A 56,525-nucleotide genomic window follows, 5' to 3' on the forward strand; every position below is an offset into this window, starting at 1 on the left:
CATCGGTGCCCACTCCATCCGTCGGTCCATTCCGCATGCGACAACCAGTGCGCCGCGCGCGTCGCGCGTTCCCGGACCTCCCCGACATACGCGGCGTCGTCCGGGGATCCCCACGCCGCCCCGAGCACGTTGACGTGGCCGATCTTGCGACCGGGACGCTCGCCCTTGCCGTACAGATGCACCTTGGCCTCTGGAATTCGCCCGAACAGGTGATGCAGTCGCTCGTCCATGCTCATCGTCGGGGTTTGTTGAGCGCCAAGCACATTCGCCATGACGGTCACCGGCGCGATCGGCGAGGTGTCCCCCAGCGGATAGTCGAGCACCGCTCGGAGATGCTGCTCGAACTGGCTCGTGCGCGCACCGTCCATCGACCAGTGCCCCGAATTGTGGGGCCGCATCGCCAACTCGTTCACCAGCAGCCCGCCGTCGGTTGTCTCGAACAGTTCGACCGCCAGCACACCGACGACGCCGAGCTCTTCGGCAAGGCGCAGCGCGAGACCGCCTGCGGCACCGGCGACGTCGTCGGCGAGGTCGGGAGCTGGTGCGATCACCTCCACACAGATGCCGTCGCGCTGCACGGTCTGCACCACCGGCCACGCCGCACCCTGACCGAACGGTGAACGGGCCACCAGCGCAGCGAGTTCACGCCGCATCTCGACCTTCTCCTCGACCAGGACGTCGGCCCCCGACTCCAGATACTCGGCGGCCGCCTCGCGCGCGTGGGCGATATCGCGCGCCAGCGTGACACCGCGGCCGTCGTAGCCTCCGCGCACGGTCTTGAGCACCAGCGCGGCATCCGAACCGGCCGCGAAATCGTCCACATCACCGGGCGACGTCACGGCCGCGAACCGCGGCACCGGCGCACCGAGTGCCTCCAGGCGTCGTCGCATCACCAGCTTGTCCTGCGCGTGGATCAGCGCCGTCGGCGGCGGCGCGACGTTCACCCCCTCCGCGATCAGCTTGTCGAGCATCTCGGTAGGCACGTGCTCGTGGTCAAACGTCAGCGCATCTGCGCCGACCGCCGCACGGCGCAGCGCGTCGAGGTCGTCGTGGGCGCCGAGCACCACGTCGGGGGTCACCTGAGCGGCGGGATCCTCGGGTGTGACGGCCAACACACGCAGTGTCTGACCGAGCGCGATGGCCGCCTGATGGGTCATCCTCGCCAGCTGTCCGCCGCCGATCATGGTCACTAGCGGCGGCTTCGTCGAATTGCGCGGCACGGACCTATGTTGTCATGCCGACCTAGGGTTTACCGCCGGTGACCTGCACGGGTACGCGTGACGTGGTCGATTTCCGTAGACTGCCCTGTTGTGTCCTTCACCGATGCCACGATCGCGCGGCTCCCGAGCCCGATCCGGCCGTACTTCGAACGGCACCACGAGCTCATCAAGTTCGCGATCGTCGGCGCCACCACCTTCGTCATCGACTCGACGGTCTTCTTCACGCTGAAGCTCACGGTGCTGGAGCCCAAGCCAGTGACGGCCAAGATCATCGCCGGCGTCGTCGCGGTGATCGCGTCCTACATCCTCAACCGCGAATGGAGCTTCCGCGACCGCGGCGGCCGGGAACGGCACCACGAGGCGCTGATGTTCTTCGCGTTCAGTGGCGTCGGCGTGCTGCTCTCGATGGCGCCGCTGTGGTTCTCCAGCTATGTGCTGATGCTGCGTGTGCCCGAAGTCAGCCTGACTGTGGAGAACATCTCCGACTTCGTCGCGGCCTACATCATCGGCAACCTGTTGCAGATGGCCTTCCGCTTCTGGGCGTTCCGACGCTGGGTGTTTCCGGACGAGTTCGGTCGCAACCCGGACAAGGCACTGGAGGCCACGCTCACCGGCGGGGGTATCGCCGAAGCCGTCGAGGATGTTCGCGACCCGGCTCTGCGTGGGATCGATGCGGACGGCACCGTGACACCGCTGCGCAGGCCGACCCGCCGCGCGCGGCGACTGGCTCAGCTCGGCGATTCCTCCGAGCCCAGGGTGTCGAAGACTTCGTGATACAGCAGCGAGTGGACCTCTTCCACTCGCGGAATGTCCATGAACTCCAGCGGATCCTGAGACGCTGACTCGATGATCAGCGTGCCGGTGCGCAGCATGCGATCAAGCACGCCGTGGCGGAATTCCACGCTGTTGATCCGGGCCAGCGGAATGTCGATGCCTGAGCGGGTCAGCAGCCCGTGCCGGAACATAACCCTGCGGTCGGTGATGACGAAATGCGTCGTCCACCAATTGAGGAACGGCCAGACCGTCAGCCAGATGACGATGACCGCCCACACGACCGCGATGACGATCATCACGACGTTGCGGGCGGTGGGATCCCAGTTGGTGGTGTTGACGTAGCCCGCCGCGAACGTCGCGACCGCAGTGATCACCAACAGGATCAGGATGGGACCGATCAGTCGCTTCCAATGCGGATGGCGGTGCAGCACCACATGCTCGTCTTGGGCGAGCACCTTTTCCGGATATCCCATGAGCGAAGACCCTATTCCGGATCAACCGTCCGCGGGCCGCAAGTGGACGATGTCACCTGCGGCGACGATGGTCGGCCCGCCGTCGGTGTCGATCGACAGCCGGCCCTGGTCGTCGACGTCGCGAGCCACCCCCAGGATCTCGCGGTCGCCGGGGAGAATCGCGCGGACCGGCAGCCCAAGGGTCAGGCTGCGGGCCCGGTAGTCGGCCATCAGTTCCGGGTCCGCGCCGCCGGCGCTGCGCCAGGCATCGACGCGACGGCCCAACTCGGTCAGCAGCCGAACGATGAGTTCCTGACGATCCGGCGCGGCGACGCCGAGCCCGACGAGGGATGTCACACCGTCGACGCCCACCTCGTCACCACGCAGTGACACGTTGAGGCCGATGCCGACGACGACCACCCGTTGCTCGGCGGCGACCTCGGCCAGGATTCCCGCCAATTTGCCGCCGCCGGCGAGCACGTCGTTGGGCCATTTCAATCCGGCGTCGACGCCGATGCTGTTCACGGTGTCGACGATGGCCACCCCCGTCGCCAGCGGAAGCCAGCCCCAGGCGTCCGTCGGCACCGCGGCGGCATCGATCGCCACCGACAGCGTGATCTGGGCGTATCGCGCCGCCGCCCAGCTGCGCCCTTGCCTGCCGCGGCCGGCGGTCTGGTGTTCGGCGATCAGGACAGCGCCCGCGATGTCGGCGCCGCTGTTGGCCCGCGCGATCAGGTCGGAGTTCGTGGACCCGGTCTGAGCCACCACGTCGACCGTCCGCCACACCGGGCCGCCTTCGATGGCGGCACGCAACGTCGTCTCGTCGAGGGGAGCGCGCTCAGCAGTCATTGGCCAAACGTAAGCGACGCCGCGCACGGCTGCTTAAGGAGATATTAAGGACGCGCTGTCCGCGTCGTTGGCGCCGTTCGTTAGCATCGACGCTCATGACGAGCGTTAGCGATCAGTCGGTCGAGCCCGCGGGCGAGCACGAGATCGACATCCACACCACCGCAGGCAAGCTGGCCGATCTTCGCAAGCGCACCGAAGAGACGCTGCACCCGGTCGGAGAGGCGGCGGTCGAGAAGATCCACGCCAAGGGCAAGCTGACCGCCCGTGAGCGCATCCTGGCGTTGCTGGACGAGGGCTCGTTCGTCGAACTCGACGCGCTGGCCCGGCACCGCAGCACGAACTTCGGACTGCAGGACAAGCGCCCGTTCGGCGACGGTGTGGTGACCGGCTACGGCACCATCGACGGCCGCGAGGTCTGCATCTTCAGCCAGGACGTCTCGGTGTTCGGCGGCAGCCTCGGCGAGGTCTACGGCGAAAAGATCGTCAAGGTTCAGGATCTCGCGATCAAGACCGGGCGTCCGTTGATCGGCATCAACGACGGCGCCGGAGCCCGCATCCAAGAGGGTGTGGTGTCACTTGGCTTGTACAGCAACATCTTTCACAACAACATCATGGCCTCCGGTGTCATCCCGCAGATCTCGCTGATCATGGGCGCCGCCGCGGGCGGGCACGTGTACTCCCCCGCGCTGACCGACTTCGTCGTCATGGTCGACCAGACCAGCCAGATGTTCATCACCGGACCGGACGTCATCAAGACCGTCACCGGCGAGGACGTGACGATGGAGGAATTGGGCGGCGCGCACACGCACATGGCCAAGTCGGGCACCGCGCATTACGTGGCGACCGGCGAGCAGGACGCCTTCGACTACGTCCGCGACCTGCTGTCGTATCTGCCCGCCAACAACTACGCCGACCCGCCGCGTTACCCGGCCGCGGTGCCGGAGGGCGCGATCGAGGACAACCTCACCGAAGAGGACCTCGAGCTGGACACGCTGATCCCCGATTCGCCGAACCAGCCCTACGACATGCACGAGGTCATCACGCGGATCCTCGACGACGACGAGTTCCTCGAGGTACAGCAGGGCTACGCGCAGAACATCATCGTCGGCTTCGGCCGCATCGAAGGCCGACCGGTCGGCATCGTCGCCAACCAGCCGACCCAGTTCGCGGGCTGCCTGGACATCAACGCCTCGGAGAAGGCGGCGCGGTTCATCCGCACCTGCGACTGCTTCAACGTGCCGATCGTGATGCTGGTCGATGTTCCGGGCTTCCTGCCGGGCACCGACCAGGAGTACAACGGCATCATCCGCCGCGGCGCGAAGCTGCTGTATGCCTACGGCGAGGCGACCGTCGCCAAGATCACCGTCATCACCCGCAAGGCCTACGGCGGCGCGTACTGCGTCATGGGCTCGAAGGAGATGGGCGCCGACGTGAACGTCGCGTGGCCGAGCGCGCAGATCGCGGTCATGGGCGCCGCGGGCGCGGTCGGGTTCGTGTACCGGCAGGAGCTGGCCAAGGCGGCCAAGGAGGGTCAGGATGTCGACGCGCTTCGCTTGGAGCTGCAGCAGACGTACGAGGACACTCTGGTCAATCCGTACATCGCCGCCGAACGTGGCTATGTGGACGCGGTGATCCCGCCGTCGCACACCCGCGGCTACGTCGCAACGGCCCTGCGCCTGCTCGAACGCAAGATCACGCAGGTGCCGCCGAAGAAGCACGGAAACATCCCGCTATGACCGGAGACGAGGCCGTGACCGCAGAGCACCACGACCACGAAGTGCCCATCCAGGTCGTAAAGGGCAAGCCGACCGATGAGGACATCGCCGCGGTCATCGCTGTGCTCGCCGCCGCTTCCGGTACCCCCGCCGAGCCGAGGGAGCAGGAAGAGAACCTGTGGGGGCATCCGGTCGACCGGCTGCGCTATTCGTTCTTCAGCTGGCAGAAGGTGACACTTCAGCAACGGACGCACATGCGCCATCGATGACGCGATTCGTTCTCGCGTCAGCATCGCCCGGTCGCCGTAAGGTGTTGCGCCAGGCGGGAATCGACCCACTTGTCATCGTCTCCGGTGTCGACGAGGACGCCGTCATGGCCCGTCTGGAACCGTCGGCCACCCCCGCCGACGTGACCACCGCGCTGGCCGCCGCAAAGGCGGATGCCGTTGTCGGGGTCCTCGATGCCGACGTCGCCGCCGATTGCGTTGTCATCGGCTGTGATTCGATGCTGTACCACGATGGCACATTGCGCGGTAAGCCCACCACCGTCGACGCGGCGCGCGCCGGCTGGCAGCAGATGGCGGGGACTTCGGGCGAGCTCTACACCGGCCATAGCGTGATTCGTTTGCAGGACAACGCAATAGCGTGGCGTGCCGCCGATGCCACCGTGACCACGGTGCGGTTCGCCAGCCCGTCCACAGCGGATCTGGATGCCTACGTCGACAGCGGCGAGCCCACGGCGGTCGCGGGTGGATTCACGCTCGACGGGCTGGGCGGCTGGTTCGTCGACGGCGTCGACGGCGATCCGTCGTCGGTGATCGGTATCGGACTGCCGCTGATCCGTCGGCTACTCGCCGACGGGGGCCTGTCGATCGCCGAACTCTGGTCCGCCAACCCGCTGCGCTGATCCGCCGCGTGGGTAGGCTCGCAGTGTGCCGCTACCCGCCGATCCCGCCCCCGCCCTGGCCGAGTACGCCCACCCGGAACGCCTGGTCACCCCCGACTGGCTGTCGGGCAACCTCGGCAGGCCCGGACTGGCCATCGTCGAATCCGACGAGGACGTGCTCCTCTACGACACCGGCCACATCCCCGGCGCGGTGAAGATCGACTGGCACACCGACCTCAACGACCCGACGGTCCGCGACTACATCGACGGCGCGCAATTCGCCGAGCTGATGAACCGTAAGGGCATCTCCCGCGATGACACCGTCGTCATCTACGGCGACAAGAGCAACTGGTGGGCCGCCTACGCCCTGTGGGTGTTCACGCTGTTCGGCCACCCCGACGTGCGCCTGCTCGATGGCGGGCGCGACCTGTGGATCTCCGACGGCCGCGACACCAACCTGGACGTACCGTCCAAGCAGACCACGGGCTACCCCGTGGTCGAACGCAACGACGCGCCGATCCGCGCCTACAAGGAGGACGTGCTGGAGATCATCGGCTCGCAGCCGCTGATCGACGTCCGCTCACCGCAGGAGTACACCGGGGAGCGCACCCACATGCCGGACTACCCCGAGGAGGGCGCGCTGCGCGGCGGGCACATCCCGACCGCACGGTCGATCCCGTGGGGCAAGGCGGCCAGGGACAACGGCCAGTTCCGTAGCCGCGCCGAACTCGACGAGCTGTACGGCTTCCTGTCCGACGACGACAAGACCGTCGTCTACTGCCGCATCGGCGAACGCAGCAGCCACACCTGGTTCGTGCTCACGCATCTGCTTGGCCGCGAAGGCGTGCGAAACTACGACGGTTCCTGGACCGAGTGGGGCAACGCGGTGCGGGTGCCCGTGGCCGTCGGAGAAGAGCCCGGCGAACCGACATGACGATGCCGGCCGCGCTGGCCGAGGTCGTGTCCGACTTCAAGGAGATGCAGGGCCAGGACAAGCTACAGCTGCTGCTGGAGTTCGCGGGTGAACTGCCGCCGCTGCCCGCCGAACTCAAAGAGGCGGCCATGGAGCCGGTGCCCGAATGCCAGTCACCGCTGTTCCTCCACGTCGACGCCGCCGACCGGGACAACGTCCGGCTGTATTTCAGCGCGCCCGCGGAGGCGCCGACCACGCGTGGTTTCGCGGCGATCCTGGCGGCCGGGCTCGACTCACAGCCCGCCGAAGACATCCTCGCCGTACCCGACGACTTCTACAGCGAACTCGGCCTGGCCGCGCTGATCAGCCCGCTGCGGCTGCGCGGCATGTCGGCGATGCTGGCCCGTATCAAGAAACGGCTCAGATAACGGCGAGCTGTGAAGGTGCTGTGGAGGTGAATGGGGGAAAACGTTGCGGGTAATGCTTTGCAGATGGGGGAAACGCAAGTGCAACGCCACACCGAAGCGGTAGCGGCGAATCTGGCGAGCCATGCCAGCCACGCCAAGGCCGACCTGGACCAGCACGGACTGGTTTCCCTCCGCGGCATCATCGCGGCCGAGTGGCTCGCCGCCGCGCGCGGTGAGGTGGATGCTTACCTTGCTCGCCATGGGCGGCGTGAACACAACTTGACCAACGCGGACTCCTGGGAGTGCCCCACGATCGAAGCGCTGGCCGATCACCTGCGCATCGAGACATTTCTGCATTCGTTGACGTCGCTGCCGGAATCCGCTGAATTTGGTTACGCGGGTTATCAGCAGCGAGTTCTTCGCATACTGGACGGTTCTAATGTGGAGACCCCGCCGTTCGACTGGCACTACGACTCGAATGCGTTGACGATGCTTGTTCCGATCGTCGTTCCCGCCGATGGCACCGGCCAGGTGGCGATATTCCCCGACCATCGCCCGCACCGCCGGTGGGCCGCGCTGAGCGCAGCCGAGCGACTGCTCGTGCACAACCAGATGCACGGCCGCCGGATGCGCCAGCGCTACGAGGACGACCCCACTGCGTTCACAATCCCGCTCGTCCCCGGTGATGCGTACCTCTTCAGGGGATACCGTGCGCTGCACTCCGTACTGCCCTGGTCCAAAGACACTCTGCGGGTGACGCTTGTCCTCCATTACGGCCGTCCCTACGGGGCGGAGGGTCCCGTCATCCGGGCGGTCAGGAGGTGGCGCGACACCAAACGCAAGCGGCGCACCACCGATCTCCTGGCGCACAACCGAGCACTGTGAGCGGAGCTACCCGGCAGTAACCGATACCGGTTTGGCGTGGGCGTCGTGCTGCCGCCTAAACTGCCTCCGATACATTCTTAAAGACGTTTCTTAAAAACGATGCCGTCAGGAGGCGCAGTGGCAAGTCACGCCAGCTCAAAGATCTCCAAGGTGCTCGTCGCCAATCGCGGGGAAATCGCGGTCAGGGTGATCCGGGCAGCCAAGGATGCCGGGCTTGCAAGCGTGGCCGTGTACGCCGAACCCGACGCCGACGCACCGCACGTGCGGCTTGCCGACGAAGCGTTCGCACTCGGCGGCCAGACCTCAGCCGAGTCCTACCTCGTCTTCGAGAAGCTGTTGGAGGCGGCCGAGAAGTCCGGCGCGAACGCGATCCATCCCGGCTACGGATTCCTCTCGGAGAACGCCGATTTCGCTCAGGCCGTGCTCGACGCCGGCCTGATCTGGATCGGCCCCAGCCCGCAGTCCATCCGTGATCTCGGCGACAAGGTCACCGCCCGGCACATCGCCGCGCGCGCCGAGGCGCCACTGGTCCCGGGAACCCCCGACCCGGTCAAGGACGCCGACGAGGTCGTTGCGTTCGCCAAAGAGTACGGCGTACCGGTGGCCATCAAGGCAGCGTTCGGCGGCGGCGGCCGCGGCATGAAGGTCGCCCGCACGATCGAAGAGATCCCGGAGTTGTTCGAGTCGGCCACCCGTGAGGCCGTCGCGGCGTTCGGCCGCGGTGAGTGTTTCGTCGAGCGCTACCTGGACAAGCCGCGCCACGTGGAGGCTCAGGTCATCGCCGACACGCACGGCAACGTCGTCGTCGCAGGCACCCGCGACTGCTCGCTGCAGCGCCGCTTCCAGAAGCTCGTCGAGGAGGCGCCCGCGCCGTTCCTGACCGACGCGCAGCGCAAGGAGATCCATGAGTCGGCCAAGCGGATCTGCAAGGAGGCCGGCTACTACGGCGCAGGCACCGTCGAATACCTCGTCGGCCAGGACGGGCTGATCTCATTCCTGGAGGTGAACACCCGCCTGCAGGTCGAGCATCCGGTCACCGAGGAGACCGCGGGCATCGACCTGGTCCTGCAGCAGTTCAAGATCGCCAACGGCGAGGCACTGGACATCACCGAGGATCCGACGCCGCGCGGGCACGCGATCGAGTTCCGCATCAACGGCGAGGACGCCGGCCGCGGCTTTCTGCCCGCGCCCGGCCCGGTCACCCGGTACGACATCCCCACTGGTCCCGGTGTGCGGCTGGACTCCGGCGTCGAGGCCGGTTCGGTGATCGGCGGCCAGTTCGACTCGATGCTGTCGAAGCTGATCGTGTCCGGGGCCACCCGCGAGGAGGCGCTGGCCCGCTCGCGCCGTGCGCTGGCCGAGTTCCATGTCGAGGGCTTGGCGACGGTCATCCCGTTCCACCGCGCCGTGGTGTCGGACCCGGCGTTCATCGGTGACGGCGAGAAGTTCGACGTGCACACCCGGTGGATCGAAACCGAGTGGGACAACACCGTCGAACCGTTCACCGGCGGTGAAGCGATCGAAGAGGAAGACACCATTCCGCGGCAGTCGGTCGTCGTCGAGGTGGGAGGCCGGCGCATCGAGGTGTCGCTGCCCGGCGATCTGGCCATCGGCGGTGGCGGTGGCGCACCGGCGGGCGGCGGCGTCGTCCGCAAGAAGCCCAAGGCACGCAAGCGTGGTTCGCACGGCGGCGCGGCGGCATCCGGCGATTCGGTGACCGCACCGATGCAGGGCACCGTGGTCAAGGTGGCCGTCGAAGAGGGTCAGGAGGTCGCTTCGGGCGACCTCGTGGTGGTCCTCGAGGCGATGAAGATGGAGAACCCGGTCACCGCGCACAAGGACGGCGTCATCACCGGCCTCGCGGTCGAGCCAGGTGCGGCCGTCACGCAGGGCACGGTGCTCGCCGAGATCAAGTAGGCCTCAGCCGGGAATCGCGCTAGTCGGACGTGACGAGGCTGTTGCGCTGCAGCGGCGTGCCGAAGTAGCCGGCCTCGGGGTCGACGACGACGGTCTTGGTGTCGTCGCCCTGCCGGGCCAATGTGTCGCGGGCCATCTTCTCGAACGGGATCTTCTGCGGCCCACCGATGTTCACGACACCGTTGAGCGGTCCGCCGACGGCGGCGCGCGCGACGTCGGATGCGACCCTGTCCGCAGGAATGGGCTGAATCAGCGCATCGGGAACGCGCACCTCGTCGCCGACGGTCATCGATCCGGTGATGGCGTCGGTGAACTCGGCGAACTGCGTGGCGCGCACGATGGTGTAGGGCATGCCGGATTGACCGAGCAGCTTCTCCTGCGCGACCTTGGCCCGCATGTACCCGCTGAGCGGCAGACCGTCCACACCGACAATCGACAGCACGACATAGTGTCCGACCCCGGCGTTCTCCGCGGCTGCAACCACATTCGCCGTCGCCGTGGTGAAGAACTCCAACACCGGCCCGTCTTCGAACGACGGAGAATTCGTGACGTCGACGAGCGCGTCGGCCCCGGCCAGCGCCTCCCCGAGCCCGTCGCCGGTGAGGACATCCACACCAGATCCACGCGATGCCGCGACGACATCGTGCCCGTCAGCCTCGAGTAGCGCCACCACCTTGGTGCCGATCAGACCGCTGGCACCGATCACTGTGATCCTCACAGGCCATGCCTACCATCGACAGGTGGAGCCCGTGGAGATTAATGCCGGCGCTTGGTATCTGCGCGCATTGCGTGAGGACGAGTTCATGGACGACCGCCCCGCGCTCGCGGCAATGGGCGAGTCCGATCCGGGCCATGTGGCGCGCTGTACGGCGCGATGGGCCTCCGACACCGGGTACACGTGGGCGGTCTGCGAACCGACGACCGGTGAGATGTTGGCCGAGGTGAGTATCGATCCGGCGGCCGGCACTCTGCGGTCCAGAGCGCGCGACGGTCACCACGACGCCGTCGCGGTGGCCGAGCAGTCGGTGCGACGCTTCGCGATGGCGATGCTGGGGCTGACGATCCCCTGATCCGATCGGCGGCCGATCACGGGGAATCGATGTCGCGGCCGGTCGCCAGGTCAGCGCAGTCCACAGCGGCGACGTCTGGGCGCGCCGAGAGAAACGCGCGCGCGCCCTCGTCGCCGCGCAGTCCTCGGAGTAGTTCGGTCCAGTGCCGGTTGGCGATGACGACGGGGTGGCCGGGCGTGTCGCCGAAGTACGCGCGCGCGAGGCCCGACGTCGATGATCGCGCCGCGGCCAGCACGCGGTCCACCACTTCGGCGCCTACGTCGGGGGTGTCGACGGTGTGCAGCACCGCGAAGTCGGCCTCGACGGCCGACAGACCCGTACGCAAGGATGTGGATAACCCGTCTGACCAGTCAGTCGCGATGACGGCGCGGGCGGGAGCAGGCACATCGACGATCGCCGCGCCCAGCACGACGACCACGTCGTCGCACCCGCCATGGTGTAACGCCGCCACCGCTGATCTCAGCCACTCACCTTGTGCAGCAAGCACTTTGGGCATACCGAAGCGCGCGCCCGCCCCGGCGGCGAGCAAAATACCGGCGGCCGTGGTCGACATGTCGACAAGTGTGGGTCCACCAGGCGTTTCATACAAACGCGCGCCGAGTCCAACGCCGTGAACTGGACTTATGACGTCCGCGTCATTCACGTTGTCGTTTTCGATCGTGAGGCGTAGGGTTCAAATCAGGTTGAAATCACAGCCAGCTGCAAACGTCATCGACGTGCAGGGCTGTGGCCCTGCAGCCAGGCTTTCAAAAGCGCAGGGCCCAATTTGACGTGAGCCACAGTACGAATCGATGTATTCACCACTGATGGAGTCACAATGTCTACCCGAACACACGATGCTCCGACGCCACCGGAGTCTTTGATCGAGCGCGCCGAGTCGCACTCGGCCCATTTCGCGACCCGTTCGCTACCGCCGGACACCGCGGTGGTCACGGCGCACGGCGAGATCGACGCAGCGAACGCGAACGCGCTCGTCGACTACGCGCTGCGACACGGCGATCGCATCAACCGATTGGTGCTCGACTTGAGCGGCGTCGATTTCTTTGGCACATCCGGCTTTTCGGCGCTGCACACACTCAACGTGCGCTGCGCCGACGAATCCATCACCTGGGCTTCAGTGCCCAGCCCAGCGGTCACGAGGCTGGTGCAGATCTGTGATCCCGATTCGCTTCTGCCGTTCTTCGGCGGCGTCGACACCGCCCTGTCGGCGGTACAGGGTGAGCCGCCCCGCCTACTGCAGTTGGTCCCGCAGCCGCGCTAGAGATTTCGCGAGCAACCGGGACACGTGCATCTGCGAGATACCTACCCGTTCGGCGATCTGGGTCTGCGTGAGCGATTCGAAGAAGCGCAACAGCAGAACCGTTCGTTCCCGCTCGGGCAACGCTGCGAGCAAGGGCCGCAACGCTTCTCGGTTCTCGATCTGATCTAGTCCCAGGTCGACGTCGCCTATCGTGTCCGCGATCGCGGGCGCGTCCTCGTTACCTCCACCGCCACTGTCGATGGACAGCGTGTTGTAGGAGCTGCCCGCCACCAGACCCTCGACGACCTCGTCGCGGTCCATCTCCAGTTCGATGGCCAGTTCCGAGGCGGTGGGTGCGCGGCCGAGCCGCTGAGACAGTTCAGCTGTGGCGGCGCCCAGCCGCAGGTGCAATTCTTTGAGCCGGCGGGGCACCTTGACCGACCAGCTGTTGTCCCGGAAGTGTCGCCGGACCTCGCCCATGATCGTCGGCACCGCGAACGACACGAAGTCCGATCCGGCGTTCACGTCGAAGCGGATGACCGCGTTCACCAGGCCGACACGGGCGACCTGGACGAGATCGTCGCGGGACTCGCCGCGCCCGTCGAACCGACGGGCGATGTGGTCGGCCAGTGGCAGGCAGCGTTCCACGATGCGGTCTCGCTGTCGCTGGAAGGCCGCGCTGTCTTGAGGTACGCCTTCGAGTTCGCGAAACATGTCCGCGACATCCGCGTACTCAGAGTTCGATCGCGACGACGAACCCTGTGACGTCGAAGGGCTCACTGCAACGAGCTCGCTCGCCTTGTCGTCATCGAGATCCCGAAGACCTGTCCTTCCTCAGGGCCCTGCCCGTCCTGGAAAGTCTGTACATCGTCGGTCAGTGAGCTCAGCACGTGCCAGCTGAAGCTGCCGGGGGCCAGGATGTCGGGGCTCTTGCATGGCGCCGATGCGTGGATGACGACCGCGTCGTCGCGCGGATCGACGACGAGCAGCAGTGTGGAATCGGGGACCGCGCAGCGAATGAGGCGCGTACACGCTTCGTCGACTGCCAACCGCAGATCGGCGACGGAGTCGAAGTCCAGATCCTCGTATGTGGCGACCGCCGCCACGAGCGTGCGCAGCACTGCAAGATTTTCCAGTGTGGCGGCGACCCGAAGTTCGACCGACCCGGCGTTCCGTAGGTGCCCGTTCTTCGTGTTGGCAACGTCGGCCATTTGACCTCCCGGCAATATCGAAGCGAGGTTACCCCAGGTCCGCTCCCGGCTAACCACGGGAGTTCCCGCGAGCAGTCGGTACCAAAGTGTGGCATGCGCTCAGGCCGGGTAAACCCCGGTCATGAAGTACATGGGGTCGCGCAGTCAGCTCGGCGACGCAGACCCGGGCGGCACCCGGGGACTGCGCCGAGTCATCGTGACTGCCGGACTGGTCCTGTTGGCGTTGATCTTGATCTTGGTGGCGATATATGCCGGGGCGTTCCTCATCCTCGCGCCGATGATGCAGTGATACCGCAGATGAGCCTGTCCAGCGTGGTCCGTGATTCGCCATGGTCCACGTCCCTTACCCTCGCGTGGTCGTCCGCCAAACATGCGGCTTCGTCGTAGCGATCTCCGTGGCCCCGGACTGCGCCGAGTCCGGCGCGGCCGCGGGTTCTCCTATTACGACGCGAACGGTGCGTCGATCACCGATGCCACGACGCTCGAGCGCATCAAACAGCTTGTGATCCCTCCGGCTTGGAAGAGGGTGTGGATCTGCCCTCATCCCAACGGCCACATCCAGGCGGTGGGAACAGACGCCGCAGGCCGGCGCCAGTACCTCTACCACCAGAAGTGGCAGCAGGACCGGAACGAGGAGAAATTCGACCGGGCCCTGGACATGTCGGCGGCGCTACCCGACGTGCGGCGCCAGATCGCATCGGACCTGAGCGGGCGGGGGCTCACCCGCGATCGGGTGATCGCTCTGGCGCTGCAACTGCTCGATCTCGGCTACTTCCGTTCGGGGTCAGAACAGTACGTCGAGGAGAACAACTCCTTTGGCCTCGCGACGTTGCTTTGCGAACATGTGACGCTGCAGAGTGGCGCGGTTGAGTTCGACTATCCGGCCAAGAGTGGCGTTCGCCGCACCCTGCTGATCGAGGATCCTGAGGTCGTCAGGTCGGTGCGTTCGCTGATGCGCAGACCGCATCGCGGCGAGCGGTTGCTGGTGTGCCGCAACGGTTCCGGGTGGACCGACCTGCACGCCGACGATCTCAACAGCCGGTTCAAGGAACTCGTCGGCGACGAGTACACCGTCAAGGATCTACGCACTTGGCACGGCACGGTGCTGGCGGCGGCGGCATTCGTGGACGCCGATCCGCCGGAGAACAAGTCCGTGATCAAGCGCGTGGAATCGGCGGTCATGAAAGAGGTCGCCGAGGAACTCGGCAATACCCCGGCGGTGGCGCGCCGCTCTTACGTGGATCCCCGCGTCGTCGAGGGGTATGAATCTGGCCTGACTATCGCGACCGCCGCCAAGCGCGCCGCGAAGACCCGAGCCCCAGCCAAGCGGCAAGAGATTCTGGACCGCAGCACCGCACGGCTGATCCGCAAGGTCGCAAAGAGCTAGCGCCGGGGCCGTAGGAGACCAAAAACTCAAGCACCAAATCGTTTTCGGATCCGGGACGAGGGTATCCTCGAGCATCATGCGCGACGATCAAGACCTCCCCTACGACATTCCCGATGCCGACGCCGCCGACCAACTACGGCCGGTGAGCGAGCCGGGTCTGGACGAGGAAGCAACTGCCGAGCCGCCAGGCGAATTGCCCCTCGAGGCCGCCGCCGCCGACTGGCAGGAACAGCTGGAAACGGTTGACATCGACCCCGAAGACGATCGCGTTTAGCGTCCACAGGCCCGGGTAACCCTTGGATCGCGGGGCGATCCCCGCGGCCCCACGCTCAAGAAGTGGGCTGGACCGATTCCACTACATAGCGGAAAGGCAACGTATGACTGAGAAGAACAGTGGCCCCGAAGAAGGCATCAAGGGCGTCGTCGAAGGCGTCAAGGGCAAGGCGAAGGAAGCTGTCGGCACCGTGACCGGCCGTGACGACATGGTCCGCGAGGGCGAAGCCCAGCAGGACAAGGCCGACGCCCAGCGGGACGCCGCCAAGAAGGAAGCCGAAGCTGAATCCGCACGCGGCGGAGCCAAGGCAGCCGAGGAGCGTCAGAAAGCCGAGCAGTAGCCTCAAATTCTCCACGGAAAAGGCCCCAGCCAACCGGCTGGGCCTTTTTCGCTTTCGTGCGTCCTAACTACTTGGTCGCTGACGCAGGGCATCGGGATGCTCTGCGTACCAACGGTCTTCGATTCGCCGCACCCTCAGGTGCTCGATCATCAGCCATCCGCCGCCGGCGACGAATCCGACGCCGGCGAAAGAAGCCAGCATCAGCCCGACGTCATGGTGCTTGGTGGCGAATGCCGCCAGGCATGAGACGAACAGCACCAGGGCCACTCCTATCAGGATGAGCCCCGGCATGATTTTGTTGTCTTTCATTGACTCCCCGGCATGCGGGCGTGTGGTTCGCGCATGGTCTACGGGATCCTTTGGGCCTTTCATCGGTACTCCTCTCTAGGCATACCTGTGGCCGCCCTAAATGGGCTGATTCAACGGTAGATCTACCCCGCTCCGCTGGGGGAGAAACGAACATCGCAGACATGCTCGGCCATCAACTCGCTGCTCGATGGCGCCGGGCTGGGCTTGAGGCTGCACACGAGTGCAACCGCCGTCAGCGGCTGATCAGTCATCCTCCGAACACCGCAGGTCCGGCCAGCGACGGCAGGCTCATGGTCAGCACCAACAGCATCATCGTCAGCAGGAGCCAGCCGACGCCCTGCCATGCCCACCACGTTTCCTGCCTGCGCCACGTCTGGTACGTGCGGAAGAAGGCGCGCAGCCCGCCGAACAGCAGGATGATGGGTGCCCCGAGGGCAAGCAGAGTTCGCTGGGGTGCCCCGCACGCAACCGTGTCCGCCGTCGCGCCGCTGCAGGTACTCACCCAGACGGCGGCGGTGAACAGGAACGCGATGCCTGCCACCGCGAAAGCCGCGCCGAAACGCACAGCATCACGCACGTTGGCGTCGTCTTGTCGCACACGCTCAGGGCTTTGGTACACGGCCGGACTCTCCCGAAAGTCACCGATGGGAACGGGTTAGAAGATTCCCTGCGCGTTGAACTGGTAAACCCGAGATCCGGCGGATCTCGTCCCGGGTCGCGGCGACGGGATCGACGCTTTCGCATATCGGACTGCGTGCGGCGTGGCTGGTAACCGATGTCGGCGCGCGCCCCTACCATTCGCCGCGTGGCGCTGAAGTGGCAATTGCTCGCCGCGGGCTGCCTCGGCGTGGCCGCCTGGATGCTGGGCGGGACGCCGGGGTGGAGCCTGGTGGTCGCCGCGGCGGCTCCGTTGGTCATCGTCGCGGCGCCACACTTCATCCGCGGCGCGATCCACGGCATCAGTACCCCGCATCCACGCGAGGATGTGACAGCCGCGATGTCAGGAACGGAGTTCGAGGACTACGTTGCACGGATCGCGCGGTCCAGCGGGGCGCCGGTGATCATGACGTCGACCACCGGCGACTGGGGCGTCGACATCGTCGTCGGCTGGCGCCCCAATCGCGTTGCCATTCAATGCAAACGACAGGCGCGACCCGTCGGCGCGGGCGCGATCCAGGAGGTCGTCGCGGGTGCGCCGATGCACGACTGCGCCAGCACCATGGTGGTCACGAACCACGAATTCACCCCTGCCGCACGCAAACTGGCGGAGCTTCACGGTTGCGAACTGGTCGGCGGCTCCGATCTGCCCCGCCTGCGGGCGGTCATCCGACGCCTCACAGCGCCCACCACACCGACCGAGGTTTAGCGCAGCGCGTCGCGCACCGCGTCGACCGCGGTGTCGATCTCTGGGCGCGATACCGTCAGCGCGGGCCGGAACCGCACGCTGTCCGGTCCGCTGGCGAGCATGATCACGCCGCGGTCCCACAACTTGCCGATCAGCTCGTCGCGCAGCGCCGCGCTGGGCAGGCTGAAGGCGCACATCAGACCGCGTCCTCGAACGTCGAGCACCAAGTCTGGAAATTCCTCGGCGAGCTCAGCGAGCCGATCGAGCAGGTATCGACCCGCATGGGCGGCCCGGATCATCAGCTGGTCGGACTCGATGACCTCGAGGATGCGCCGAGAGCGCACCATGTCGACGAGGTTGCCGCCCCACGTCGAGTTGATCCGGGAGCTGACCGCGAACACGTTGTCGGGCACCTCGTCGACACGGCCGCCGGCCATGACGCCGCACACCTGCGTCTTCTTGCCGAATGCGACCACATCGGGCGCAACCCCCAATTGCTGGTACGCCCAAGGGGTTCCGGTCATTCCGCAGCCCGTCTGCACCTCGTCGAAGATCAACAGTGCGTCGAATTCGTCGCACAGTTCACGCATCGCTGCGAAGAACTGCGGCCGGAAATGGCGGTCACCGCCCTCACCCTGGATGGGCTCGGCGATGAAGCACGCGATGTCGTGCGGGTGGGCCTCGAACGCCGTTCGGGCCTGGCGAAGCGACTCCGCCTCGAGGGCATCCATGGCTTCATCGTCCAAGCCGGGCCGGGTAAACGGCGCGTCGATGCGCGGCCAGTCGAACTTCGGGAAACGGGCGACCTTGTTGGGGTCGGTGTTGGTCAGCGAGAGCGTGTAGCCGCTGCGGCCGTGGAAGGCGCCGCGCAGATGCAGCACCTTGGAACCGAGGGCGGGGTCGATCCCATTCGCCTCGTTGTGCCTGCTCTTCCAATCGAACGCGACCTTCAACGCGTTCTCGACGGCCAGCGCTCCCCCGTCGACGAAGAACAGGTGAGGCAGCGCCGGGTCGCCGAGCACGCGCGCGAAGGTCGACACGAAACGCGCCATCGGCACCGAGTAGATGTCGGAGTTGCTGGGTTTGTTGACCGCCGCCTGGGCGAGTTCGGCGCGGAAGTCCTCGTCATTCGCGAGCGCCGGATGGTTCATCCCGAGGGCCGACGACGCGAAGAACGTGAACATGTCGAGGTAGCGCTTGCCGGTACGGGCGTCGACCAGGTACGAGCCGGAAGAGCGGTCGATGTCGAGAACGAGGTCCATACCGTCGGCCAGGATGCTGCGGGCCAGCACGTTGTGGACGTCGTCCGGACGGACCAGCGAGGCCGCGGAGACATCTTGGGCAGAGTGCGTCAGGACAGCGGTCATAAGCCCCATATTAACAGAAGTTTTACGGTCAAATGACCCATGAGCCGTAACTATTACGGCACGTAGTCGCGTCCATCGTAAAAAGTCTGTAAGATGACGGTGCTTCGGGTACGTACGTTCGCCGCCGTGCGTATCTGTTGCAGTAAGTCTTCGAGCGCCCGCGGGGTCTCGACACGCACGAGCAGGATGTAGCTCTCCTCGCCGGCCACCGAATAGCACGACACGATCGCGTCGATGTGTTCGAGCCGCGCAGGAGCATCATCGGGTTGAGAGGGATCGAGAGGAGTGATGGCCACGAACGCCGACAGCATCTTCCCGACGGCTTCGGGGTTGATTCTCGCCGTGTATCCCGTCACAACGCCGCGCGACTCCAGTCTTCGGACACGGGACTGGACCGCCGACACCGAAAGTCCAGCGGTTTCCGCGAGGTGCGCCAGCGTTGCGCGTCCGTCGGCCACCAACTCACGCGCCAGCACACGGTCGATGTCGTCGAGCGGTTCGCTCATGGCGGCACTGTATCCGAGCAGAGCCGCAAAATGACGGCACGCGTTCAAACCTGGCAGTTGCGTGCGGAGTTCGCCGCCGCGCTCTCTCGGCTGTACGCCGCCGAGGTACCGATGTACTCGACTCTCGTCGAGGTCAGCGCCGAGGTGAACCGCGAACTGGACGCGACCGAACGGGTGATCGTCGAGCGTCACGGCGCGATCCGGGTCGGCAACCCGCGCGAACTCGCCGACGTCGCAGACCTGTTCGCCGCCTTCGGAATGTTCCCGGTCGGCTTCTATGACTTGCGCGACGCGGGGTCCCCCGTGCCGGTGGTATCGACGGCGTTTAGGCCGATCGATTCAGACGACTTGGAGCACAACCCATTTCGGGTGTTCACCTCGATGCTGGCCACAGCCGACGAAAGGTTCTTCGCCCCTGACCTGCGCATGCGTGTGGAGCGGTACCTCGCCGACAGGCAGCTGTTCGATCCCGCGCTGATCGCCGAGGCGCGGCGCATCGCGTCCGACGCAGGCACCGATCGCGACAGCGCCGACCGGTTCATCGCCGCCGCGGTCGACGCGTTCGCCCTGTCACGTGAGCCGATCGACCGGGCGTGGTACGACGAGTTGGCCCACGTATCCGCGGTCGCCGCCGACATCGCCGGGGTGCGAACCACACACATCAATCACCTGACGCCGCGGGTGCTCGACATCGACGAACTGTACGTACGAATGTCGCGGCGGGGCATCGAGATGATCGATGCGATTCAGGGCCCCCCGCGATGCGACGGGCCCGCCGTGCTGCTGCGGCAGACGTCTTTTCGTGCGCTTTCCGAACCGAGACGTTTCCGCGACGATGATGGGCAGGTATCCGAGGGCACGTTGCGCGTGCGCTTCGGGGAGGTCGAATCGCGCGGCGTCGCGTTGACCGCCGAGGGCAGACGACGCTACGACCAGGCGATGGCTGAAACCGACCCGGCAGCGATGTGGAACACGTACTTCCCCGCCACCGACGAGGCCATGGCAGCCTCGGGCCTGGCCTATTACCGCGGCGGAGATCCGTCGAAACCGGTTGCCTACGAGGATTTTCTACCCGCGTCAGCAGCCGGGATCTTCCGCTCCAACCTCGATTCCGATGCGCACGCCGCAGACGAGGCGGACAGTTCGCAGTACAGCCTGAGTTGGATGGCCGGACAGATCGGCCACCACATCCACGATCCGTACGAGCTCTACGAGAAAGCGGCATCACAATGACGACCATGCAGAAATCCCAGCTGCCAACGGCCGATGCGCTGCGCACCCGCGTACGCGAGGCACTGACGGCCGTGGGCTCACCCGCCGAATTAGGTGAGCCGGGCGGCCACGGAGCCGGGAGGCCGGCGACATCCAGCTCACGCCTGCAGGCCAGCACCCCGATCACCGGCGACGTGCTGTTCACGATCACCGAGACCAGCCTGGAACAGGCCGATGCGGCCATTGCCGAAGCCGCGCAGGCATTTACAACATGGCGGACGACGCCGGCGCCGGTCCGCGGCGCGTTGGTCGCACGCCTTGGCGAGCTGCTGGTCGAGCACAAGGCCGATGTCGCGGCGCTCGTCACTCTCGAGGCGGGCAAGATCACGTCCGAGGCGCTCGGTGAGGTGCAGGAGATGATCGACATCTGCCAGTTCGCCGTCGGACTCTCGCGTCAGCTCTACGGCAAGACCATCGCGTCCGAACGCCCGGGGCACCGGCTGATGGAGACCTGGCATCCGCTGGGCGTGGTCGGAGTCATCACCGCGTTCAACTTTCCGGTGGCGGTCTGGGCCTGGAATACGGCGATCGCACTGGTCTGTGGTGACACGGTGGTGTGGAAGCCTTCGGAGCTGACGCCGCTGACGGCGCTGGCGTGCCAGGCGCTGATCGAGCGCGCGGCCGACGATGTGGGTGCGCCGCGGGAGGTCAGCCGGCTGATCCAGGGTGGCCGCGAGGTCGGTGAGCGCCTGGTCGACGATCCCCGGGTGGCCCTGCTGTCGGCCACGGGTTCGGTGCGGATGGGTCAGCAGGTCGGGCCGCGGGTGGCTCAGCGATTCGGCAAGGTGCTGCTCGAGCTCGGCGGGAACAACGCCGCGATCGTCACGCCGTCGGCCGATCTGGATCTCGCGGTACGCGGCATCGTCTTCTCCGCCGCGGGCACCGCTGGACAGCGATGCACGACGATGCGACGGCTGATCGTGCACTCGTCGGTCGCCGACGAACTCGTCGGCCGGATCGTGGCGGCCTACCGGCAGCTGCCGATCGGTGAGCCGACGGCCGACGGCACGTTGGTCGGTCCGCTGATCCACGAGACCGCCTACCGCGACATGGTCCGGGCACTCGAGCAGGCACGCGCCGACGGTGGCGAGGTGTTCGGGGGCGAGCGCCACGAACTGGGCGACGACAGCGCCTACTACGTCGCGCCGGCCGTCGTCCGCATGCCCGCGCAGACCGAGGTGGTGCACTCCGAGACGTTCGCTCCGATCCTCTATGTGCTGACCTACGACGAGTTGGACGACGCGATCGCGATGAACAATGCGGTGCCGCAAGGTCTTTCGTCGTCGATCTTCACGATGGACATGCGTGAGGCGGAACGCTTCATGGCCGCCGACGGTTCGGACTGCGGCATCGCCAACGTCAACATCGGCACGTCGGGCGCCGAGATCGGCGGCGCCTTCGGTGGCGAGAAGCAGACCGGCGGCGGGCGCGAGTCGGGCTCGGATTCGTGGAAGGCGTACATGCGTCGAGCCACCAACACCGTCAACTACTCGTCGGAGCTGCCGCTGGCCCAGGGTGTGCACTTCGGCTGAGGCGGCGGCCGCGCGCGAACGTGGGTTACCCGCACATGAAACGCGACATTGGCGTGACGCAAGCCCACTCTCGCGATGGCGGGGCTCATGCACTGTTGTACATATGTCAACTAAGATGGCCTGATGGCTGTACCCCGACGGCGGTTGTCTCCCGACGAGCGCCGCGCCGAACTTCTAACCTTGGGCGCCGAGGTGTTCGGGCAGCGACCCTATGACGACGTCCGCATCGACGAGATCGCCGAGAAGGCCGGCGTCTCCCGCGCGCTGATGTACCACTATTTCCCCGACAAGCGGGCATTCTTCGCCGCGGTGCTGCGCGCCGAGAGTGAACGGCTCTTCGAGGCGACGAACACACCGCCCAGCCCTGACCTCAGTCTGTTCAACCAGCTGCGGGAAGGCGTCATCGCCTACCTGCGCTACTACGAGCAGAACCCGAACGTCGCCTGGGCGGCCTATGTCGGCGCAGGCCGCTCCGACCCCGTCCTGCGCGGCATCGAGGACCTCGACAACGACCGCCAGGCCGACCGTATCGTCGCCGGCTTCGGAGGTGACCAGCTGGACTCCAAGGTCGAGCGCGACCTGCGTGTGGTGGTCTACGGGTGGTTGGCCTTCACTCTCGAAATGTGCAGGCAACGGATGATGGACCCCTCGATCGACATCGACGTCGTCGCCGACGCGTGTGCGCATGCCCTGCTCGATATGGTCGCCCGGGTTCCTGGGATTCCCGAAGCGCTGGCAGAAACCGTCGCGGCCGCACGTCCCTGACAGTTGTCGGTGCCCTGCTGCACGATGGCTAGATGAGCACCAGTCCCCTTGCCCGGTTCAGCGGGCTGACCCGCGACTGGTTCACGGGAACATTCGCCGAGCCGACCCCGGCGCAGACGCAGGCGTGGTCCGCCATCGCCGACGGCGACAACACACTGGTCATCGCCCCCACCGGCTCCGGCAAGACGCTCGCGGCGTTCCTGTGGGCGATCGACCGCCTCGCATCCTCAGAGCCCAGGCCCGCGTCAGCAGGCACGAGGGTCCTCTATGTATCGCCCCTCAAGGCGCTGGCCGTGGACGTGGAACGCAACCTGCGGACCCCGCTGACGGGCATCGGCCGCCTCGCCGAGCGCAGCGGGAGTCCCGCACCCCAGATCAGCGTCGGCGTTCGCTCCGGTGACACCACACCCGCCCAGCGCCGCGAGCTGATCACCCGGCCGCCGGACATCCTGATCACCACGCCGGAGTCGCTGTTCCTGATGCTCACCTCCGCGGCCCGCGAGACGCTCACCGAGGTGCAGACGGTCATCGTCGACGAAGTGCACGCCGTCGCGGCGACCAAGCGCGGCGCGCATCTGGCGCTGTCGCTGGAGCGGCTCGACCAGCTACTGAACCAGCCAGCGCAACGCATCGGATTGTCCGCCACGGTCCGCCCGCCCGAGGAGGTCGCGCGGTTCCTGTCCGGTCAGGCGCGCACCACCATCGTGGCGCCGCCCGCGGCCAAGACCTTCGACCTGTCCGTGACGGTGCCCGTTCCCGATATGGCCAACCTCGAGAACAACACCATCTGGCCTGACGTCGAGGAACGCATCGTCGACCTGATCGAGACGCACAATTCGTCGATCGTCTTCGCCAACTCCCGGCGGCTAGCCGAGCGACTCACCTCGCGGCTCAACGAGATTCACGCCGAACGCACTGGCGCCGGCGTTTCCATGGAGCACAACCCGAAGGTGGGCGGCGGCTTCCCGGCACAGCTGATGGCCAGCGGCGCGTCGTTGGGCGCCCCGACACTGCTGGCCCGCGCGCACCACGGTTCGGTCAGCAAGGAGCAACGCGCACAGGTCGAGGACGATCTGAAGTCCGGCCGCCTGAAGGCCGTCGTCGCCACGTCCAGCCTGGAGTTGGGCATCGACATGGGCGCGGTTGATCTCGTGATCCAGGTCGAAGCACCGCCGTCGGTGGCCAGCGGGTTGCAGCGCATCGGCCGTGCGGGTCACCAGGTCGGCGAGATCTCCCAGGGTGTGCTGTTTCCCAAGCACCGCACGGATCTGATCGGATGTGCGGTCACCGTCAAGCGGATGCTCAGCGGCGACATCGAGACCATGCGGGTGCCGACCAATCCGCTCGACGTCCTCGCCCAGCACACCGTCGCGGCTTCGGCGCTCGAGCCGTTGGACGCCGACCGCTGGTTCGACGCGGTTCGCCGCAGCGCGCCCTTTGCGACGTTGCCGCGCAGTGCATTCGAGGCAACACTCGACTTGCTGTCCGGGAAGTATCCATCCACCGAGTTCGCCGAACTGCGTCCACGTCTGGTATACGACCGTGATGCGGGGACGTTGATTGCCCGGCCCGGTGCGCAGCGCCTGGCCGTGACGTCGGGCGGCGCGATCCCCGACCGCGGCCTGTTCACCGTCTATCTGGCCACTGATTCGGAAAAGCCCTCGCGGGTCGGTGAACTCGACGAGGAGATGGTTTACGAGTCGCGGCCCGGCGACGTCATCTCTCTCGGTGCGACGAGCTGGCGCATCACCGAGATCACCCATGACCGGGTGCTGGTCGTTCCCGCGCCTGGGCAGCCCGCCCGGCTGCCGTTCTGGCGCGGCGACAGCGTCGGCAGACCGGCCGAACTCGGAGCGGCCGTCGGCGCGTTCACCGGTGAGCTGGCCCGACTCGGCCGTGATGAATTCGACGAGCGCTGCCAGACAATGGGTTTCGACGAGTACGCCGCCAACAACCTGTGGCAACTGCTCGACGAGCAGCGTCAGGCCACCACGGTGGTGCCGACGGACACGACGTTCGTGGTGGAGCGGTTCCGCGACGAACTCGGCGACTGGCGCGTCATCCTGCACTCCCCGTACGGATTGCGGGTGCACGGCCCACTCGCTTTGGCTGTCGCCCGGCGGTTGCGCGAACGCTACGGCATCGACGAGAAGCCGACCGCGTCCGACGACGGCATCATCGTGCGACTGCCCGATACCGAAGACACCGCGCCCGGTGCCGACCTCTTCGTCTTCGACGCCGACGAGATCGAACCCATCGTCACCGCGGAGGTCGGCGGCTCGGCACTGTTCGCATCGCGCTTTCGCGAATGTGCCGCCCGCGCACTGCTTCTCCCCCGCCGTCACCCCGGTAAGCGATCGCCCCTGTGGCACCAGCGGCAACGGGCCGCCCAGCTGCTGGACGTCGCACGCAAGTATCCGGACTTCCCGATCGTGCTGGAGGCGGTGCGCGAATGTCTGCAGGATGTGTACGACGTGCCGGCGCTGACGGAGCTGATGAACCGCGTCGCGCAGCGCCGGCTGCGGCTGGTCGAGGTCGAGACGACCACGCCGTCACCGTTCGCGGCGTCGCTGCTGTTCGGCTATGTCGGCGCATTCATGTACGAGGGCGACAGCCCGCTAGCCGAGCGGCGCGCCGCCGCGCTGTCCTTGGACAGCGTGCTGTTGGCCGAACTGCTCGGCCGGGTGGAGTTGCGCGAGCTGCTCGATCCGCAAGTCATCGCTTCGACCGCGAGGCAGTTGCAACATCTCAGCGACGACCGGCAGGCCCGCGACGCCGAAGGCGTGGCCGACCTGCTGCGGGTGTTGGGCCCACTCACGGAGGCCGAAATCGCCGAACGCTGCACCACGTCCGAGGTTGGCGGCTGGCTCGACGGGTTACTGGCCAGCAAGCGCGCGCTGAGGGTGACGTACGCCGACCAGACGTGGTGGGTGGCCGTCGAGGACATCGGGCTGCTGCGCGACGGGGTCGGGGTCGCCGTCCCGGTCGGGGTGCCGACGGCCTTCACCGAATCGGTCGACGATCCGCTGGGTGAACTGCTCGGCCGGTATGCCCGCACCCGCGGTCCGTTCACCACACATGACGCGGCGGCCCGGTTCGGTCTGGGCCTGCGGGTCACCGCGGATGTACTGGGCCGTATGGCGATCGACGGCAGGTTGATTCGCGGGGAGTTCACCGCCGGAGCCGCCCCGGCGGCGACATTCAACACAGCGTCCGATTCCAGCGAGTGGTGCGACTCCGACATCCTGAAAATCCTGCGCCGGCGATCGCTGGCCGCGCTGCGGGCGCAGGTCGAGCCGGTCAGTACCGCCGCCTATGGGCGCTTCCTGCCCGCGTGGCAGCAGGTCGGATCGACCCACAACAGCGGTGTCGACGGACTCGCGGCGGTCATCGATCAGTTGGCGGGAGTGCCGATTCCGGCCTCAGCGGTGGAGCCGTTGGTGTTCGGGCTGCGGGTGCGCGACTATCAGCCGGCGATGCTCGACGAGCTGCTGGCGTCCGGGGAGGTCACCTGGTCGGGTGCGGGACAGATCGGCGGCGGCGACGGGTGGATCGCCTTCCATCCGGCGGATTCGGCACCGATGACGCTCGCGGCGCCGACCGAGATCGAATTCACGGACACGCACCGCCAGATCATGGAGACGCTTGGCGGCGGGGGCGCCTACTTTTTCCGCCAGCTCTCCGATAACCCGGGCGACGAACTGAAACAGGCGCTGTGGGAACTGATCTGGGCCGGCTGGGTCAGCGGCGATACGTTCGCGCCGGTGCGGGCGATGCTGACGGGTCCCCGCCGCTCGTCGGGCCGCCCTGGCGCCCCGGCCCACCGCCAGCGTCAACGCCCGCCGCGGCTGAGTCGATACAGCGTCGCGCACGCGCAGACGCGCACCTCCGACCCCGTGGTGGCGGGCCGCTGGTCCGCGCTGCCGGCGGCCGAACCGGAGTCGACGGTGCGCGCACATTTCCAGGCCGACTTGCTCCTGGGCCGTCACGGCGTGCTGACCAAGGGCGCCGTCACATCCGAACAGGTGCCCGGCGGCTTTGCCATGCTGTACAAGGTGTTGACGGCATTCGAGGACGCCGGCCGGTGCCAGCGCGGGTACTTCGTCGAGTCCCTCGGGGGCGCCCAGTTCGCGGTGGCGTCGACGGTCGATAGATTGCGGTCCTACCTCGACGGCGTCGACCCCGATCACCGCGAATACCACGCGGTCGTGATGGCAGCCGCCGACCCGGCCAATCCGTACGGCGCAGCGCTGCCGTGGCCCACTCGCGCCACCTCTGACGAAGACGTCGCGCTGGGGGCACCTCCCGCTGGCGGGGGACGGCCGGGCCGTAAAGCCGGGGCGCTCGTCGCGCTGGTGGACGGTGAACTGGTGTGGTTCCTCGAACGCGGTGGACGCTCGCTGCTGAGCTTCACCGAGGATGCCGACGCGCACATCGCGGCCGCGGCCGCGCTGGCGGATCTGGTGAGCGCGGGGCGGGTGCAGTCGTTCCTCGTGGAAAAGGTGAACGGCGTGCCGGTGCTCGAACCGGGTGCGGGCGGTCAGCGGGGCGCCGTTCAGGATGCCCTGATCGGTGCCGGCTTCTCACGCACCCCGCGAGGACTCAGGTTGCGGTGACGGCCAATGCCTGAGGGTGACACCGTCTTTCGCGCTGCGACCAAGCTGCGGGAGGCGCTTGCCGGTAAGACACTCACACGGTGCGACGTGCGAGTTCCCAAGTTTGCGACGGTTGATCTGACGGGCTGCGTCGTGGACGAGGTGATCAGCAGGGGTAAGCATCTCTTCATCCGCGCCGGCGATGCGAGCATCCACTCGCACCTGAAAATGGACGGGGCCTGGCTGGTCGGCGGGCAGATCCGCCGTGTGCAGCCCCACAAGATCCGAATCATCCTGGAAACCGAGGATTCCCGCGCCGCAGGTATCGATCTCGGAGTGCTGGAGATTCTCAAACGCGACCATGACATGGACGTCGTCGCCCATCTCGGACCTGACCTGCTCGGTGACGACTGGGAACCGCGTATCGCTCGCGACAACCTGGTGGCCGACCCGCGGCGACCGCTCGCCGAGTCGCTGTTGGATCAGCGGGTGATGGCCGGCGTCGGCAACGTCTACGCCAACGAACTGTGCTTTGTCACCGGCTATCTGCCGACGACACCGGTGGGAGGCGTCAAAGACCCGCTGCGCATGGTGCAACGGGCTCGTGACATGTTGTGGCTCAACCGCTCCCGGGTCAATCGCACCACGACCGGCGACACCCGAGGTGGTCGCGACCTCTGGGTCTACGGCCGGGTGGGACGTCCATGCCGGCGCTGCGGCACCCACATACAGTCGGACACCAGCGGAGACCGTGTCTCCTACTGGTGTCCGAACTGTCAGACGTAACGGCTAGCCCGGCAGTGCCAGCTTGAAGATCTTGCGCCAGACGGTGGCGATCTGCCGCGGCAGCGGTCCCGTGTTGTAGGGGATGCCGTAGCGCTTGCAGATCTCCTGCACCTCGGGCGCGATCTCGGCGTGACGGTGTGCCGGGATGTCAGGGAACAGATGGTGCTCGATCTGGAACGACAGGTTGCCGCTCAGGATGTGGAAGAGCTTGCCGCCGGTCAGGTTCGCAGATCCCAGGATCTGACGGAAGTACCACTGGCCACGCGTCTCGGCCTTGGTCTCCTCGATCGAGAACTCCTGCACGTCCTCGGGGAAGTGTCCGCAGAAGATGATCACATTGGACCAGACGTTGCGCATCAGGTTCGCCGTCATGTTCCCGGCGAACACCCATGGCGCGAACGGGCCGGCCAGCAGCGGGAACGCCACGTAGTCCTTGAGGGTCTGTTTCTTGGTCTTACGCCAGATCCCTTCGAGGATCTCGCGCTTGTCGGCGATCGAGATTTCGCCGGCGGTGATGCGTTCGGTCTCCAGTTCATGCAACGCGACGCCGTACTGGAACAGCACCATCAGCAGGAATGCCCACACGGGATTCCCGAGGAAGTACGGCTTCCACTTCTGGTCCTCGCTGATCCGCAGGATCCCGTAGCCCACATCGCGGTCCATGCCGACGATGTTGGTGTAGGTGTGGTGCATGTAGTTGTGCGAGTGCCGCCACTGGTCGGCCGGGCAGGCGGTGTCCCATTCGAAGTTCTTGCCCGCCAACGTCGGATCGCCGGTCCAGTCGTACTGGCCGTGCATGATGTTGTGGCCGATCTCCATGTTGTCGAGGATCTTCGAGATGCCCAGCATCGCTGTACCCGCGAGCCAGAACGGCGGGAAGATGCCGCCGAAGAGCATCGCACGGCCGGCGACCTCCAGACCGCGCTGCGCCTTGATGATCCGGCGGATGTAAGTGACGTCGCGCTCGCCGAGGTCGGCGATCACGCGGTCCTTCAGCGCGTCGAGTTCGCGGCCGAACGCGTCGGCCTGCTCTGGGGTCATGGTGACGGTCTTGCCGCCGACGGTTTTCGAGATGGTCTTCGGTTGTGCGGTGGTGGCTGTAGTCATGGCTTGTCCTTTCTTGTCCGTTTCGGATCTAAAGCGCGATGTCGACGTCGCCGACGGGGGCGGATACACAGATACGCACGTCTTCTGCTTCGCTACTGGATACGGTTCCGGTGATCAGGTTCTTGACGACGCCGCTGCTCTTGCGGCGGGTGCAGCTTCCGCAGATGCCCATCCGGCATCCGCTTTCCGGCGTGAGGCCTGCGGCCTCGGCCTGCTCGAGCAGTGGCCTGCCGTCGTCAGTCAGCTCGACACCGCTGTCGGTGAATGCGATTCGGCCGCCGGTATCGGCCGACGGGGTGAACACAGGTGGGACAAAGCTTTCGGACAACGCGTCCGGGAAGTGCGTCCGGACGGCATCTACGAGTGCCTGCGGACCGCACACGAAGACCGCGTCCGGCTCGGGCATCGCCGCGGCCAGATGGTCTGCGTCGAAATAGCCGGTGAGATCGCCCTGTCCGGCACGGGTGTAACCGTGCAAAACCCGAACGCCGGACATCGCGGCGAGCTCGTCTGCGTAGCAGGCTTCCTGCGCGTTGCGGGCGTAGTGGATGAAAGCGATCTCGCGATCCGATCCCTCGTTGCGCATCGTGCGCAGCATGGACATCACCGGGGTGATGCCGCTGCCGCCCGACACGAACAGAACGCGACGGGGCCGCACCGTCGGGAGCACGAAGTCCCCGCCCACGGAGTCCAGTCCGACGACCAAGCCCGGGCGGGCGTGGTCGCAGAGATAGGTGGACACCAGTCCGCCCTCGTGGCGGCCGACCGTGAGCTCGATATACGGGGAGCCTTCGGCACTGGCCGGAGAGTAGGGACGGGTGCGACGACGGCCGTCGATTTCGACGGTGAGGTTGATGTGCTGGCCGGCCTGAAAACCAGTGAACGCCTGATTCGGTTCCAGCGTCAGCGTGACGCTGCGGGGCGTCTGCCGACGCACCGAGATCACCTTGGCGCGGGCGTCTGACCGCGTCCAGGTCGGGTCGACCAGCTCGGTGTATCGATCCACGCCGTGGGGCCCGGTCAGCAACTCCAGAAGAGGCGACCGTCGCACGCGGCGTGTCAAAGTTTGAGTGAACATGTGTATACCGTGCGCCGTTCACAGGGGGCGCGTCAATAGATTCGTGCAGGTTGTGGTAGGTTTCACAAAGTGAACAACCGTACGCCCAGTTCACGAACGAGCCGTTCGAGCAGGTCAAGCAAGTCACGGTCCCGCGACACCCTCTCCAGGGAGGAGCGCAAGGAGGCCACCCGGCGGGCGATCGTCGCCGCTGCCCTGCGCCTACTGGAGCAGCGCAGCTTCGCGGCGCTCAGTCTGCGCGAGGTGACTCGTGAGGCGGGCATCGTGCCTGCGGCCTTCTACCGCCACTTCGAGTCGATGGAAGCGCTGGGCCTCGTGCTCATCGACGAATCGTTCCGCGCCCTTCGCGACATGCTGCGCGGTGCGCGGGCGGGCAAGCTCGATCCGAACCGGGTCATCGAGTCGTCGGTGGACATCTTGATCGAGGGCGTCAACGAACGTCGCGAACACTGGCGTTTCATCGGCCGTGAGCGCTCCAGCGGCGTGACCGTGCTGAGGTACGCCATCCGTACCGAGATCCGTCTGATCACGTCGGAACTGGCGATCGATCTCGCCCGCTTCCCCGGGCTCAATGCGTGGAGCGGCGAGGATCTCAACATCTTGGCCAGCCTGTTCGTCAACGCGATGATCTCGATCGCGGAGTCCATCGAGGACGCCACCGACTCGGTCGCGCTCGACGAGATCAGGCGCATTGCGGTCAAGCAGCTACGGATGATCGTTGTGGGCGTGACCGGCTGGCGCAGCACCGTCTGAGGCCATCCGGCACGGGGCTAACGTGTCGCCATGCCCCATCTCGAATTGACCTACCCCAGGCCCGACATCGCCGTCCTCACGCTGAACCGGCCGGAGAAGCTCAACGCTCTGTCCTACGAGTTGGTCGAGGACCTGCACACCGCCCTCGACGGGATCCGGGCGAACAACGACCTGCGCGTCGTCGTGCTGACCGGCGCCGGACGCGGGTTCTGCTCGGGCCTGGATTTGACCGACCCGAATCCCAACAAGGCCGGCGGAGGGACCGAGTTCCCGCGGTCCGGAATGCGATGGCAGGAAAGAATTGCCGACCTCACCGCGAAGATCCATCGCCTTCGGCAGCCGGTGATCGCAGCGGTCAACGGGGCGGCCTACGGCGGCGGCATGGGAATTGCACTGGCCTGCGATATCCGGATCGCCTCCGAATCCGCGCGGTTCTGCACGCAATTCATCAAGCTCGGCCTCGGCGGCTGCGACATCGGCGTCAGCTACACGCTGCCGCGGATAGTCGGGGCCGGCCCGGCGTTCGACCTGATCCTGACCGCGCGTGCGGTCGACGCCCAGGAGGCACTGCGGCTCGGTTTGGTGTCTCGCATCTCCGCGGACGGCTCAGTGCTCGATGACGCCCTGGCCATCGCCGAAACACTGTGTGGCTACGGCAAATTCGGCGTGGAGTCGACCAAGCAGGTGTTGTGGGCCAACCTGGACGCGTCAAGCCTCGAGGCGGCGTTACACCTGGAGAATCGCAGCCAGATCCTGGCGTCGACGGGCGGGGTGATGGCAGACGCTACCGAGGCGTTCCGCCACCGTCAGCGATGATCACCGTTCCGGTCAGGTAGCTCCCCGCGTCGGTCGCCAACATCAATGCGGCGCCGACCATCTCATCCGGTTTGGCAAGACGCTTCATCAGGTTGCTGTTGGCCATGCGGGCGATCGCCTCTGGCGGGTTGTTTCGCATCATGTCGGTGTCGACGGGCCCCGGTGCGATGGCATTAACCCGGATACCGGCCGAGGCGTACTCGGCGGCCATCGATCGGGTGAAGGACATCAACGCCGCCTTGTTCGACGAATAGATGGCTGTTCCCGGCGCGAAGTTGAACGCCCCTGTGGAGATCATGTTCACCACGGAAGCGTGTGAGCTGGCCTTCAGGTGCGGCAGGGCCGCCTGCACGAGAAGCACCGGTCCGCGGAGGTTCACCTCGTGCGACTTCGCCAGCGCATCGGCGGTCATCTCTCCGAGGGGCTGCGCCAGCGCGTTCGCGGCGTTGTTCACCAGGACGTCGATACCGCCGAACGCGTCGACTGTCTTGTCCACAAGGGCCTCGAGTGCGCCGACGTCTCCGAGGTGGGTAGGGACTCCGATGGCCTCACCACCGAGTCCGCGCAGGTGCTGTGCAGCCTGCTCACACGCGTCGGGCTTGCGGCTGGCGACCACCACCCGCGCACCCGCCAGGACAAAACCCTCGGCCAGGGCCAACCCGATGCCGCGAGTGCCGCCCGTGACGATGACGGTGCGATCGGTCAGGTCGAACAAGCGGTCAAACGCTGCGCGGTCCACGAAGTCAGTCAAACAGATCGCGATGAGTCGCTACATATTGCGCGACGGATTGCGCGGGCCGACCGATGATGCGCTCGACGTCGTCGGTGGAGCGGTTGTAGCGGTCCTCACGATGCAACCGTGCCATCGTCTCAATGTGGTGTCGCACATGGTCTGGCAGCGGCACCGAGTCCAACTGGCGGCGCTCGTCATCGGGTGTGAGGTTCTCGGCGACGACCGGCCGACCGAGTGCGAGCGCGAACTGGGCCGCCAGACCGTCCATGTCGAGCGCCTCCGGGCCGGTCAGTTCGTACACCGCACCGATGCGATCCGCGGGCTCGAGCAGTATCGCCGCGACGACGGCAGCGACGTCCGCTGCCGCGATCGGTGACGTGCGACCAGCACCGAACGGCAACGCGAGCACCCCACGGTCCCTCACCGATTGAGCGCCCAGCATCGAGAAAAGTGGATTCTGCAGGAAAACCGTTGGGCGTACGTGGATTACCGGAAGGCCGGACCAATTGAGCACCTGTTCTGCCAGCCAGTGCAAACGCTGGTGCTCCGATTCTGAAGTGCTGGTCAACGTCATCTGCGACACCGTCATCTGCGACATGTTGACCAGCGCATCGAGGTGCCCGCGCTCCTTCGCCACCGCGCACACCTCAGCGGTCGCCAACAGGTAGTCCGCCGACACGCTCATGTTGAAGAACATCCGGCGAACACCTGCCAGCGCATCCAGGATGTCGGGGGCGCGCGTGAGATCGCCGACGACCACGTCGGCTCCCAACGCCCGAAGTTGTTGCGCCCGTTCGTCATCGCGGTGCACCATGGCGCGCACGCGCTCACCGCCGCCTACTAACAACTCGACCACGGCACGGCTGACGCTGCCGACCCCGCCGCCGGCGCCGGTGATCAGATACATCGAATCAACCGGGCTGAGGCGAGCTCACGCTAGATGCAACCACTGACGCTGACGCGTCGGCCCACGCTGGCGCAGACATCGACGTTCGGCGCCACCGGTGCGTAGTAGGGCGGCGGCGGTGGGGGTGGCGGTGGCGGGGGCGGAGGTGGAGGCGGAGGTGCGCCCGGCGGAGGCGGCGGAGGTGGGGGTGGTGGCGGCGGTGGCGGGGGAAGCGCGTCATTGAGATAGGCCAACGGGTCGCTGCAGCCGGTCACGTCGACGAACCTGCCACCGACGGATCCGCACAGTGTGGCGTCGGCGGTGGGCGTGCCCACATTCACCAGACCGCCTACGAACAACACCGCCGCGGCACAGAGCAATGTCTTGCGCACGTTCGCTCCTCTGAAATGGGCGCCGATAGGACGGCGCGCAAGAAATTGTCGCACCCGCACGCGCATCACGATCGCAAAGAACAGGGCGAGTTGACGGACGGGTGGATCGGCATCGGCCGAAAGTGTCGCCCACCCGCCCCACCTACTTTGCTGTGTGATATGAGTCGCAGCGGATCACCGGCCCGCATCAGCGTCAGCGGACCGGTCGGACCGCATAGCGGTCCGCCGAGGGCCGGGATCCACTCGTGGCGACCTTCGCAAGTCGGATACCCACCGACAATGCCGAGGCAGACGGCGTTTCACGTATCCTCATGCCTCACACGCAGGATCGGCGCCTACAGCCTGGACACCTGCGTCACATGAATCTTCGGAAAATTGCCAGGCTCTCCCACTTCCGTCGGCGACCACTTCCCGCTATGTTTGCTGCGACGCATCGGTGTGCCGGGGGACCTTCGAGGTAGGCGCCGCCACGTCAGGTCCTGATTCATTCGATCCTGGGGGATGTTCATGCCTGCTCGCGCCACCGGTCGTACCCGCCCGGCACAGACGCGATGACAAGGGTTCGACTCGTCCGCATCACTTTGACTGTGGCGGTAGTACTGCTGGGCAGCCTCACGATCGCGGCCACTCCGGCCCATGCGGCCGACGTCTGGCAGCCTAAGACGCCGCCGTTGTCGACGAGGTGGACCGGCTTGGTCGGGCCGAACAATGCGCTGCCCGAATATCCGCGCCCGCAGCTCGCGCGGGAGAAATGGTTGAACCTCAACGGTTTGTGGGGTTACACCGGCAGGCCCGCCAAGGCCGGGGCGACCGCGCCGCCGCCGGAGAGCGACTACCGCGAGCAGATCCTGGTGCCGTTTCCGACGGAGTCCGCGCTGTCGGGGATACAGCGCCACGACGATCAAATGTGGTACCGCAAGGTGTTTGAGATCCCTCGGGACTGGGACAACCGGCATGTGCTCCTTCACTTCGGCGCCGTCGACCAGATCGCCACTGTCTGGGTGAACAACAAACAGGTGGCGCGTCACGAGGGTGGCTACACGGAGTTCAGCGCGGACGTCACCAGCGCGCTGCGGCCGTCGGGACCGCAGGAGCTGACCGTCCGCGTCGAGGACCGCAACGAGAGGGGCGGATTCGCCGTCGGCAAGCAGCGGTACAACCCCGCCGGACTGTTCTACACCGGAGCGTCGGGCATCTGGCAGACGGTGTGGATGGAGCCGGTGCCGGCCGCGCATATCGACAAGCTCGACATCACGACGGATCTGACCAGTTTCACTGTGACGCCGCGCGTTTCGGGCGCGGGCGATCAGCGCGCCGAAGTCGTCGTCTCCAAACCCAGCGGCGAGGTGGTCGCGCGTGCGTCGGGAAAGCCGGGTGCCACACTGCGCCTGTTGGTGCCGTCGCCGCATCTGTGGACGCCGGAAGATCCGTACCTCTATGACCTGACGGCGCGGCTGGTGACCCGGACGGGCAAGGTGGTCGACGAGGTGTCCAGCTACGCCGGCCTGCGCACGATCAGCACGGTGAAGGACGCGCAGGGCCGAGCGCGGATGGCGCTGAACGGCAAGATCACGTTCCTGCACGGTCCGCTCGATCAGGGCTACTGGCCCGACGGGATCTACACCGCACCCACCGACGATGCACTCAAGTTCGACCTCGAGCAGATCAAGGCGCTCGGCATGAACTTCGTCCGCAAGCACGCCAAGGTCGAACCCGCGCGGTGGTACTACTGGACCGACAAGCTGGGACTGCTGGTGTGGCAGGATATGCCGTCACTGGACGTGTCGCTCGACATCCCGACGGGGCCGGCACCGACACCGCGACGGGACGCCCAGGCGCACTTCGAAAACGAGCTCTCCGAGATGGTCCATCAGCTGAGCAGTGTCACGTCGATCGTCGGCTGGGTGCCGTTCAACGAGGGCTGGGGCGAGTACGACACGGCCAGGATCGCCAGGGCGGTGAAGGCCGCGGACCGCACACGCATGGTGGTCCCGAACAGCGGGGCGAACTGCTGTAAGTCGCGCGGTGACAGCCGGACCGGCGACATCTTCGATGACCACACCTACGTGGGTCCGGGTCGGCCGGTCGTGCGCGACGGCAGGGTGACCGTCAACGGCGAGTACGGGGGCCTGGGCCTGATCGAAGAGGGCAACCGGTGGCCGGGGCCGCCGATGGCCTACGAGATGACCGACAGCAAGGCGCGGCTGACCCAGCGCTACGTCGAGGTCAGCCTGGATCTGGAGCGGGTTGCACACGAGATCGGCTTGTCGGGTGCGATCTACACGCAGACGACGGACGTCGAGAACGAGGTCAACGGATACATGACCTATGACCGGCAGATCATGAAGGTCGATCTGCCGGTGGCGGCCGGGCGCAACCGCGCGGTGATTGCGGCGGGCTCACGCTAGCGATCGGGCCCGTCGGTCGCCGCCCTTCAAGCTTTGCTGAGTATGGATCAGAACGCCGCCGCGCTGCGGCACGTGTCGCGTGCACGACGGATGACACACCCTGCATACATATCGCAACGATGTAATCTGGCAAAGACCTGAGCGCATGCCCATACCTGTACCGAGGTTGGCTACCAATTTCGCCTCAGTCCGCCGCTCATCAACTTGTGCCTGGATATTGACGGTGTCATTAATAGTAGGACGTGAACCACCCGATGCGTCGAGGTCATGGGACCGGACCGCGCGTGAGGCTACAGCGAATAAATTTGATTGTTCAATAATTGCGCCGGTGGCATGGGTCCCAATAAGATCGCGAAGTCAAAAATGTAGGGAAATCCCTGATTCCCATCGGCAACGCGCTGCTATACGTTTGCCACATTCCTCGGCGTCCGCGGATCTCGCCACTGACGCCGTGCGTCACGGACGGTCCTGACGAATGGGAAATGCAGGGGGCATCATGTCCAATTCCGTCAACGCCAGCACGAGCCGAAGCCGCGTGGTTGCTTCACCCGATGTCGAGCCGACACAGCCCGATTTCCGCAGCAGCTACGCGAAGTACATCGGCCGTGTCGGCGCGTTGGCGGTGGCGTTGGGCGTAGGCGTGGCGGTGGCCACCGGTTCGGGTGGCGGTCTGGGTGCAGGGGTGGCTTACGCCCAGTCCGAAGGTGACGGCGCCGACGGCGGCGGCCAGGGTGCCGGTGCAGGCGAAGGCACTGGTGAAGGTGCCGGGGAGGCTCCTGGTGATCTGAACCCGGCCGAAGTGCCCGGTGAGGAGCAGGCCGGCGACGGCGATGGCGAGCCCGGCGAGGGGTCGGGCAACGGTAACGGTGCCGGTGTGCCGGAGATGAACCTCAATGTCGGCGGCGATGCGCAGATCAAAGGCGATGAAGAGCAGACCCAGAACGAACTCGGCGAAGGTCAAGGCGAAAGACAAGGCGAGAACGAAGGTCAGGACGAAGGCGAAGGCGAAGGTCAAAACGAAGGCCAGGGCGGAGGTCTGGCTCAGTCCGGGACAGGCGGGGGTGTAACGAGTTATGTTGCGCCGTCGGGCAATTCACCCGTCGCGGGTGCGCCGATAGTAATAGTGCCGTCGAAACCGGGTCCGTCGGGGACCACGGGTGCCGGTTCGGGTCAGGGTCTGATCGATCCGTCAGCGTCGCGGCTGGCCGGCGGCGAGAACTCGATGAGTTTGTTCTCGCTGAACAACGAGACTCAGAACTTGCAGCTGACGACCGCGGCCGCAGCCGGAACCCCAGCGCCGGCACCGCTTGTGCAGCAGCCGTCGAATCCGATCGAAGCGGCACTGGGCAGTGTTGTAGCGGTGGCCAACATCGCCACCACCGCGGTGGCGACGTTCGTGTCATCGGTCCTGGCGCCCGGACCGGACACGCCGGCGCCGCCGATGATGTTGTTCGTCGTATTGGGCTGGGCCCAGCGCGAACTGCAGCGCACCTTCTTCAATCAAAGACCCACTGCTGTAGTGGATTCGACAACGACGTCTGAAGACCTCGACGTCGACATCAACGTGCTGGGCAACGACACCGACCCCGACATCAACACCGGCACCGACGGCAACCCGTATCCCGGGGATCGACTGACCATCACCGACTACACCCAGCCGACCAACGGTTCAGTGGTGCTCAATTCTGATGGCACGTTCACGTATACCCCCGACGCCGACTTCAACGGCACAGACATGTTCACCTACACCGTCTCCGATGAGGCAAGCCCCTGGCACCTACACGGATTGGCCGGCTTCTTCGGCGGCGGCGGACACACCTCAACCACCACGGTCACCATCGGTGTCACCCCCGTCGAAGATGAGGCCGTACTGAACCCCGACACCGGTACGGTCACCGAAGACGGCCAGACCAACATCGACGTGCTGGCCAACGACACCGACGCCGACGGTTCAATCGTTGTTTCCGCGCTGGGTCCGACCACCAACGGTGGCTCCGTCTCGATCAACCCGGACGGAACGATTCAGTACACTCCCGGTGCCAACGCTCAGGCCCTTGATGACACTGAGTCCTTCACGGACACATTCACTTACACCACCACAGATGCACTCGGCGGAACCACAGAGGGTGGCACGGTGACGGTCACTATCACTGGTTTGAACGACGCCCCGGTGGCGGTCGCTGACACGTTGAACGCCACCGAGAACACGCCCCTTACTCTCCCGAACAGCGCGCTCACTGGCAATGACACCGACGTCGATGTGGAAACGCTGAGACCAGCCGTGGTGCTTCCCCCGGCGAACGGCACGCTGACGCTACACCCGAACGGAACGTTCACCTACACCCCGAACGCGGGCTTCAGCGGACCCGACAGCTTCACCTACGCCGCGTACGACGGCACCGCGTTCAGCAACGTTGTGACGGTCAGTATCAACGTCAACGACAACCCCGAGGCGGTCGACGACGCCGTCACGGTCAACCAGGATTCCACCGGCAACCAGATCGACGTGCTGGCCAACGACACCGACACCGACCCCGGCCAGACGCTGACGATCACGGCGGTCGACGCCACGAGCACCGAGGGCGGAACGGTCACCACTGACGGGACCACCGTCACCTACACCCCCGCCAATGGTTTCAGCGGTACGGATACCTTCACCTACACCATCTCCGACGGCGCTGGTGGCACCGCCACGGCCACAGTCTCCGTCACTGTCAGCGATTTCGTCACGCCGGCATTTTCCACTTACAACGTCGGAGCCAATCCGCTCGAAACCGCCATCGTCGGCGACCGCATGTTCGTCACCCGCGACAACGGCACGGTTGCGGTGATCGACCTCAATACCAACACAGAGATCGACACCAATCCCAACGTCGGCGGAATACAAGCAATCCCCGTCGGTTCGCAACCGTACTCTATCGCGGCTCGCGGAGATTATGTCTACGTCGCCAGTCGTGGCGAAGCTGTCGTCAAGGTGATCGATGCCAACACTTACGAATTCGTCGACACCGACCCGACCACCGATGGCCTCCAACATCTTCCGGTCGGGATTGATCCGTACCAGCTCCTGATCGACGGTGACCGGCTCTACGTTGCCAGCATCACTGGCGAGAGCGTGACGGTCATCGACACCACGACCAACACCGTCATCGATACGGACCCGAGTACTGAAGGCACACAGTCCATCTCCGTCCCCACCGGGGCATCCGCAGTGGCGGTTAGCGGCGATCGTCTGTACGTCGCCAACATTTACAACGGCACCGTCGTGCGGGTGTTCGACACTGACGACTTCTCCGAGATCGATACCAACGACAGCCTCGACGGAGTTCAGCCGCTCAGCGGAAACGGCCTGAGCCAATCGCTCGGCGCAGCAGTTGCCGACGGTAAGCTGTATGTTTCCAACAACTTCAGCGGTACGGTTTCGGTGTTCGACTTGACCACGTTCTCCGCTGTAGACACCAAACCTAGTGACGCCGGAATCCAGCCGCTCAATTTGGGCGGCCGGACGGTCGACGTGGTGGCCAAGGACAATTACGTCTACGTCTCAGACTACGACAATGGCCGTGTGTACGTCATCGACGCGGAAACGAATACGCTCGTCGATACAGTCAGCGTCGGTTCCGGTACGTGGCGGCTCACCGTGCACGGCGACTACGTCTACGTCGCCAACCATAGTTCCGGCACGGTTCGGGTGATCGATACGAACCAATACAACATCGTGTGACCGCCAGCTCTCACCTACAGCTGACGCACGGACACGAACGACCGTCGTTCACCGGAGAGCGAATCGTCGAACTCCAGACGGTGAGCAAGCAGCTGCAACGGCGTCGAGAAGTCGTCGGGCGACACGTCAACCACCTTCGGGTACCACGGGTCCCCGGCGATCGGCAGCCCCAGCGAGTTCATGTGCACCCGCAGCTGATGCGTGCGTCCGGTGCGTGGCGTCAACCGATACAGGCCGCCCCCGAGGTGTTCGATCCGTGTCTCGGCATTTGGTTCCCCTGGCTCCTCGACAGCCTGTAACTGCCCACGCCGCTTGATGATCCGGCTCCGCAACGTCAGTGGAAACTCAATCGACGGATCGACATCGGCGCGCGCCAAATACGTCTTCCGCACCAGATCCCGCGCGAACATCGTTTGATACGCACCGCGCACCTCGCGCCGCACCGTGAACAACAGCACGCCCGCCGTCAGCCGGTCCAACCGGTGCGCCGGCGACAACTCGGGTAGGTCGAGTTCACGCCGCAAGCGCACCGTGGCGGTCTGCGCGACGTGCCTACCCCGCGGCATCGTCGCCAGGAAGTGCGGTTTGTCGACCACGACGATGTCCTCGTCGCGATACAGGATCGGTATGTCGAACGGCACCGGAATCTCTTCGCGCAGTTCACGATACAGATAGACGAAGGCACCGGGCGGCAGAACCGTTCCCACCCCGACGACGCTGCCGTCAGCGCACACCACCTCGCCCGCAAGCACTTTGGCCGCGGCACCCTCCCCAAACCGCGAGGCCAACTCGACGAGCACCGATCCGCCCCGCAACCGCACCCGTGCCGGGCCCAGTCCGTCGCGGACCGGCAACGGTGCGGGACGCCTCAATTGAGCGGTACCGGTTCGAGGATCTCGGCACGCGCCTCCGGCGCGGCGGCCCGCAGCGCGTCGGCGGACTCATCGTCGGGTTCCTGCTGGCTGCGCACCTCGGCCTCGACACGCGCCAGGTAAGTCGTCACCTCACGGTCGATGTCCTCGTCACTCCAACCCAGCACGGGCGCAACCACTTCGGCGACTTCGCGCGCACAGTCCACGCCGCGGTGCGGGTACTCGATCGAGATGCGCATCCGCCGCGCCAGGATGTCCTCCAGATGCAGCGCTCCTTCGGCCGCGGCCGCGTACCACGCCTCCACCTTCAGATACACCGGCGCCTCGGTGATCGGGGTGAGCAGGTCGGGGCGGCCCTCAGCCATCTGCAGTACCTCACCGATCAGCGAGCCGTACCGGTCGAGCAGATGCCGCACCCGATAGGGATGCAACTTGTAATGCACCCCGACGTGTTCGGTCTGGTTGATGAGCGCGAAGTAACCGTCGGCGCCCATCAGCGGCACCTTTTCGGTGATCGACGGCGCCACCCGGGCCGGAACGTATTCGGCCGCAGCGTCGATGGCATCGGCGGCCATCACCCGGTAGGTCGTGTACTTGCCGCCGGCGATCGCCACCAGGCCGGGCGCGGGAACCGCCACCGCATGCTCACGCGAGAGTTTGGACGTCTCCTCGCTCTCACCTGCCAGCAGCGGACGCAGACCGGCGTACACGCCGTCGATGTCGTCATGTGTCAACGGCGTCGCGAGCACGGTGTTGACGGTCTCGAGGATGTAGTCAATGTCCGCCTTGGTCGCCGCCGGATGGGCCAGGTCCAGGTTCCAGTCGGTGTCGGTGGTGCCGATGATCCAGTGCGTGCCCCACGGAATGACGAACAGCACCGACTGCTCGGTGCGCAGAATGATCGCCACCTCGCTCACGATGCGGTCGCGCGGAACGACGATGTGCACGCCCTTGGACGCCCGCACCCGAAATCGCCCGCGCTGCTTCGACAACGCCTGGATCTCGTCGGTCCACACGCCGGTGGCGTTGACGACGACGTGTCCGCGCACCTCAGTCACACGGCCATTTTCGGAGTCACGCACCTCGACGCCGACGACCCGGTCGCCCTCGCGCAGCAGCGCCACGACCTGCGTCGAGGTACGCACCACCGCTCCGTAGTGCGCCGCGGTGCGCGCGACGGTCATGGTGTGGCGCGCGTCGTCGACCACGGTGTCGTAGTAGCGAATACCGCCGATGAGCGACGACCGCTTCAGCCCGGGCGCCAACCGCAGTGCGCCGGATTTCGTCAGATGTTTTTGCGCCGGAACGGATTTCGCGCCACCCAACTGGTCATAGAGGAAGATCCCCGCCGCGATATAGGGCCGCTCCCACACCCGATTGGTCAGCGGGAACAGAAACGGCAGCGGCTTGACGAGATGCGGCGCCAGCGTGGTGAGCGAGAGCTCACGTTCGTGCAGCGCCTCGCGAACCAGCCCGAACTCCAGCTGCTCGAGGTAGCGCAGGCCGCCGTGGAACATCTTCGACGAGCGACTCGACGTGCCGGACGCGAAGTCGCGCGCCTCCACCAGGGCCACCTTGAGGCCGCGCGTCGCCGCATCCAGGGCGGCACCCGCGCCGACCACCCCACCACCGACGACGACGACGTCGAACTGCTCGCTGCCGAGGCGCTCCCAGGCCTCTGCGCGCTGCTCCGGACTCAGCAGTGTCTGCCCGTTCGCGGGGATCGGGTCGCTCACTGAAATGGCTCCTAGTTACTGGTCGGTACGTTCGCCCTGTCCCAGGTTACGTGGACTCAGTCCAGATCGTCGTGTGCCATCAGTCTGCGTGCGGCCTCGATGATCGATCCCGACAGCGAGGGGTACACCGAAAGCGTCTGCGCCAGGTCGGTGACGGTGAGGTTGTTCTGCACCGCCAGGGCGATGGGCAGGATCAGCTCGGAGGCGATCGGGGCGACGACGACGCCGCCGATGACCACCCCGGTCGCCGGGCGGCAGAAGATCTTCACGAAGCCCAGACGCAGCAGCGACATCTTGGCTCTGGCGTTGGTGTTGAGCGGCAGCATCAGCGTGCGCGCAGGCACACTGCCGCTGTCGATGGCCGTCTGCGGCACCCCGACCGCGGCGATCTCGGGCCTGGTGAACACCGCCGCGGAGACGGTGCGAAGCCGGATCGGCGTCACGCCCTCGCCCAACGCGTGGTACATCGCGATGCGTCCTTGCATGGCGGCCACCGAGGCCAGCGGCAGAAGACCGGTGCAGTCGCCCGCGGCGTAGATCCCCGACGCCGACGTCCGCGACACCCGGTCGACCTTCAGATAGTTGCCCGAATCCAGCTCGATACCGACGTTCTCCAGCCCCAGGCCCGAGGTGTTGGGCACCGAACCTACCGTCATCAGCGCGTGGCTGCCCTCGACGGTTCTGCCGTCGGCCATCGTGACCAGCACGCCGTCTTCTGCTTTTTGTCCTCCTCGCGTGCGGGAAGTCCGAGTCACCGAGTCGGCGCGGGCGTTCTTGACCAGCTTCACGCCGCGATCGGCGAACGCTTCCTCGAGCACGGCGGCCGCGTCGCGGTCCTCGTGCGGCAGGATCTGGTCGCGGCTGGCGACCACGGTGACCTGCACGCCGAGTTCGGTGTAGGCGTTGCAGAACTCGGCGCCGGTGACACCGGACCCGACGATGATCAGATGCTCGGGCAGTTCGGTGAGGTCGTAGAGCTGGCGCCAGTTCAGGATCCGCTCACCGTCGGGCTTCGCGTTCGGCAGTACCCGCGGGCTGGCCCCCGTCGCGATCAGCACCACGTCGGCCTTGAGGGTGCCGACCCGGCCGCCTGCCGTGGTGACCTTGACCCGGTGGTGGGCCATGCCCGAGGTGTCATCGACCAGCTCGCCGCGTCCGTGGACGACGGTGACGCCCTCGCGCAGCAGCTGATGGCCGATGTCGGCGGATTGCGACTTCGCCAGCGTCTTGACGCGGTTGTGGATCTGGTCGAGCGAGATCTTGGCGTCCTCGATCGCGATGTCGAACCCGAGGCCCGAGGCGCGACGCAGCTCGGTGCGGACGCCGGTGGAGGCGATGAACGTCTTGGACGGGACACAGTCCCAGAGCACGCAGGCACCGCCGATTCCGTCGGCGTCGACCACGGTGACCTCGGCTACCTCGGGTCCGCGGGCGGCGGCCACCAGTGCGGCCTCGTAGCCGGCGGGGCCGCCGCCGATGATGACGATGCGCGTTGTCACGGGCTCAACGCTAGCCAAGCCGACCGTTGATCGCCCAGCCTGTCGGCGAAGCCGGCACGGTAAGCCTTAGAGTTTCCTGGTGCCGCTCTACGCCGCTTACGGATCCAACATGCATCCAGAGCAGATGTTGGAGCGGGCGCCTCATTCGCCGATGGCCGGAACCGGGTGGCTGCACGGCTGGCGGTTGACGTTCGGCGGCGAGGACATCGGCTGGGAGGGCGCGCTGGCCACCGTCGTCGAGGATCCCACGTCGAGCGTGTTCGTCGTGCTCTACGACATGACCAAGGACGACGAGCAGAACCTCGATCGCTGGGAGGGCTCAGAGCTCGGGATCCACAAGAAAATCCGATGTCGCGTGCATCGCACCGCGTCAGACACCAGCTTCGAGCCGGTGCTCGCGTGGCTGTACGTGGTCGACGCGTGGGAGGGCGGCCTGCCCTCGGCGCGCTATATCGGCGTCATGGCCGATGCCGCTGAAATTGCCGGTGCGCCAGAGGAATACGTGCACAGTCTGCGCACCCGCCCGGCCCGCAACATCGGCCCGGGTACCTAGCCGGCCGGTTTCCGCGAGTGGCCGTGTTTGTACGCCGACACGCCGCAATTTGCGTCCATTTTGCGGTCGCTCACGCGGCCTGAGCGCGCCGCAACTGCGCGTAGATGCGAGCCACGAACTCCTTGCTGCGACAGCGGACGTCCTCAAAGACGATCGCGATGACCGTCCAACCGACGTCCAGCAGCGCCGCTGTGCGCCTACGATCGCGGCGCATGGCATCGGGCCCGCTGTGCCAATCGAGACCGTCGTATTCGACGGCAACTCGCTGCTCCGGCCACGCGAAATCGACGCGTCTGAGCTCGCCGTTTCCGTCGACGATCTCGTATTGCAGCTCGGGAATGGGCAGGCCACCGACGATCATCGCCAACCGCGCCTCGCTCTCCATGGGCGACTCCGCGCGCCCGTCAGCCAGCGGGATCAGGTCACGGACGGCAACGATGCCTCGGCGCCCTGCCTGTTCAATCGCTGCTCGCCACATTTCTGGTCGCGCGCACGTACCGCTGCGCAGCGCGGCATCCAGCGTCGCCAAGGCACGCGGCCGCCACAGTGAGCGCGCCACTTCGACCGCCGTCCAGGCGGGGGCCGTCGCCGGACGGCCGTCAACCACGTTCAGCGGCGCACCGTCACGACGATGCACCACCAGTCCATCGGCCGATCGCAGGTGCGAATTCGGCGGACTGAGCACATGAAGGTCGGCCGGCGCTTCGGTGTCGAAGCCGTACATCGCCGCGGCGGTGCCGAGACAGGCGGCGACCGTGGTTCCGCAGGACAGATCGAGTCCGCGTAGGCGCAGACCGTCGTCCGGTTCACCGAGACAATAGATGCCCTGCCAAATTCGCTCCAGGACACCGGAATCCACTGCAGACTCGAATGCACGCCTGGTCATGTACGTCAGGATCTGACGGCTCGTCGCTACGCCTCGTTGCCTATCGAACAGCAGCTGAAGTTCTGGATCCATGGGTCAACAGCATCGGATAGCGCACGCTCGAGCAGCAGGGCCTGGCGACCATCTGTGGATGGGTCGAGATTTGTGGACAGTGACAGGAGACGAGCGGCCCCGAAATGTACGCGGTTACCGGCGTGTCGGCGTACTGACACGGTCGCTCGCGGCAGAGGGGACACCACCTAGAACTGCGCCGCTTGGTCGACGACGTTGACCAGGAACCGCACCCCGACTGCCATCGCGCGTTCGTCGAGGTCGAATGTCGGCTGGTGCAGATCCAACTGCGGCCCGCGACCCGACCACACCCCCAGCCTCGCCATCGCACCCGGCACTTCCTCGAGATACCACGAGAAGTCCTCACCGCCACCGGACTGGCGGGTGTCGCACAGCACGTCGGGACCGATCGCCTCTATGGCATGGGTGACGATGCGTGTCGAGATCTCCTCGTTGACCACCGGCGGCACCCCCCGCCGATACTGCACGCTGTGGTCGATGTTCAGCGGCGCCAAAAGCGATGTAATCGCCTCATGCACAATATCTTCCAGCGTTTCCCAGGTATCCCGGCTGGCCGTGCGGATGGTGCCCGCCAAGGTGCCCGTCTGCGGAATCGCGTTGGCCGCGGTGCCCGAATTGACCGCACCCCACACCATCACCGTGCTGTTGCGCGGATCTATTCGCCGGGACAGGATCCCCGGGACGCCCGTGATCAGGGTGCCGATTCCGTAGACCAGGTCCCCGGTCAGATGCGGTCGCGATGTGTGCCCGCCGGGCGAGTGCAGCGTCACCTCGAGCTGATCGGCGGCCGAGGTGATCGGACCGGGCCGAACCGCGACCTTGCCGACGGCCAGCCGCGGATCGCAGTGCAGCGCGAAGATACGCGACACCCCCGACAACGCTCCCGCCGCAATGGCGTCGATCGCGCCGCCCGGCATCAGCTCCTCGGCGGCCTGGAAGATCAACCGCACGCCGACGGGTAGTTCCGGCACCGACGCCAGAGCCAGGGCGGTGCCCAACAAGATCGAGGTGTGCGCATCGTGTCCGCAGGCGTGGGTGACGTTGGGAACCACCGACGCGTACGGAGCGCCGGTGCGCTCGGCCATCGGCAGCGCGTCCATATCGGCGCGTAACGCAATCCTGGGTCCATGCTCGGGTCCGAAGTCACACGTCAGACCCGTGCCGCCGGGCAGCACCTTCGGGTTGAGGCCCGCGTCGGCCAGATGCGAGGCGACGAACTGGGTGGTGGCGAACTCCTGACGCCCCAACTCGGGGTGGGCGTGCATGTGGCGGCGCCATGCGACCAGGTCCGGGTAGTGGGCGTCGAGCCAGGTTTCGGTTGCGTCCTGCAGACTCATGCCGCTCGCCTCGCCTTCAGGTCCAGCACGCGATCTCGTTCGGCCGCTGTCTCGGCGAGCCTGACCACCGTACGAGCCAGCATGATCGCGCCCTCGACCACCGCCGTGTCCGCGCCGGGGCCTGCTGCCGCCGCCGCGAACGCCGGTTGGTGCACCGACGCACCGCCCGCGTCGATCCCAACGATCGGATGGATACCGGGCATCACCTGGGTGACATTGCCCATGTCGGTGCTGCCCAGCGGGAACGCCGCTTCGACCTCGGCCGGCACCGGCGTGCGGCCCACCCGCACCATCTCGTCGCGGAAGGTGTCGGCGAGCCAGGAATCGGGGTCCAGCTCGTCGTAGGGGGGCTCGGTCTCGGCCACCGTGTAGTCACAGCCCGTCGCGACGGCACCCGCGAGGAAGCAGTCGGACATCCGCTGCTCGAGTTCACGCAGCGAGGCGGCATCGTTGGCCCGCATTGTGTACTGCATCTGGGCGTGGCCCGGAATGATGTTGGTGGCCTGTCCGCCATCGGTGACGATGCCGTGCATCATCTGGCCGGGCGCGAGCTGTTGACGCAGCAGCCCTATCGCGACCTGCGAGACGGTGATCGCGTCGACGGCGTTGATGCCCAGGTACGGCGCCACGGCGGCGTGCGATTCTCGCCCGCGGTAGTCGACCGCGACCTGAGAAAGCGCCAGCGAACGCGCGGCCGCGATGTCCAGCGGACCGGGGTGCAGCATCACGGTGGCGACGATGTCGTCGAATGCTCCCGCGTTGAGCAGCAAGACTTTTCCACCGCCGGCCTCCTCGGCGGGAGTCCCGAGCAGCGCCACCGTCAACCCGAGCTCGTCAGCCACCTCGGCCAGCGCCAGCGCCGTGCCGACCGCCGATGCGGCAATGATGTTGTGGCCGCAGGCATGTCCGATGCCGGGCAGCGCGTCGTACTCGGCGCAGATCCCGATGACCAACGGCCCACTGCCGTAGTCGGCCCTGAAGGCGGTGTCCAGACCGCCGAGCCCCTTCGTGATCTCGAAACCGAAGTCGGCAACCAGCGCCTGCGTCTTCGCGCAGCTGCGGTGTTCGGCGAACGCGAGTTCCGGTTCGGCATGAATCGAGTGCGACAGCTCGACCAGATCACCGCGGCGTCGGTTGACGGCGTCCTCGACGCAACTCGACGCGGTGGCTCTGGGCATCCTCGCAGTATCTCACTGCACCGATGAATGCCGATTCGACGGTTAAGCTGCCCACCGTGACGACGCCGGATGCGGTTGCCGCCGAGTCGGCGGCACAGATCCGCGCGCGCACCGGCGTCAACCAGCACGACGTCGCGATTGTCTTGGGTTCGGGCTGGGCGCCCGCGGTCGACGAACTCGGCGATCCGGTCGCGGTGGTACCGGTCGCCGAGTTGACCGGATTCACTCCACCCACCGCCGAGGGGCACGGCGGCCAGATGCTGTCGCTGCGCGTCGGCGACCGTCGGGTGCTGGTGTTCGTCGGCAGAATCCACGCCTACGAAGGCCACGAACTGCGCCATGTTGTCCATCCCGTGCGCGCGGCGTGTGCGGCCGGTGCGCGCACGATCGTGCTGACCAATGCGGCGGGCAGCCTGCGTGAGGATTTCGCCGTCGGACAACCGGTGCTGATCAGCGACCACCTCAATCTGACGGGCCGGTCACCGCTGGTCGGCGCGCATTTCGTCGACCTGGTCGACGCCTATTCCCCCAGGCTGCGCGCCGTCGCCCGCGAGATCGACCCAACGCTCGCCGAGGGCGTCTATGCCGGTTTGAACGGACCCCAGTACGAGACGCCGGCCGAGATCCGGATGCTGCGCACGCTTGGGGCGGACCTCGTCGGGATGTCGACCGTGCACGAGACCGTCGCTGCGCGCGCCGCCGGCGCACAGGTGCTGGCGGTGTCGCTGGTGACCAACCTCGCGGCGGGTATGACGGGTCAGCCGCTGAGCCACGGCGAGGTGTTGGAGGCGGGCCGTCAGTCCGCGACGCTGATGGGCTCCCTGCTCGCCGGGGTCATCGCCCGGCTCTGACGCGTGAGCCGGGATTTCAGCCACACCATGCTGCGGGCCAGCAGCGGCGCGGCGAACAGCATCAGCAGGATCCGCACCACCTGCGCGGCGATGATGAACGTGACGTTGGATCCCGTCTCGACGGCGGTGGCCAATACGGCGTAGACGCCTCCGGGACTGGTGGCCAGATAGCCCTCGAGGGGGGTGAGTCCTGCGAAGTGCGCCAACACGACGCCCAGCCCGGCCGTCGCGACGCTGAGCACGACGATGAGGCCGATGGCCGTCGGCAGTATGCGTCCCACCGCGCGCATCGACTCGCGGGTGAAGGCCAGCCCGGCCTGCCACCCGATCAACGCATAGCCCAGCTGCACCAGCACCATCGGCACCGACAAGCCGAAGTCCAGGCCGGTCACCTCGAGGAGCACCGTCAGCGCCAGCGGCCCCAGCAGCCCCGCGCCGGGCACCCGGATCAGCTTGCCGACGGTGGCGCCGACCAGGACGAGTGCGATGAGCATGCCGAGGCTCAGATACCAAGGAGCGGAGTCGGATTGGGTCATGGCGGCGCCGGGATGCGACCTGTCGGCGTGATACACCAGCGTCACCACCACGGGCATCGACGCGGTCACCAACGCCACGCGCAGGTATTGCACCACCGACACGACGCGGTCGTCACCGCCGAGCTCACGGGCGATCGCGACCAGTCCGGACGCGCCGCCGGCCACGAGCGCCAGTGACCCCGTCAGTGGAGTGACGTCGCGGTGCAACGACAGCAGCGCACCACACACGACGCTGAGCAACAGAGTGGCGACCGCTACGGCGATGACGATCGGCCAGTGCGGACCGAGCGCGTGAACGGCGTCCTGGTCGACCATCGTGCCGATGTACACGCCGAGTACGCCCTGCGCAGCGATGCCAGCCGGACGGGGTACCCGGGTGGGGGCCAGGGACGAAAGCGCCAATGCGATGCCGACGGCAAGCGCGGCGAACAGCGCTGCCGACGGCACCCCAACCAGGGTCAGCGGATAGGTGACAGCGACGGTCACCGCTACCAGCAGCGACCATCTGAGCAATGTTCTTATCACGATTGATTACAAATATCCTCTTACTAAGTCTACGACGCAACTTGCGATTACTGTCATGGACTACCGATAATTACCAAGGTATAACTTGTATATGGACGACTCTGAGCCCGCACGCAGATCTGCCGCCACCGAGCTGCGGGAATCGATCGTCGCCGTCAATCAGCAGATGCGCCGACACCGCCCGGATCACGGGCTGACGCTCAGCCAGATGCAGCTGCTCGCAGAGGTGAGCCGCGCCGGCGTGACCACCCCGGCCGAGCTCGGCGTCCGGCTGGGCGTCCGGGTGCAGTCGCTGACGGACAGCATCAACGCGCTGGAGAGCCGCGAGCTGATCGCGCGCAGACCCGATGAGGTCGATCGCCGCCGCCAGCTCACCGAGATCACCCCCGCAGGCGCCGAACTACTCGAAGCCGATCGCGCCGAGCGCGACGCGTGGCTCCAAGCGACCATGCGCGACAATCTCTCGGAGCTCGAGTTCGACCTGGTGATGCTCGTGGCGCCGGTGCTGCGCAAGCTCGCATATGCCGACTCCAAAGTGGGCACACTGAACGAATGACAGCGCGAGAGTGGACCTCGACCGCCGCACAGGAGTGGATCGCACACGATCCCGACCCGAGCACCGTCGCCGAACTTCTCGAATGCACCGAGGCCGATCTCGACGAGCGGTTCGCGCATCCCCTGACGTTCGGGACCGCCGGACTGCGCGGGCCCTTGCGCGGAGGACCGAACGGGATGAACCTCGCGGTTGTGCTGCGCGCCACCTGGGCCCTCGCCAAGGTGCTCACCGACCGCGGCCTGCAGGGCCACGAAGTCGTGGTCGGCCGCGACGCCAGGCACGGCTCTGACGACTTCGCCCTCGCCGCCGCTGAAGTGCTTGCCGCTCACGGGTTTTCCCCGCAATTGATGTTCACCGCGGTGCCCACTCCGATCGTCGCGTTCGCTGTCCGGCACGGCGGTGCGGTCGCGGGCATCCAGATCACGGCGTCACACAATCCCCCGACCGACAACGGCTACAAGGTCTACCTCGACGACGGGTTCCCCATCGTGCCGCCGGTCGACCGGGAGATCGAGCAGGCAATGGCCGACGCCCCGCACGCGGACCAGATTCGCCGACAGGCGGTCACCCCCTCGGGCGTCGACGTCGTTCAGCGCTATGTCGAACGCGCGGCCCAGGTGCGACACACCCACGGATCGGTACGAGTAGCGCTCACGCCGTTGCACGGTGTCGGCGGGGAATTCGTGCTCGACGCGCTGGTTCGTGCCGGCTTCGACGACGTACACGTCGTCGACAGTCAGTTCGCCCCCGATCCGAACTTCCCCACGGTGGCGCTACCCAACCCCGAAGAACCGGGCGCCGTGGACGCTCTGCTGAAACTGGCCGCCGACAGCGACGCCGACATCGCGGTCGCGCTTGATCCCGATGCGGACCGATGCGCGGTCGGCGTACCCACACCCGATGGTTGGCGGATGCTCACCGGCGACGAAACTGGTTGGTTGCTAGGCGATTACATCCTCTCCCAGATCGAACCCGGCCCCGTCATGGCGGCCACTGTGGTGGCGAATTCGGTGGTGTCGTCGCGAATGCTCGCGGCCATCGCCGCCAGGCACGGCGCATGTCATGTGGAGACGTTGACCGGGTTCAAATGGCTGGCACGCGCCGACCTCGACCTGCCGGCCTCCACGCTGGTCTACGCGTACGAAGAGGCGATCGGGCACTGCGTCGATCCCGCGTCCGTACGCGACAAGGACGGCATCAGCGCTGCGGTGCTGATATGTGATCTGGTGGTCGCACTCCAGCGTCGGGGTCACACGGTGCTCGATGCGCTCGATGAGTTGGCTCGCCGCCACGGTGTGCACACCACGACCACGGTATCGCAGCAAGTCGCGAATTCCGTTGAGGCCGACGCGATGATGGACCGGCTGCGCACGGCGCCACCGGATGTACTCGCAGGGTTCGACGTGACGCTGACCGATCTCCGGCATGCGACCGGGCCGCTGCGCACCGACGCGGTGGTCTTTTCGGGCGAGGATGGACCGACCACGATCCGAGTGGTCGTGCGGCCGTCGGGAACAGAGCCGAAAGTAAAGTGCTACATCGAAGTTCGGTGCGGCGACGTCCACGATCTTGGTGCGGCGCGCTCACGCGCCGAGGCGCTGGCCGCACAGCTGCGGCATGAGGCGCAGCGGTGGTGAACCGCTCGTCAGGTCACGCCAGCTGACCCTGCGGTGCGCAGAGACTCATGCTCTCGGCAGTGGTCAGCAGTTCCAACCGGGCGAACCGACTCGCGCTCCTGCTCACTAGGGACAGCCTGCCCTCGCGCAGCACCGACGCCGGGTGCATGGCGAGCAGATCATCAGAGACCGAGTTGCCGGTGCCGAGCAGCACGCCATGGCGGGCCCGCACGTGGCGGACGCCGTCGGGTGTGTCGACCATGGCCCCGACGGGCTGGCCGTCGTTGAAGATCAGTTGCTGAATCGCGCTGGAACCGTGGATCTTTACGCCGCGCTCTTTGGCCACATCCCGCAGCCAATGACGCAGGGTCAGCCCGGACCGCCGAGCCGAAGGAATGTCCGCGACGACGCTGGCCAGGATCGACGTGCCGTCCTGCAGTCGCATTTCGGACATCGACAACGCTGACAACCTGCTGAACACCAGACCGAACGGCGAGTTCAGGCAGTCGCGCGCCCAGTCCGCCAACGCGTGTCCATAGAACGGTGGCACCGGCGCCCGCCGGTCGGTGGCGGCTTCTCCGAAAGATCGCACGACAGCGGTTGGCAGCTGGCCGGTGGCGTGGGTTCGGCGCGCCGGACCGAGCTCGTCTGTCAGCTCTCGGAGGTAGGCGGTGGTGGGTCCATCAAACTCGTTGGCGCCCCAGTACTTCTGCAGCTGCGCGGCCCAGGACTCGTCAGCTTCGGCGAGGGACCCGATCTGCGGTGTCCGTCGACGCGGTTCGGTCACGAAAACAGACTGGCCGGCGTCGGCGGCGGCGATGCCGGCGGCCAGGCAGGCGCTGCCCGATCCGATGCAGACGATGTCGACGAGTTCGCTGTTGAACATGGTCATGAGCTCTATCCGGGCACTCACGGCACGACCGCGACGCTGTCGACCACGACGCCAGCGCCCTGTGCAAAATCGACGCATCTGCACACTTTCAGCAACGCATTCCCCTACAGATTTAGTCACTAGCTGGCTACGCCGTTACCGCATCTCGTTTCTGAACAGAAACTGCGAGTCAGACAAATTCATTGCTATGCGCGGAGGCTAACACTTAGCCAGTCTTGTCGCACTGCGCTGTGACGAACTCAACTCGACCGCCCGGACGCCGTGGGTGACACACCTCGGCACCTCACGCGCGGACCAAGGTTAGCCCGGCCAGGAAATCGATGCAATACCGATGCGTCGGGAAAGCCGCGCGGCAATCTCTTATTTACGTGCAAGAATATTGCCATTGGTTACTGGCAGTTTCGATTTATCGCCGCTTGATCGCGTGCCATCGCCGAAGCCGATGTTAGCCACGGCCAAGCAGTACGCCTGTCACGCAAACATTGCTTCATACCGTGTCCAGCATGACGCAGCTACCGTAAGAGACGTCATAACGGATTTTTAGCAAAGCGAAATGGCACAAAATTCGAGATGCCGCAGTGCTGGGTCAGAATTCCCAAACGTGGGAAAGGTTACGACTTTATAGCCAATTGTTTGTGACCGACGGTAAAGGCTTTCCGCTAACCCGCGGGGTCCGGCGCAGTTCGTGGGGGGCTACCGCGGCCCGAACTGTCGATCCCCCGCGTCGCCGAGGCCGGGAACGATATAGGCGATGTCGTTGAGTCGTTCGTCGATTGCCGCGGTGAACAGACGCAGATCTGGGGCCACGATTTCCAGCGCCGCGAGGCCCTCGGGTGCGACCACGACGCAGATCGCCGTCACGTCAACAACATTGCGAGCCTGTAGCAGTCCGATCGTGTGGGCCATCGACCCGCCGGTGGCCAGCATCGGGTCGAGCACGATGACGGGTTGGGTGCTCAGATCGTCGGGCAGCGACTCCAAATACGGTGTGGGTTGGTGTGTTGTCTCGTCGCGAGCGACGCCGACGAAGCCGACACGCGCCTCCGGGATCAAGGCGTGTGCCTGGTCGACCATGCCAAGCCCGGCTCGCAACACGGGGACGAGCAGCGGCGGATTGGCCAGCCGGTGCCCGATGGTCTCCGCGAGCGGGGTGCGAACCGTGACGGTTTCGGCAGCGGAGTCACGGGTGGCCTCGTAGACCAACATGAGGGTGAGGTCACGCAGCGCCGCCCGGAATGCCGCGTTGTCGGTATTGGCGTCGCGCAGCGTGGTCAGCCTCGCCGCGGCGAGCGGATGGTCGATGACACGAACGTCCATGGGCGCACATTAGTGGAACCGATCAGTCCCGGAGTCCGTCATAAGCGCATGTTCGCCGATACCGATGCAATACGTGCGCTGGGATCCGCCAACTCGGCTCATGCCGACGACCTCGCCGACGTCGCCGCGACGCTGTCGTCACTGCCGATTGCGGCGTCCGGACGGTCTCTGGGACCCGTCGGCGCCGGTTTCCTGTCCGCCCTGACCGAGGCCGTGGCCGATGGATCCCGCGCGGCGGCCGCACTCAGCGAGCGACTGTGGGCGTCGAATGCCGCGGCGTACGCCGTTGCGTCCGCTTACGACTCGGCCGACAGCGCCGCGGGCATCCGCATCGCGGGCACCTAGCCGTGACCGGCGCTCTGGTCGCTGCGCTGACGGCACCACTGCGAGCGGTGCAGTCGATGGTCGGTCCGGGATGGTCCGGAGATACAGCTGCCGAGCCAGTGGCGGCGCTGGCCAGGGCGCGAGACGCGCTTTCCGGCATATCGGCGGCGACCGCGCGGTCGTGGCGTCAGACCGAATGGACCGGGGCGGGCGCCGACGGCGCAGCTGCCTTCATGGCGGTGACGCAGTCGGCCATCGACAGCCTGGCCGAACGTGCCGACCGGATGAATGCGGTGGCGAGCACCGCCGGGGCCGCCGTGACACGCGCGCATGAGCGGCTGCGCGACATCATCGAGGACTTCGAAACGCACGCCGCAGCTTTGGAGCCGTTCTTGGATTCACCCGAGGTCGTCGCGGCGCTGCGGGCCGAGGCGCAGCAGTCGCTCACCGACGCCCTCGCAGTCGTCGAGGAACTTCAGGCCGAGCTGGACGGGCACGCCTCGGCACTCGCTCGCCCGTCGGCTCCGCCACCGGCGTCAACGGCGCCGTCCGGGATCGGCTCGGCAATGCCGTCGACGGGCTCGGGGATGGGCTCGGGGATGGGCGGACTTGCACCGATGAGCCCCGTGTCCGGTGGCACCTCGGGTTCGGGTTTCGGTGATCTGGCTTCGCTGTTCAAGCCGGATCCGCCGGCATCGTTACCCGAAGCGGATGTCTTCGGCGACGGCGTCGCGATCCGGCTCCCGGATGGCAGCACCGCCACAGCGCCGAATGCGATGGCGGCCAGCGCGGTCCGGCATGCGCTGACACAGCTGGGAGTGCCTTACGACTGGGGCGGCACGACGCCGGGGGTCGGTTTGGACTGCAGCGGACTCACCCAGTGGGCGTATTCCCAAGCGGGACTGAGTCTTCCGCGACTGGCACAGGAGCAAGACGTCGGTGCGCCTGTCGAGGCAGGCAAGGTGCGGCCGGGCGACCTCGCCGTGTGGGATGGCCATGTCGCGATGATCGTCGGGAACGGGGTCATGATCGAGGCGGGCGATCCGGTCCAACTTTCGTCGGTTCGGACGACGAACGCCGGGCAAGGCTTTCAGGGGTTCTGGCGCCCGACTGGATGATCAGTCTTCGACGACAGCCTTGATGCGTTCGAGCGTTGTCCGCATGTCACGCAGGTTTCGTCGCTTGCGGAGATAACCCAGGAACTCCAACGGCCTCAGGACTGCCGATTCGATGGTCCGGAAAGACTCGGTCACGTCGGTTCCTTGACCGCTGGGCACAAACGCATAGTGCCAGTTGTTCACTGCGCGGTCGCCGACCAGCACCGCGAAACCGAATTCCCTGCCCGGCTCGCACGCCGTCACCCGGCACGTCGACCAGTACACCGGGCCGATCTCATTGCGCTTGACATGACCACGGAAGCGAGCACCCAGGGCGGGCTCGGTTACTCCGTCGAGCCATTCGGAATCGAACACTTCCGGCGAGAATTTGCCGGTATTGCGGACATCGGCGACCAGCTTCCAGATGTCCAGTGGCGAAGCTTCCATGTGGACTGTCACCGCTCCGCGCATCAGGAGATCGTACGCGCGCTCACGAAACCAGATCGGGCTGGACGCGGGTCCCGGCTGCGGTCCCACTGACGGCGAACGCCTCGCGCTCAACGTCGGTGGCTATTCTGTGCGCCATGGCTGCTGACATCGTGCCCATCCGGCTTGGGCTGACCAAGGGCGACCTCTACACGCTGTGGGCGCCGCGGTGGCGCGACGAAGGCGACGAGTGGGAGGCGTTCCTCGGCAAGGACGAGGATCTCTATGCCTTTGAAACGGTGGCTGACCTGGTCGCGTTCGTCAGGACCAACAAGGAC

The 56,525-nt window shown here is 66.3% G+C and carries 57 protein-coding genes and 1 pseudogene (1 of these 58 running past the window's edge); 31 read left to right on the forward strand and 27 right to left on the reverse strand.

The genetic code is table 11. The annotated features are described in order from the left end of the window. Nucleotides 1–1,184 (reverse strand): 5-(carboxyamino)imidazole ribonucleotide synthase (locus tag M1248_RS09725; protein ID WP_317148287.1); only part of this gene is annotated, 1,184 nt, incomplete at its 3' end. Nucleotides 1,185–1,310: 126 nt separating this feature from the next. Here M1248_RS09725 and M1248_RS09730 point away from each other — a divergent pair. Next, entirely contained in the window at nt 1,311–1,994 is a 684-nt protein-coding gene (locus M1248_RS09730; RefSeq protein ID WP_163736135.1) for a GtrA family protein, read from the forward strand. Here the strand turns inward: M1248_RS09730 and M1248_RS09735 are convergent. Further along, nucleotides 1,949–2,467 carry a PH domain-containing protein gene (locus tag M1248_RS09735; protein ID WP_163736132.1) on the reverse strand — a complete coding sequence of 173 codons (519 nt, stop codon included), beginning with the start codon at nt 2,465–2,467 and terminating at the stop codon, nt 1,949–1,951. The genes M1248_RS09730 and M1248_RS09735 overlap by 46 nt on opposite strands. A gap of 21 nt (nt 2,468–2,488) precedes the next feature. Then, a complete protein-coding gene (locus tag M1248_RS09740; protein ID WP_163736130.1) occupies nt 2,489–3,295 on the reverse strand; it encodes a biotin--[acetyl-CoA-carboxylase] ligase in 807 nt (268 codons plus the stop codon). A gap of 95 nt (nt 3,296–3,390) precedes the next feature. Here M1248_RS09740 and M1248_RS09745 point away from each other — a divergent pair, with 95 nt between their 5' ends. The 7 genes from M1248_RS09745 to M1248_RS09775 all read left to right on the forward strand — a co-directional run bounded on the left by M1248_RS09745 (nt 3,391) and on the right by M1248_RS09775 (nt 10,018). Beyond that, complete coding sequence (locus tag M1248_RS09745) at nt 3,391–5,031, forward strand: acyl-CoA carboxylase subunit beta (RefSeq protein WP_163736126.1); 1,641 nt, start codon at nt 3,391–3,393, stop codon at nt 5,029–5,031. Next, nucleotides 5,028–5,279, forward strand: a complete 252-nt coding sequence (locus M1248_RS09750) for an acyl-CoA carboxylase epsilon subunit (protein WP_163736123.1) — start codon at nt 5,028–5,030, stop codon at nt 5,277–5,279. Before M1248_RS09745 ends, M1248_RS09750 begins: the two co-directional genes overlap by 4 nt. Next, nucleotides 5,276–5,917 carry a Maf family protein gene (locus M1248_RS09755; protein WP_163736120.1) on the forward strand — a complete coding sequence of 214 codons (642 nt, stop codon included), beginning with the start codon at nt 5,276–5,278 and terminating at the stop codon, nt 5,915–5,917. Before M1248_RS09750 ends, M1248_RS09755 begins: the two co-directional genes overlap by 4 nt. Nucleotides 5,918–5,942: 25 nt before the next feature. Beyond that, nucleotides 5,943–6,830, forward strand: a complete 888-nt coding sequence (locus M1248_RS09760) for a sulfurtransferase (RefSeq protein WP_163736117.1) — start codon at nt 5,943–5,945, stop codon at nt 6,828–6,830. Then, nucleotides 6,827–7,237 (forward strand): SufE family protein, encoded by a 411-nt coding sequence (locus M1248_RS09765; protein ID WP_317148209.1) that lies wholly within the window; start codon nt 6,827–6,829, stop codon nt 7,235–7,237. The genes M1248_RS09760 and M1248_RS09765 overlap by 4 nt, the downstream gene beginning before the upstream one ends. A 63-nt stretch (nt 7,238–7,300) precedes the next feature. Beyond that, entirely contained in the window at nt 7,301–8,101 is an 801-nt protein-coding gene (locus tag M1248_RS09770) for a hypothetical protein (protein WP_317148210.1), read from the forward strand. A gap of 117 nt (nt 8,102–8,218) precedes the next feature. Next, the gene (locus tag M1248_RS09775; protein WP_163736108.1) at nt 8,219–10,018 is read left to right on the forward strand and encodes an acetyl/propionyl/methylcrotonyl-CoA carboxylase subunit alpha; all 1,800 of its coding nucleotides are present in this window, start codon (nt 8,219–8,221) and stop codon (nt 10,016–10,018) included. A 19-nt stretch (nt 10,019–10,037) separates the two neighbouring features. On the opposite strand, the gene M1248_RS09780 is transcribed toward M1248_RS09775, so the two are convergent. Beyond that, complete coding sequence (locus tag M1248_RS09780; RefSeq protein WP_317148211.1) at nt 10,038–10,736, reverse strand: SDR family oxidoreductase; 699 nt, start codon at nt 10,734–10,736, stop codon at nt 10,038–10,040. Between the two features lie 22 nt (nt 10,737–10,758). Between M1248_RS09780 and M1248_RS09785 the strand changes: the two genes are divergently transcribed. Then, nucleotides 10,759–11,088: a hypothetical protein gene (locus M1248_RS09785; RefSeq protein WP_163736103.1), complete on the forward strand. Its 330-nt coding sequence runs from the start codon at nt 10,759–10,761 to the stop codon at nt 11,086–11,088. A 16-nt stretch (nt 11,089–11,104) separates the two neighbouring features. Here M1248_RS09785 and M1248_RS09790 read toward each other — a convergent pair whose 3' ends face one another. Continuing rightward, nucleotides 11,105–11,641, reverse strand: a complete 537-nt coding sequence (locus tag M1248_RS09790; protein WP_163736100.1) for an NTP transferase domain-containing protein — start codon at nt 11,639–11,641, stop codon at nt 11,105–11,107. A gap of 264 nt (nt 11,642–11,905) precedes the next feature. On the opposite strand from M1248_RS09790, the gene M1248_RS09795 reads away from it, so the two are divergent. Beyond that, a complete protein-coding gene (locus M1248_RS09795; protein ID WP_317148212.1) occupies nt 11,906–12,349 on the forward strand; it encodes an STAS domain-containing protein in 444 nt (147 codons plus the stop codon). Here M1248_RS09795 and M1248_RS09800 read toward each other — a convergent pair. Together M1248_RS09800 and M1248_RS09805 are read right to left on the reverse strand one after the other, a co-directional pair. Beyond that, entirely contained in the window at nt 12,320–13,042 is a 723-nt protein-coding gene (locus tag M1248_RS09800) for an RNA polymerase sigma factor SigF (protein ID WP_410506649.1), read from the reverse strand. The genes M1248_RS09795 and M1248_RS09800 overlap by 30 nt on opposite strands. A gap of 62 nt (nt 13,043–13,104) precedes the next feature. Next, nucleotides 13,105–13,539: an ATP-binding protein gene (locus M1248_RS09805; RefSeq protein ID WP_163736090.1), complete on the reverse strand. Its 435-nt coding sequence runs from the start codon at nt 13,537–13,539 to the stop codon at nt 13,105–13,107. Between the two features lie 121 nt (nt 13,540–13,660). Here M1248_RS09805 and M1248_RS09810 point away from each other — a divergent pair, with 121 nt between their 5' ends. The 4 genes from M1248_RS09810 (at nt 13,661) to M1248_RS09825 (ending at nt 15,540) form a co-directional block, all read left to right on the forward strand. Continuing rightward, nucleotides 13,661–13,828: a hypothetical protein gene (locus M1248_RS09810; RefSeq protein ID WP_317148213.1), complete on the forward strand. Its 168-nt coding sequence runs from the start codon at nt 13,661–13,663 to the stop codon at nt 13,826–13,828. An 81-nt stretch (nt 13,829–13,909) separates the two neighbouring features. Beyond that, the gene (locus tag M1248_RS09815; protein WP_317148214.1) at nt 13,910–14,926 is read left to right on the forward strand and encodes a DNA topoisomerase IB; all 1,017 of its coding nucleotides are present in this window, start codon (nt 13,910–13,912) and stop codon (nt 14,924–14,926) included. Nucleotides 14,927–15,002: 76 nt separating this feature from the next. Further along, nucleotides 15,003–15,200, forward strand: a complete 198-nt coding sequence (locus tag M1248_RS09820; RefSeq protein WP_163736084.1) for a hypothetical protein — start codon at nt 15,003–15,005, stop codon at nt 15,198–15,200. Nucleotides 15,201–15,303: 103 nt separating this feature from the next. Beyond that, entirely contained in the window at nt 15,304–15,540 is a 237-nt protein-coding gene (locus tag M1248_RS09825) for a CsbD family protein (RefSeq protein ID WP_163736082.1), read from the forward strand. Between the two features lie 63 nt (nt 15,541–15,603). Here M1248_RS09825 and usfY read toward each other — a convergent pair whose 3' ends face one another. The 3 genes and pseudogenes from usfY to M1248_RS09840 form a co-directional block, all read right to left on the reverse strand. Beyond that, nucleotides 15,604–15,912, reverse strand: a complete 309-nt coding sequence (usfY, locus tag M1248_RS09830) for a protein UsfY (protein ID WP_163736079.1) — start codon at nt 15,910–15,912, stop codon at nt 15,604–15,606. An 89-nt stretch (nt 15,913–16,001) separates the two neighbouring features. Beyond that, nucleotides 16,002–16,100 (reverse strand): annotated as a pseudogene (locus M1248_RS09835) (flavodoxin); the annotation flags it as partial. Further along, the gene (locus M1248_RS09840) at nt 16,097–16,468 is read right to left on the reverse strand and encodes a hypothetical protein (RefSeq protein WP_317148215.1); all 372 of its coding nucleotides are present in this window, start codon (nt 16,466–16,468) and stop codon (nt 16,097–16,099) included. The pseudogene M1248_RS09835 and the gene M1248_RS09840, both read right to left, overlap by 4 nt. 156 nt (nt 16,469–16,624) lie before the next feature. Between M1248_RS09840 and M1248_RS09845 the strand changes: the two genes are divergently transcribed. Next, on the forward strand, nt 16,625–17,215 hold the full coding sequence (locus M1248_RS09845; RefSeq protein ID WP_410506648.1) for a restriction endonuclease: 591 nt from the start codon (nt 16,625–16,627) through the stop codon (nt 17,213–17,215). On the opposite strand, the gene lat is transcribed toward M1248_RS09845, so the two are convergent. Further along, on the reverse strand, nt 17,212–18,561 hold the full coding sequence (gene lat / locus M1248_RS09850; protein WP_317148216.1) for an L-lysine 6-transaminase: 1,350 nt from the start codon (nt 18,559–18,561) through the stop codon (nt 17,212–17,214). The genes M1248_RS09845 and lat overlap by 4 nt on opposite strands. A 53-nt stretch (nt 18,562–18,614) precedes the next feature. Continuing rightward, a complete protein-coding gene (locus tag M1248_RS09855; protein ID WP_163736067.1) occupies nt 18,615–19,067 on the reverse strand; it encodes an Lrp/AsnC family transcriptional regulator in 453 nt (150 codons plus the stop codon). 30 nt (nt 19,068–19,097) lie between these two features. Here M1248_RS09855 and M1248_RS09860 point away from each other — a divergent pair, with 30 nt between their 5' ends. The 5 genes from M1248_RS09860 (at nt 19,098) to nei2 (ending at nt 28,017) form a co-directional block, all read left to right on the forward strand. Next, a complete protein-coding gene (locus tag M1248_RS09860) occupies nt 19,098–20,300 on the forward strand; it encodes a VOC family protein (RefSeq protein WP_163736063.1) in 1,203 nt (400 codons plus the stop codon). Continuing rightward, nucleotides 20,297–21,871 (forward strand): aldehyde dehydrogenase family protein, encoded by a 1,575-nt coding sequence (locus M1248_RS09865; protein WP_163736060.1) that lies wholly within the window; start codon nt 20,297–20,299, stop codon nt 21,869–21,871. The genes M1248_RS09860 and M1248_RS09865 overlap by 4 nt, the downstream gene beginning before the upstream one ends. Nucleotides 21,872–21,994: 123 nt before the next feature. Beyond that, nucleotides 21,995–22,636, forward strand: a complete 642-nt coding sequence (locus tag M1248_RS09870) for a TetR/AcrR family transcriptional regulator (RefSeq protein WP_163736055.1) — start codon at nt 21,995–21,997, stop codon at nt 22,634–22,636. A 32-nt stretch (nt 22,637–22,668) separates the two neighbouring features. Further along, nucleotides 22,669–27,252, forward strand: coding sequence for an ATP-dependent helicase (locus M1248_RS09875; RefSeq protein ID WP_317148217.1), 4,584 nt, complete (start codon nt 22,669–22,671; stop codon nt 27,250–27,252). A 6-nt stretch (nt 27,253–27,258) separates the two neighbouring features. Next, on the forward strand, nt 27,259–28,017 hold the full coding sequence (gene nei2 / locus M1248_RS09880) for an endonuclease VIII Nei2 (RefSeq protein ID WP_317148218.1): 759 nt from the start codon (nt 27,259–27,261) through the stop codon (nt 28,015–28,017). A 3-nt stretch (nt 28,018–28,020) separates the two neighbouring features. On the opposite strand, the gene M1248_RS09885 is transcribed toward nei2, so the two are convergent. Continuing rightward, nucleotides 28,021–29,124: a fatty acid desaturase family protein gene (locus M1248_RS09885; RefSeq protein WP_163736045.1), complete on the reverse strand. Its 1,104-nt coding sequence runs from the start codon at nt 29,122–29,124 to the stop codon at nt 28,021–28,023. Between the two features lie 28 nt (nt 29,125–29,152). Continuing rightward, nucleotides 29,153–30,202: a ferredoxin reductase gene (locus M1248_RS09890; RefSeq protein WP_163736042.1), complete on the reverse strand. Its 1,050-nt coding sequence runs from the start codon at nt 30,200–30,202 to the stop codon at nt 29,153–29,155. Between the two features lie 69 nt (nt 30,203–30,271). Here M1248_RS09890 and M1248_RS09895 point away from each other — a divergent pair, with 69 nt between their 5' ends. Both M1248_RS09895 and M1248_RS09900 read left to right on the forward strand, forming a co-directional pair. Beyond that, nucleotides 30,272–30,955, forward strand: a complete 684-nt coding sequence (locus M1248_RS09895) for a TetR family transcriptional regulator (protein WP_163736039.1) — start codon at nt 30,272–30,274, stop codon at nt 30,953–30,955. A gap of 30 nt (nt 30,956–30,985) precedes the next feature. Further along, nucleotides 30,986–31,771, forward strand: coding sequence for an enoyl-CoA hydratase/isomerase family protein (locus tag M1248_RS09900; protein ID WP_163736036.1), 786 nt, complete (start codon nt 30,986–30,988; stop codon nt 31,769–31,771). Here the strand turns inward: M1248_RS09900 and M1248_RS09905 are convergent. From M1248_RS09905 to M1248_RS09915, 3 genes are read right to left on the reverse strand one after another with little or no spacing between them, the layout of a single operon-like run. After that, nucleotides 31,740–32,510: an SDR family oxidoreductase gene (locus tag M1248_RS09905; protein WP_317148219.1), complete on the reverse strand. Its 771-nt coding sequence runs from the start codon at nt 32,508–32,510 to the stop codon at nt 31,740–31,742. The two genes, M1248_RS09900 and M1248_RS09905, sit on opposite strands and share 32 nt — an antisense overlap. A gap of 4 nt (nt 32,511–32,514) precedes the next feature. Beyond that, complete coding sequence (locus M1248_RS09910) at nt 32,515–33,411, reverse strand: NAD(P)H-binding protein (RefSeq protein WP_317148220.1); 897 nt, start codon at nt 33,409–33,411, stop codon at nt 32,515–32,517. Between the two features lie 29 nt (nt 33,412–33,440). Continuing rightward, nucleotides 33,441–33,782 carry an RNA-binding protein gene (locus M1248_RS09915; RefSeq protein ID WP_317148221.1) on the reverse strand — a complete coding sequence of 114 codons (342 nt, stop codon included), beginning with the start codon at nt 33,780–33,782 and terminating at the stop codon, nt 33,441–33,443. Nucleotides 33,783–34,363: 581 nt separating this feature from the next. Here M1248_RS09915 and M1248_RS09920 point away from each other — a divergent pair. Together M1248_RS09920 and M1248_RS09925 are read left to right on the forward strand one after the other, a co-directional pair. Beyond that, nucleotides 34,364–36,190, forward strand: coding sequence for a glycoside hydrolase family 2 protein (locus M1248_RS09920; RefSeq protein WP_317148289.1), 1,827 nt, complete (start codon nt 34,364–34,366; stop codon nt 36,188–36,190). 496 nt (nt 36,191–36,686) lie between these two features. Beyond that, entirely contained in the window at nt 36,687–39,914 is a 3,228-nt protein-coding gene (locus M1248_RS09925) for an Ig-like domain-containing protein (RefSeq protein ID WP_317148222.1), read from the forward strand. A 14-nt stretch (nt 39,915–39,928) separates the two neighbouring features. Here M1248_RS09925 and M1248_RS09930 read toward each other — a convergent pair whose 3' ends face one another. Genes M1248_RS09930 through M1248_RS09940 form a run of 3 tightly spaced genes read right to left on the reverse strand, consistent with a single transcriptional unit; the run spans nt 39,929 to nt 44,021 of the window. Further along, nucleotides 39,929–40,768, reverse strand: a complete 840-nt coding sequence (locus tag M1248_RS09930) for a pseudouridine synthase (RefSeq protein WP_317148223.1) — start codon at nt 40,766–40,768, stop codon at nt 39,929–39,931. Between the two features lie 14 nt (nt 40,769–40,782). Next, nucleotides 40,783–42,522, reverse strand: coding sequence for a glycerol-3-phosphate dehydrogenase/oxidase (locus M1248_RS09935; protein ID WP_163736016.1), 1,740 nt, complete (start codon nt 42,520–42,522; stop codon nt 40,783–40,785). 56 nt (nt 42,523–42,578) lie between these two features. Further along, on the reverse strand, nt 42,579–44,021 hold the full coding sequence (locus M1248_RS09940; RefSeq protein WP_163736013.1) for an NAD(P)H-quinone dehydrogenase: 1,443 nt from the start codon (nt 44,019–44,021) through the stop codon (nt 42,579–42,581). A gap of 79 nt (nt 44,022–44,100) precedes the next feature. Between M1248_RS09940 and M1248_RS09945 the strand changes: the two genes are divergently transcribed. Then, the gene (locus M1248_RS09945; RefSeq protein ID WP_163736009.1) at nt 44,101–44,574 is read left to right on the forward strand and encodes a gamma-glutamylcyclotransferase; all 474 of its coding nucleotides are present in this window, start codon (nt 44,101–44,103) and stop codon (nt 44,572–44,574) included. Between the two features lie 70 nt (nt 44,575–44,644). Here the strand turns inward: M1248_RS09945 and M1248_RS09950 are convergent, their stop codons facing one another. The 3 genes from M1248_RS09950 to M1248_RS09960 all read right to left on the reverse strand — a co-directional run bounded on the left by M1248_RS09950 (nt 44,645) and on the right by M1248_RS09960 (nt 48,047). Next, on the reverse strand, nt 44,645–45,532 hold the full coding sequence (locus M1248_RS09950) for a type IV toxin-antitoxin system AbiEi family antitoxin domain-containing protein (RefSeq protein ID WP_317148224.1): 888 nt from the start codon (nt 45,530–45,532) through the stop codon (nt 44,645–44,647). 167 nt (nt 45,533–45,699) lie between these two features. Beyond that, nucleotides 45,700–46,869 (reverse strand): M20 family metallopeptidase, encoded by a 1,170-nt coding sequence (locus M1248_RS09955; RefSeq protein ID WP_163736003.1) that lies wholly within the window; start codon nt 46,867–46,869, stop codon nt 45,700–45,702. Further along, nucleotides 46,866–48,047, reverse strand: coding sequence for a M20 family metallopeptidase (locus tag M1248_RS09960; protein WP_163736000.1), 1,182 nt, complete (start codon nt 48,045–48,047; stop codon nt 46,866–46,868). The genes M1248_RS09955 and M1248_RS09960 overlap by 4 nt, the downstream gene beginning before the upstream one ends. Before the next feature lie 56 nt (nt 48,048–48,103). On the opposite strand from M1248_RS09960, the gene M1248_RS09965 reads away from it, so the two are divergent. Continuing rightward, nucleotides 48,104–48,898, forward strand: coding sequence for a purine-nucleoside phosphorylase (locus tag M1248_RS09965; RefSeq protein ID WP_163735997.1), 795 nt, complete (start codon nt 48,104–48,106; stop codon nt 48,896–48,898). Here M1248_RS09965 and M1248_RS09970 read toward each other — a convergent pair. Further along, a complete protein-coding gene (locus M1248_RS09970; RefSeq protein ID WP_163738499.1) occupies nt 48,844–49,956 on the reverse strand; it encodes an AbrB family transcriptional regulator in 1,113 nt (370 codons plus the stop codon). The two genes, M1248_RS09965 and M1248_RS09970, sit on opposite strands and share 55 nt — an antisense overlap. 94 nt (nt 49,957–50,050) lie before the next feature. On the opposite strand from M1248_RS09970, the gene M1248_RS09975 reads away from it, so the two are divergent. Continuing rightward, nucleotides 50,051–50,515, forward strand: coding sequence for a MarR family winged helix-turn-helix transcriptional regulator (locus M1248_RS09975; RefSeq protein ID WP_163735993.1), 465 nt, complete (start codon nt 50,051–50,053; stop codon nt 50,513–50,515). Continuing rightward, nucleotides 50,512–52,152: a phospho-sugar mutase gene (locus M1248_RS09980; RefSeq protein WP_163735989.1), complete on the forward strand. Its 1,641-nt coding sequence runs from the start codon at nt 50,512–50,514 to the stop codon at nt 52,150–52,152. Before M1248_RS09975 ends, M1248_RS09980 begins: the two co-directional genes overlap by 4 nt. A 13-nt stretch (nt 52,153–52,165) precedes the next feature. On the opposite strand, the gene M1248_RS09985 is transcribed toward M1248_RS09980, so the two are convergent. Together M1248_RS09985 and upp are read right to left on the reverse strand one after the other, a co-directional pair. Further along, nucleotides 52,166–53,023: an FAD-binding protein gene (locus M1248_RS09985; protein WP_317148225.1), complete on the reverse strand. Its 858-nt coding sequence runs from the start codon at nt 53,021–53,023 to the stop codon at nt 52,166–52,168. Nucleotides 53,024–53,716: 693 nt separating this feature from the next. Continuing rightward, the gene (gene upp / locus M1248_RS09990) at nt 53,717–54,340 is read right to left on the reverse strand and encodes a uracil phosphoribosyltransferase (protein ID WP_317148226.1); all 624 of its coding nucleotides are present in this window, start codon (nt 54,338–54,340) and stop codon (nt 53,717–53,719) included. Nucleotides 54,341–54,388: 48 nt separating this feature from the next. On the opposite strand from upp, the gene M1248_RS09995 reads away from it, so the two are divergent. Together M1248_RS09995 and M1248_RS10000 are read left to right on the forward strand one after the other, a co-directional pair. Beyond that, a complete protein-coding gene (locus M1248_RS09995) occupies nt 54,389–54,685 on the forward strand; it encodes a hypothetical protein (RefSeq protein WP_163735983.1) in 297 nt (98 codons plus the stop codon). A gap of 2 nt (nt 54,686–54,687) precedes the next feature. Beyond that, entirely contained in the window at nt 54,688–55,782 is a 1,095-nt protein-coding gene (locus tag M1248_RS10000; RefSeq protein ID WP_317148227.1) for a C40 family peptidase, read from the forward strand. On the opposite strand, the gene M1248_RS10005 is transcribed toward M1248_RS10000, so the two are convergent. Further along, nucleotides 55,783–56,232, reverse strand: coding sequence for an SRPBCC family protein (locus M1248_RS10005; protein ID WP_317148228.1), 450 nt, complete (start codon nt 56,230–56,232; stop codon nt 55,783–55,785). It lies immediately after the preceding gene. 113 nt (nt 56,233–56,345) lie between these two features. Here M1248_RS10005 and M1248_RS10010 point away from each other — a divergent pair, with 113 nt between their 5' ends. After that, a protein-coding gene (locus M1248_RS10010; protein ID WP_317148229.1) for a primosomal protein crosses the window boundary here: on the forward strand, nt 56,346–56,525 show its beginning. It continues 1,077 nt past the right edge of the window; 180 of the gene's 1,257 nt are visible here — the first part of the coding sequence; the start codon lies at nt 56,346–56,348; its stop codon lies beyond the right edge, outside the window.

The sequence above is a fragment of the Mycobacterium sp. 29Ha genome, assembly GCF_032883055.1.
Taxonomy (GTDB): domain Bacteria; phylum Actinomycetota; class Actinomycetes; order Mycobacteriales; family Mycobacteriaceae; genus Mycobacterium; species Mycobacterium gallinarum.

Coding starts and splice junctions, on each gene's coding strand:
- M1248_RS09870 (WP_163736055.1), top strand. CDS start 21,995: ATGGCTGTACCCCGACGGCGGTTGTCTCCCGACGAGCGCCGCGCCGAA.
- M1248_RS09900 (WP_163736036.1), top strand. CDS start 30,986: ATGCCCCATCTCGAATTGACCTACCCCAGGCCCGACATCGCCGTCCTC.
- M1248_RS09950 (WP_317148224.1), bottom strand. CDS start 45,532: ATGGATCCAGAACTTCAGCTGCTGTTCGATAGGCAACGAGGCGTAGCG.
- M1248_RS09975 (WP_163735993.1), top strand. CDS start 50,051: ATGGACGACTCTGAGCCCGCACGCAGATCTGCCGCCACCGAGCTGCGG.
- M1248_RS09745 (WP_163736126.1), top strand. CDS start 3,391: ATGACGAGCGTTAGCGATCAGTCGGTCGAGCCCGCGGGCGAGCACGAG.
- M1248_RS09890 (WP_163736042.1), bottom strand. CDS start 30,202: ATGTTCACTCAAACTTTGACACGCCGCGTGCGACGGTCGCCTCTTCTG.
- M1248_RS09770 (WP_317148210.1), top strand. CDS start 7,301: ATGGGGGAAACGCAAGTGCAACGCCACACCGAAGCGGTAGCGGCGAAT.
- M1248_RS09800 (WP_410506649.1), bottom strand. CDS start 13,042: ATGTTTCGCGAACTCGAAGGCGTACCTCAAGACAGCGCGGCCTTCCAG.
- M1248_RS09790 (WP_163736100.1), bottom strand. CDS start 11,641: ATGTCGACCACGGCCGCCGGTATTTTGCTCGCCGCCGGGGCGGGCGCG.
- M1248_RS09860 (WP_163736063.1), top strand. CDS start 19,098: ATGACGGCACGCGTTCAAACCTGGCAGTTGCGTGCGGAGTTCGCCGCC.
- M1248_RS09875 (WP_317148217.1), top strand. CDS start 22,669: ATGAGCACCAGTCCCCTTGCCCGGTTCAGCGGGCTGACCCGCGACTGG.
- upp (WP_317148226.1), bottom strand. CDS start 54,340: ATGGACGTTCGTGTCATCGACCATCCGCTCGCCGCGGCGAGGCTGACC.
- M1248_RS09805 (WP_163736090.1), bottom strand. CDS start 13,539: ATGGCCGACGTTGCCAACACGAAGAACGGGCACCTACGGAACGCCGGG.
- M1248_RS09845 (WP_410506648.1), top strand. CDS start 16,625: ATGTCGGCGCGCGCCCCTACCATTCGCCGCGTGGCGCTGAAGTGGCAA.
- nei2 (WP_317148218.1), top strand. CDS start 27,259: ATGCCTGAGGGTGACACCGTCTTTCGCGCTGCGACCAAGCTGCGGGAG.
- M1248_RS09885 (WP_163736045.1), bottom strand. CDS start 29,124: ATGACTACAGCCACCACCGCACAACCGAAGACCATCTCGAAAACCGTC.
- M1248_RS09910 (WP_317148220.1), bottom strand. CDS start 33,411: ATGTATCTGATCACCGGCGCCGGCGGCGGGGTCGGCAGCGTCAGCCGT.
- M1248_RS09795 (WP_317148212.1), top strand. CDS start 11,906: ATGTCTACCCGAACACACGATGCTCCGACGCCACCGGAGTCTTTGATC.
- lat (WP_317148216.1), bottom strand. CDS start 18,561: ATGACCGCTGTCCTGACGCACTCTGCCCAAGATGTCTCCGCGGCCTCG.
- M1248_RS09755 (WP_163736120.1), top strand. CDS start 5,276: ATGACGCGATTCGTTCTCGCGTCAGCATCGCCCGGTCGCCGTAAGGTG.
- M1248_RS09820 (WP_163736084.1), top strand. CDS start 15,003: ATGCGCGACGATCAAGACCTCCCCTACGACATTCCCGATGCCGACGCC.
- usfY (WP_163736079.1), bottom strand. CDS start 15,912: ATGAAAGGCCCAAAGGATCCCGTAGACCATGCGCGAACCACACGCCCG.
- M1248_RS09740 (WP_163736130.1), bottom strand. CDS start 3,295: ATGACTGCTGAGCGCGCTCCCCTCGACGAGACGACGTTGCGTGCCGCC.
- M1248_RS09985 (WP_317148225.1), bottom strand. CDS start 53,023: ATGACCATGTTCAACAGCGAACTCGTCGACATCGTCTGCATCGGATCG.
- M1248_RS09810 (WP_317148213.1), top strand. CDS start 13,661: ATGAAGTACATGGGGTCGCGCAGTCAGCTCGGCGACGCAGACCCGGGC.
- M1248_RS09815 (WP_317148214.1), top strand. CDS start 13,910: ATGCGGCTTCGTCGTAGCGATCTCCGTGGCCCCGGACTGCGCCGAGTC.
- M1248_RS10005 (WP_317148228.1), bottom strand. CDS start 56,232: ATGCGCGGAGCGGTGACAGTCCACATGGAAGCTTCGCCACTGGACATC.
- M1248_RS09735 (WP_163736132.1), bottom strand. CDS start 2,467: ATGGGATATCCGGAAAAGGTGCTCGCCCAAGACGAGCATGTGGTGCTG.
- M1248_RS09855 (WP_163736067.1), bottom strand. CDS start 19,067: ATGAGCGAACCGCTCGACGACATCGACCGTGTGCTGGCGCGTGAGTTG.
- M1248_RS09750 (WP_163736123.1), top strand. CDS start 5,028: ATGACCGGAGACGAGGCCGTGACCGCAGAGCACCACGACCACGAAGTG.
- M1248_RS09765 (WP_317148209.1), top strand. CDS start 6,827: ATGACGATGCCGGCCGCGCTGGCCGAGGTCGTGTCCGACTTCAAGGAG.
- M1248_RS09995 (WP_163735983.1), top strand. CDS start 54,389: ATGTTCGCCGATACCGATGCAATACGTGCGCTGGGATCCGCCAACTCG.
- M1248_RS09825 (WP_163736082.1), top strand. CDS start 15,304: ATGACTGAGAAGAACAGTGGCCCCGAAGAAGGCATCAAGGGCGTCGTC.
- M1248_RS09865 (WP_163736060.1), top strand. CDS start 20,297: ATGACGACCATGCAGAAATCCCAGCTGCCAACGGCCGATGCGCTGCGC.
- M1248_RS09960 (WP_163736000.1), bottom strand. CDS start 48,047: ATGCCCAGAGCCACCGCGTCGAGTTGCGTCGAGGACGCCGTCAACCGA.
- M1248_RS09925 (WP_317148222.1), top strand. CDS start 36,687: ATGTCCAATTCCGTCAACGCCAGCACGAGCCGAAGCCGCGTGGTTGCT.
- M1248_RS09955 (WP_163736003.1), bottom strand. CDS start 46,869: ATGAGTCTGCAGGACGCAACCGAAACCTGGCTCGACGCCCACTACCCG.
- M1248_RS09980 (WP_163735989.1), top strand. CDS start 50,512: ATGACAGCGCGAGAGTGGACCTCGACCGCCGCACAGGAGTGGATCGCA.